49 protein-coding genes and 5 tRNA genes (1 of these 54 running past the window's edge) are annotated in these 56,435 nt (G+C 72.3%); 33 read left to right on the forward strand and 21 right to left on the reverse strand.

Annotated features, from left to right (window positions below):
• On the forward strand, positions 1–1,077 hold a 1,077-nt coding region (locus ACZ6CZ_RS25270), incomplete at its 5' end, for an NAD(P)-dependent oxidoreductase (protein WP_469025275.1).
• Positions 1,078–1,152: 75 nt separating this feature from the next.
• On the opposite strand, the gene ACZ6CZ_RS25275 is transcribed toward ACZ6CZ_RS25270, so the two are convergent.
• Complete coding sequence (locus tag ACZ6CZ_RS25275) at positions 1,153–2,676, reverse strand: MFS transporter (RefSeq protein ID WP_469025278.1); 1,524 nt, start codon at positions 2,674–2,676, stop codon at positions 1,153–1,155.
• A gap of 97 nt (positions 2,677–2,773) precedes the next feature.
• Between ACZ6CZ_RS25275 and ACZ6CZ_RS25280 the strand changes: the two genes are divergently transcribed.
• Entirely contained in the window at positions 2,774–3,370 is a 597-nt protein-coding gene (locus tag ACZ6CZ_RS25280) for a TetR/AcrR family transcriptional regulator (protein ID WP_469025280.1), read from the forward strand.
• A 63-nt stretch (positions 3,371–3,433) separates the two neighbouring features.
• Here ACZ6CZ_RS25280 and ACZ6CZ_RS25285 read toward each other — a convergent pair whose 3' ends face one another.
• On the reverse strand, positions 3,434–4,459 hold the full coding sequence (locus ACZ6CZ_RS25285; RefSeq protein WP_469025282.1) for an alcohol dehydrogenase catalytic domain-containing protein: 1,026 nt from the start codon (positions 4,457–4,459) through the stop codon (positions 3,434–3,436).
• Positions 4,460–4,594: 135 nt separating this feature from the next.
• Complete coding sequence (locus tag ACZ6CZ_RS25290; RefSeq protein WP_469025284.1) at positions 4,595–5,860, reverse strand: PucR family transcriptional regulator; 1,266 nt, start codon at positions 5,858–5,860, stop codon at positions 4,595–4,597.
• 164 nt (positions 5,861–6,024) lie between these two features.
• On the opposite strand from ACZ6CZ_RS25290, the gene ACZ6CZ_RS25295 reads away from it, so the two are divergent.
• The 3 genes from ACZ6CZ_RS25295 (at position 6,025) to ACZ6CZ_RS25305 (ending at position 9,060) form a co-directional block, all read left to right on the forward strand.
• Positions 6,025–6,951, forward strand: coding sequence for a proline dehydrogenase family protein (locus tag ACZ6CZ_RS25295; protein WP_469025286.1), 927 nt, complete (start codon positions 6,025–6,027; stop codon positions 6,949–6,951).
• Between the two features lie 39 nt (positions 6,952–6,990).
• Positions 6,991–8,622: an L-glutamate gamma-semialdehyde dehydrogenase gene (pruA, locus tag ACZ6CZ_RS25300; RefSeq protein ID WP_469025289.1), complete on the forward strand. Its 1,632-nt coding sequence runs from the start codon at positions 6,991–6,993 to the stop codon at positions 8,620–8,622.
• Positions 8,623–8,928: 306 nt separating this feature from the next.
• Positions 8,929–9,060, forward strand: a complete 132-nt coding sequence (locus tag ACZ6CZ_RS25305; RefSeq protein WP_469025291.1) for a hypothetical protein — start codon at positions 8,929–8,931, stop codon at positions 9,058–9,060.
• 54 nt (positions 9,061–9,114) lie between these two features.
• Here ACZ6CZ_RS25305 and ACZ6CZ_RS25310 read toward each other — a convergent pair whose 3' ends face one another.
• A complete protein-coding gene (locus ACZ6CZ_RS25310) occupies positions 9,115–10,677 on the reverse strand; it encodes a purple acid phosphatase family protein (RefSeq protein ID WP_469025293.1) in 1,563 nt (520 codons plus the stop codon).
• Positions 10,678–10,920: 243 nt separating this feature from the next.
• Between ACZ6CZ_RS25310 and ACZ6CZ_RS25315 the strand changes: the two genes are divergently transcribed.
• Both ACZ6CZ_RS25315 and ACZ6CZ_RS25320 read left to right on the forward strand, forming a co-directional pair.
• Positions 10,921–11,964, forward strand: coding sequence for a 3-isopropylmalate dehydrogenase (locus tag ACZ6CZ_RS25315; protein ID WP_469025296.1), 1,044 nt, complete (start codon positions 10,921–10,923; stop codon positions 11,962–11,964).
• 250 nt (positions 11,965–12,214) lie between these two features.
• Complete coding sequence (locus tag ACZ6CZ_RS25320) at positions 12,215–13,303, forward strand: branched-chain amino acid aminotransferase (protein WP_469025298.1); 1,089 nt, start codon at positions 12,215–12,217, stop codon at positions 13,301–13,303.
• Between the two features lie 16 nt (positions 13,304–13,319).
• Here ACZ6CZ_RS25320 and ACZ6CZ_RS25325 read toward each other — a convergent pair whose 3' ends face one another.
• Complete coding sequence (locus ACZ6CZ_RS25325; RefSeq protein WP_469025301.1) at positions 13,320–14,756, reverse strand: cytosine permease; 1,437 nt, start codon at positions 14,754–14,756, stop codon at positions 13,320–13,322.
• 144 nt (positions 14,757–14,900) lie between these two features.
• Between ACZ6CZ_RS25325 and ureA the strand changes: the two genes are divergently transcribed.
• The 5 genes from ureA (at position 14,901) to cimA (ending at position 21,013) form a co-directional block, all read left to right on the forward strand.
• Complete coding sequence (ureA, locus tag ACZ6CZ_RS25330; RefSeq protein WP_469025303.1) at positions 14,901–15,581, forward strand: urease subunit gamma; 681 nt, start codon at positions 14,901–14,903, stop codon at positions 15,579–15,581.
• On the forward strand, positions 15,578–17,254 hold the full coding sequence (locus ACZ6CZ_RS25335; protein WP_469025305.1) for an urease subunit alpha: 1,677 nt from the start codon (positions 15,578–15,580) through the stop codon (positions 17,252–17,254). The genes ureA and ACZ6CZ_RS25335 overlap by 4 nt, the downstream gene beginning before the upstream one ends.
• 23 nt (positions 17,255–17,277) lie before the next feature.
• Positions 17,278–18,327, forward strand: coding sequence for an agmatine deiminase family protein (locus ACZ6CZ_RS25340; RefSeq protein ID WP_469025308.1), 1,050 nt, complete (start codon positions 17,278–17,280; stop codon positions 18,325–18,327).
• Between the two features lie 53 nt (positions 18,328–18,380).
• Positions 18,381–19,007, forward strand: a complete 627-nt coding sequence (locus ACZ6CZ_RS25345; protein WP_469025310.1) for a TetR/AcrR family transcriptional regulator — start codon at positions 18,381–18,383, stop codon at positions 19,005–19,007.
• Positions 19,008–19,408: 401 nt separating this feature from the next.
• On the forward strand, positions 19,409–21,013 hold the full coding sequence (gene cimA / locus ACZ6CZ_RS25350) for a citramalate synthase (protein ID WP_469025311.1): 1,605 nt from the start codon (positions 19,409–19,411) through the stop codon (positions 21,011–21,013).
• A gap of 25 nt (positions 21,014–21,038) precedes the next feature.
• Here cimA and ACZ6CZ_RS25355 read toward each other — a convergent pair whose 3' ends face one another.
• The 3 genes from ACZ6CZ_RS25355 to ACZ6CZ_RS25365 form a co-directional block, all read right to left on the reverse strand.
• Positions 21,039–21,641: a GOLPH3/VPS74 family protein gene (locus ACZ6CZ_RS25355; protein WP_469025314.1), complete on the reverse strand. Its 603-nt coding sequence runs from the start codon at positions 21,639–21,641 to the stop codon at positions 21,039–21,041.
• Positions 21,638–21,760 (reverse strand): hypothetical protein, encoded by a 123-nt coding sequence (locus ACZ6CZ_RS25360; protein ID WP_469025316.1) that lies wholly within the window; start codon positions 21,758–21,760, stop codon positions 21,638–21,640. The genes ACZ6CZ_RS25355 and ACZ6CZ_RS25360 overlap by 4 nt, the downstream gene beginning before the upstream one ends.
• Before the next feature lie 90 nt (positions 21,761–21,850).
• Positions 21,851–23,719, reverse strand: coding sequence for a ricin-type beta-trefoil lectin domain protein (locus tag ACZ6CZ_RS25365; RefSeq protein ID WP_469025319.1), 1,869 nt, complete (start codon positions 23,717–23,719; stop codon positions 21,851–21,853).
• 296 nt (positions 23,720–24,015) lie between these two features.
• Here ACZ6CZ_RS25365 and ACZ6CZ_RS25370 point away from each other — a divergent pair, with 296 nt between their 5' ends.
• Positions 24,016–27,039, forward strand: a complete 3,024-nt coding sequence (locus tag ACZ6CZ_RS25370) for a glycoside hydrolase family 3 protein (RefSeq protein WP_469025321.1) — start codon at positions 24,016–24,018, stop codon at positions 27,037–27,039.
• A 122-nt stretch (positions 27,040–27,161) separates the two neighbouring features.
• On the forward strand, positions 27,162–28,580 hold the full coding sequence (locus tag ACZ6CZ_RS25375) for a hypothetical protein (RefSeq protein WP_469025323.1): 1,419 nt from the start codon (positions 27,162–27,164) through the stop codon (positions 28,578–28,580).
• 43 nt (positions 28,581–28,623) lie between these two features.
• Here ACZ6CZ_RS25375 and ACZ6CZ_RS25380 read toward each other — a convergent pair whose 3' ends face one another.
• Entirely contained in the window at positions 28,624–29,238 is a 615-nt protein-coding gene (locus ACZ6CZ_RS25380) for a YceI family protein (RefSeq protein ID WP_469025326.1), read from the reverse strand.
• A 271-nt stretch (positions 29,239–29,509) separates the two neighbouring features.
• On the opposite strand from ACZ6CZ_RS25380, the gene ACZ6CZ_RS25385 reads away from it, so the two are divergent.
• From ACZ6CZ_RS25385 to ACZ6CZ_RS25395, 3 genes are all read left to right on the forward strand, one after another.
• The gene (locus ACZ6CZ_RS25385) at positions 29,510–30,016 is read left to right on the forward strand and encodes a hypothetical protein (RefSeq protein WP_469025328.1); all 507 of its coding nucleotides are present in this window, start codon (positions 29,510–29,512) and stop codon (positions 30,014–30,016) included.
• Positions 30,017–30,303: 287 nt separating this feature from the next.
• Positions 30,304–31,899: an acyl-CoA carboxylase subunit beta gene (locus ACZ6CZ_RS25390; protein WP_469025330.1), complete on the forward strand. Its 1,596-nt coding sequence runs from the start codon at positions 30,304–30,306 to the stop codon at positions 31,897–31,899.
• A 64-nt stretch (positions 31,900–31,963) separates the two neighbouring features.
• Entirely contained in the window at positions 31,964–32,161 is a 198-nt protein-coding gene (locus tag ACZ6CZ_RS25395) for an acyl-CoA carboxylase subunit epsilon (RefSeq protein WP_469025333.1), read from the forward strand.
• A 105-nt stretch (positions 32,162–32,266) separates the two neighbouring features.
• Here ACZ6CZ_RS25395 and ACZ6CZ_RS25400 read toward each other — a convergent pair whose 3' ends face one another.
• Positions 32,267–33,484, reverse strand: a complete 1,218-nt coding sequence (locus tag ACZ6CZ_RS25400; RefSeq protein ID WP_469025336.1) for an alpha/beta hydrolase family protein — start codon at positions 33,482–33,484, stop codon at positions 32,267–32,269.
• Between the two features lie 217 nt (positions 33,485–33,701).
• On the opposite strand from ACZ6CZ_RS25400, the gene ACZ6CZ_RS25405 reads away from it, so the two are divergent.
• Positions 33,702–34,328: a hypothetical protein gene (locus tag ACZ6CZ_RS25405; protein WP_469025338.1), complete on the forward strand. Its 627-nt coding sequence runs from the start codon at positions 33,702–33,704 to the stop codon at positions 34,326–34,328.
• 110 nt (positions 34,329–34,438) lie between these two features.
• On the opposite strand, the gene ACZ6CZ_RS25410 is transcribed toward ACZ6CZ_RS25405, so the two are convergent.
• The 8 genes from ACZ6CZ_RS25410 to ACZ6CZ_RS25445 all read right to left on the reverse strand — a co-directional run bounded on the left by ACZ6CZ_RS25410 (position 34,439) and on the right by ACZ6CZ_RS25445 (position 45,079).
• On the reverse strand, positions 34,439–35,020 hold the full coding sequence (locus ACZ6CZ_RS25410; protein ID WP_029183992.1) for a GTP-binding protein: 582 nt from the start codon (positions 35,018–35,020) through the stop codon (positions 34,439–34,441).
• Positions 35,001–35,570, reverse strand: a complete 570-nt coding sequence (locus tag ACZ6CZ_RS25415) for a DUF742 domain-containing protein (protein ID WP_469025340.1) — start codon at positions 35,568–35,570, stop codon at positions 35,001–35,003. The genes ACZ6CZ_RS25410 and ACZ6CZ_RS25415 overlap by 20 nt, the downstream gene beginning before the upstream one ends.
• A gap of 94 nt (positions 35,571–35,664) precedes the next feature.
• A complete protein-coding gene (locus ACZ6CZ_RS25420; RefSeq protein WP_030948713.1) occupies positions 35,665–36,078 on the reverse strand; it encodes a roadblock/LC7 domain-containing protein in 414 nt (137 codons plus the stop codon).
• A 10-nt stretch (positions 36,079–36,088) separates the two neighbouring features.
• Positions 36,089–39,370 (reverse strand): nitrate- and nitrite sensing domain-containing protein, encoded by a 3,282-nt coding sequence (locus ACZ6CZ_RS25425; protein ID WP_469025343.1) that lies wholly within the window; start codon positions 39,368–39,370, stop codon positions 36,089–36,091.
• A 395-nt stretch (positions 39,371–39,765) separates the two neighbouring features.
• Positions 39,766–40,341, reverse strand: a complete 576-nt coding sequence (locus tag ACZ6CZ_RS25430) for a GTP-binding protein (RefSeq protein WP_009190815.1) — start codon at positions 40,339–40,341, stop codon at positions 39,766–39,768.
• Entirely contained in the window at positions 40,322–40,720 is a 399-nt protein-coding gene (locus ACZ6CZ_RS25435) for a DUF742 domain-containing protein (protein WP_009190816.1), read from the reverse strand. The genes ACZ6CZ_RS25430 and ACZ6CZ_RS25435 overlap by 20 nt, the downstream gene beginning before the upstream one ends.
• A 111-nt stretch (positions 40,721–40,831) precedes the next feature.
• The gene (locus ACZ6CZ_RS25440; RefSeq protein ID WP_003973453.1) at positions 40,832–41,245 is read right to left on the reverse strand and encodes a roadblock/LC7 domain-containing protein; all 414 of its coding nucleotides are present in this window, start codon (positions 41,243–41,245) and stop codon (positions 40,832–40,834) included.
• Positions 41,246–41,254: 9 nt separating this feature from the next.
• Positions 41,255–45,079 (reverse strand): sensor histidine kinase, encoded by a 3,825-nt coding sequence (locus tag ACZ6CZ_RS25445; RefSeq protein WP_469025345.1) that lies wholly within the window; start codon positions 45,077–45,079, stop codon positions 41,255–41,257.
• A gap of 553 nt (positions 45,080–45,632) precedes the next feature.
• Between ACZ6CZ_RS25445 and ACZ6CZ_RS25450 the strand changes: the two genes are divergently transcribed.
• The 9 genes from ACZ6CZ_RS25450 (at position 45,633) to ACZ6CZ_RS25490 (ending at position 49,698) form a co-directional block, all read left to right on the forward strand.
• On the forward strand, positions 45,633–45,827 hold the full coding sequence (locus ACZ6CZ_RS25450) for a hypothetical protein (protein ID WP_469025347.1): 195 nt from the start codon (positions 45,633–45,635) through the stop codon (positions 45,825–45,827).
• Between the two features lie 170 nt (positions 45,828–45,997).
• A complete protein-coding gene (locus ACZ6CZ_RS25455; RefSeq protein WP_469025349.1) occupies positions 45,998–46,783 on the forward strand; it encodes a fumarylacetoacetate hydrolase family protein in 786 nt (261 codons plus the stop codon).
• Positions 46,776–48,260 carry a glutamate--tRNA ligase gene (gene gltX / locus ACZ6CZ_RS25460; RefSeq protein WP_469025351.1) on the forward strand — a complete coding sequence of 495 codons (1,485 nt, stop codon included), beginning with the start codon at positions 46,776–46,778 and terminating at the stop codon, positions 48,258–48,260. The genes ACZ6CZ_RS25455 and gltX overlap by 8 nt, the downstream gene beginning before the upstream one ends.
• A gap of 136 nt (positions 48,261–48,396) precedes the next feature.
• Positions 48,397–49,128: an HAD family hydrolase gene (locus ACZ6CZ_RS25465; protein WP_469025354.1), complete on the forward strand. Its 732-nt coding sequence runs from the start codon at positions 48,397–48,399 to the stop codon at positions 49,126–49,128.
• An 89-nt stretch (positions 49,129–49,217) separates the two neighbouring features.
• Positions 49,218–49,289: transfer RNA gene (locus ACZ6CZ_RS25470), tRNA-Gln, on the forward strand.
• A gap of 40 nt (positions 49,290–49,329) precedes the next feature.
• Positions 49,330–49,402 (forward strand) — tRNA-Glu (locus ACZ6CZ_RS25475).
• Positions 49,403–49,431: 29 nt separating this feature from the next.
• Positions 49,432–49,504 (forward strand) — tRNA-Glu (locus tag ACZ6CZ_RS25480).
• Between the two features lie 21 nt (positions 49,505–49,525).
• Positions 49,526–49,597, forward strand: a tRNA-Gln gene (locus ACZ6CZ_RS25485).
• A 28-nt stretch (positions 49,598–49,625) separates the two neighbouring features.
• A tRNA-Glu gene (locus ACZ6CZ_RS25490) sits at positions 49,626–49,698 on the forward strand.
• Positions 49,699–49,867: 169 nt separating this feature from the next.
• Here ACZ6CZ_RS25490 and ndgR read toward each other — a convergent pair.
• Complete coding sequence (gene ndgR, locus ACZ6CZ_RS25495) at positions 49,868–50,584, reverse strand: IclR family transcriptional regulator NdgR (RefSeq protein ID WP_107464591.1); 717 nt, start codon at positions 50,582–50,584, stop codon at positions 49,868–49,870.
• A 207-nt stretch (positions 50,585–50,791) separates the two neighbouring features.
• Here ndgR and leuC point away from each other — a divergent pair, with 207 nt between their 5' ends.
• The 4 genes from leuC to ACZ6CZ_RS25515 all read left to right on the forward strand — a co-directional run bounded on the left by leuC (position 50,792) and on the right by ACZ6CZ_RS25515 (position 54,133).
• Positions 50,792–52,222, forward strand: coding sequence for a 3-isopropylmalate dehydratase large subunit (gene leuC, locus ACZ6CZ_RS25500; protein ID WP_469025357.1), 1,431 nt, complete (start codon positions 50,792–50,794; stop codon positions 52,220–52,222).
• 6 nt (positions 52,223–52,228) lie between these two features.
• On the forward strand, positions 52,229–52,822 hold the full coding sequence (leuD, locus tag ACZ6CZ_RS25505; protein ID WP_469025359.1) for a 3-isopropylmalate dehydratase small subunit: 594 nt from the start codon (positions 52,229–52,231) through the stop codon (positions 52,820–52,822).
• Positions 52,823–53,108: 286 nt separating this feature from the next.
• Positions 53,109–53,339: an SCO5555 family protein gene (locus ACZ6CZ_RS25510; RefSeq protein WP_469025362.1), complete on the forward strand. Its 231-nt coding sequence runs from the start codon at positions 53,109–53,111 to the stop codon at positions 53,337–53,339.
• 137 nt (positions 53,340–53,476) lie between these two features.
• Positions 53,477–54,133: an HU family DNA-binding protein gene (locus ACZ6CZ_RS25515; protein ID WP_469025365.1), complete on the forward strand. Its 657-nt coding sequence runs from the start codon at positions 53,477–53,479 to the stop codon at positions 54,131–54,133.
• Between the two features lie 66 nt (positions 54,134–54,199).
• On the opposite strand, the gene ACZ6CZ_RS25520 is transcribed toward ACZ6CZ_RS25515, so the two are convergent.
• Both ACZ6CZ_RS25520 and cofC read right to left on the reverse strand, forming a co-directional pair.
• A complete protein-coding gene (locus ACZ6CZ_RS25520) occupies positions 54,200–54,481 on the reverse strand; it encodes a hypothetical protein (RefSeq protein WP_469025368.1) in 282 nt (93 codons plus the stop codon).
• Positions 54,482–54,490: 9 nt separating this feature from the next.
• Positions 54,491–55,129 (reverse strand): 2-phospho-L-lactate guanylyltransferase, encoded by a 639-nt coding sequence (cofC, locus tag ACZ6CZ_RS25525; RefSeq protein ID WP_469025370.1) that lies wholly within the window; start codon positions 55,127–55,129, stop codon positions 54,491–54,493.
• A gap of 166 nt (positions 55,130–55,295) precedes the next feature.
• On the opposite strand from cofC, the gene ACZ6CZ_RS25530 reads away from it, so the two are divergent.
• Both ACZ6CZ_RS25530 and ACZ6CZ_RS25535 read left to right on the forward strand, forming a co-directional pair.
• Positions 55,296–56,102 carry a lysophospholipid acyltransferase family protein gene (locus ACZ6CZ_RS25530; protein WP_469025373.1) on the forward strand — a complete coding sequence of 269 codons (807 nt, stop codon included), beginning with the start codon at positions 55,296–55,298 and terminating at the stop codon, positions 56,100–56,102.
• On the forward strand, positions 56,099–56,435 hold the 5' portion of the coding sequence (locus ACZ6CZ_RS25535; RefSeq protein WP_469025375.1) for an NAD(P)H-dependent glycerol-3-phosphate dehydrogenase. It continues 674 nt past the right edge of the window; the window shows 337 of its 1,011 coding nt (coding positions 1–337); it begins with the start codon at positions 56,099–56,101; its stop codon lies off the right edge, out of view. The genes ACZ6CZ_RS25530 and ACZ6CZ_RS25535 overlap by 4 nt, the downstream gene beginning before the upstream one ends.

The following is a 56,435-nucleotide window of genomic DNA, read 5'->3' on the forward strand; positions in this document are numbered from 1 at the left end:
GACCCCTACGTGCAGCCCGCCCGGGCCGCGCAGATGGGCGTGAAGGTGCTGTCGCTGGACGAACTGCTGGAGGTCTCCGACTTCATCACCGTCCATCTGCCCAAGACGCCCGAGACGCTCGGTCTGATCGGTGACGAGGCGCTGCGCAAGGTCAAGCCCGGTGTGCGCATCGTCAACGCCGCGCGCGGCGGCATCGTGGACGAGGCGGCGCTGTACGCGGCGCTGAAGGAGGGCCGGGTCGCCGGCGCCGGCCTCGACGTGTACGCCAAGGAGCCCTGCACCGACTCCCCGCTGTTCGAGCTGGACCAGGTCGTCTGCACCCCGCACCTGGGCGCCTCCACCGACGAGGCCCAGGAGAAGGCGGGCATCGCCGTGGCCCGTTCGGTGCGCCTGGCCCTGGCCGGCGAGCTGGTGCCGGACGCGGTCAACGTGCAGGGCGGTGTCATCGCCGAGGACGTCAAGCCGGGTCTGCCGCTGGCCGAGCGCCTGGGCCGTATCTTCACCGCGCTCGCGGGCGAGGTCGCGGTCCGCCTCGACGTCGAGGTGTACGGCGAGATCACCCAGCACGACGTGAAGGTGCTGGAGCTGTCCGCGCTCAAGGGTGTCTTCGAGGACGTCGTCGACGAGACGGTGTCGTACGTCAACGCCCCGCTGTTCGCCCAGGAGCGAGGTGTCGAGGTCCGGCTGACGACCAGCTCGGAGTCGGCCGACCACCGCAACGTGGTCACCGTGCGCGGCACCCTCGCGGACGGCGAGGAGGTGTCGGTCTCCGGCACCCTGGCCGGCCCGAAGCACCTGCAGAAGGTCGTCGCGGTCGGCGACTTCGACGTGGACCTCGCGCTCGCCGACCACATGCTCGTCCTGCGCTACGAGGACCGTCCGGGTGTCGTCGGCACCGTCGGCCGCATCCTCGGCGAGGCGGGTCTCAACATCGCCGGCATGCAGGTCGCCCGGTCCGCGGCCGGCGGCGAGGCGCTGGCGGTCCTCACGGTCGACGACAACGTGACGCCCACCGTGCTGGCCGACGTGGCCGCGGAGATCGGCGCGACCTCCGCGCGCTCGGTCAACCTGGTCTGAGCAGGCCCGTCCCGCAGCAGCCTGAGCGCCGGGCGGCCGAGGAACTCCCTCGGCCGCCCGGCGCTTTCGTGCGTGTCACCGCCCGCCGGCGTCCGGGGCGGTCCCGCGCAGGGTGACGGCCGCCGTGACCGCGGCCCCCAGCATCAGCACCGCACCCACGACCGCCGCCGCCTGCATGCCCTGGGTGAACGCCTCCCGGGCCGCGGCGGCCAGGTCCGCACCGGCCGGGCCGGGGAGCCGGCCGGCGACCGAGAGGGCGCCGCCGAGGGTCTCGCGGGCCTCGGCGGGGGCCGCGGCGGGCATCCGGTGGCCGAAGACGGCCGTACCGACGGAGCCCAGGACCGCCATCCCGAGGGCGCCGCCGAACTCGGTGCCCGTCTCCAGCAGTGAGGACGCCGATCCGGCGTGCTCCACCGGGACGGTGCCCATCGCCAGGTCGGTCAGCTGGGACATCACCGTCACGACCCCGCAGGCCAGCACCCCGGCGGCGGCGAGCACCAGCCACAGCGAGTCGGTGCCGGCCCCGGCCAGCAGCGCGTAACCGGCGGCGCTGAGGACGAAGCCGCAGGCGACGACCCGCCCGCGGTCGGCGCCGCGCTGGACGAGCTGCGCGGTCACGGGCCCGGCGACGCCGATCAGCACCGAGGGCAGCAGGCTCCACAGGGCGGCCGAGAGCGGGCTCTTGCCGAGGACCGACTGGAGGTACTGGGTGGTGTAGACGGCCGAGCCCAGCATGCCGAGGGCGGAGACCAGGGTGAGCACGAGCGCCGGGGTGAAGCCGCGGCCGCGCAGCAGGGCCGGGGGGACGAGCGGCGAGGCCGCGGTGCGCTGGCGGTGGACGAACAGGGCGGCGAAGAGCAGACCGACGGTCACCGACACGACGTACCGGACGTGCCAGCCTTCGGCGGGGATCTCCTTCAGGCCGTAGACGACCGGGAGGACGGCGGCCATCGACAGGGGCACGCCGGCCCAGTCGAAGCGGCCGGGCCGCGGGTTCCTGGACTCCGGCAGCAGCACCGGGCCGACGATCAGCAGCAGGGCCATGGCGGGCAGGTTGACCAGGAAGACCGAGCCCCACCAGAAGTGCTCGACGAGGATGCCGCTCATCACCGAGCCGAGCGCGATCCCGCCGGTCATCACCCCGGACCACAGGCCGATCGCCTTGGCGCGCTGGCCGGGGTCGGTGAACATCGTGCGCAGCAGGCCCATCGTGGAGGGCATCAGGGTGGCTCCGCCGACGCCGAGCACCGCGCGGGCCGCGATGAGGGTCCCGGCGCTGTCGGCGAAGGCCGCGAGGAGCGAGGCGGCACCGAAGGCGGCGGCGCCCGCCAGCAGGACCCTGCGGCGGCCCAGGCGGTCGCCGAGCGAGCCCATCGTGAGCAGCAGCCCGGCCAGGACGAAGCCGTAGACGTCCAGGATCCACAGCTGCTGGACGCCGGTCGGCTCCAGGTCCGCGCCGATCGCGGGGAGTGCGAAGTACAGCACCGAGACGTCCATCGAGACCAGCAGCAGCGGGAGCATCAGGACGCCGAGTGCGGTCCATTCGCGGCGGCCGGCCCGGACGGCCGGGGGCGTGGTGGTGCTCGTCGAGTTCGTCATGCCGGTGACTGTACGGACGTCTTAAACAACTGTCTAGAACGATTGTATAAGTCAGTCGTCTAGGACGGTCGTATGAACGCTGGGTAGGGTGGTCGGCATGGGACACCGTGAGGATCTGCTCGAGGGCGCCAGGCGCTGCCTGCTGGAGAAGGGCTTCGCCCGCACCACCGCGCGCGACATCGTGAAGGCGTCGGGGACCAACCTGGCCTCCATCGGCTACCACTACGGCTCGAAGGACGCCCTGCTCGCGCAGGCCTACGTGGCACTCGTCGAGGAGGTGTCCGGCGCCTTCGAGGGCGGCGCGGACGCGGGCGCGGCCAAGGGCATCACGGCCGCGCCCGGGTCCCTGGAGCGGTTCCAGGAGGTGTGGTCGAACGTCATCGCCACGATGCGCGAGCCCGGCTCGCTGTGGCGGCTCAGTGCGGAGATCGCGGTGATGGGGGACCAGCTGCCCGAGGTCCGCGACCATCTGGCGCGGGCGCAGCGGGAGGGCTCGCGCGGTTTCGTCGCCCTGCTGACCGGTGTGCCCGAGGAGGACGTGCCGGAGGACGTCGTGGACACGCTCGGCAGCTTCTACACGGTCCTGATGACGGGCCTGATCACCCTGTACACCTTCGACGCCGCGACCGCCCCCGGCGCCGAGCAGCTCACCGCGGGGCTGCGCCAGGTGATCGAGAACGCCACCCGCGGCTGACCGCACCGCCGCGGGTCCCGGCCGGACGCGTGCGGGCCCGTGGGGAGCACGCCTTACTCCGGGTCAGCCCATGGTGAGGACCATCCGGAAGCGGGCGGCGCCCTCGGTCATCTTCCGGTAGGCCTCCGCCGCGTCCTGGAGCGGCAGGATCTCGGTCACCGGGCGGATGCCGTGCAGGGCGCTGAACGCCATGGTGTCCTGCACGTCCTGCGCGGTGCCGGACGGGTGGCCGCGCACGGTCCTGCCGCCGGAGATGAGCTGGAGGGGGCTGATTCCCAGCCCGGCCGGGTCCACGCCGATGACCACCAGTTCACCGCGGTGCGCCAGCCCGTCGACCGTGGCCGTGATCGCGTCGGAGGCGCCCGCCGTGGCCAGCACCACCCGCGCGCCGCCCAGCGCCTGGAGGGCGTCCGCCACGGCCGTGCCGCCGGTGCTGTCGATGTAGTGGTGGGCCCCCAGCCGCCGGGCGAAGTCGGCCTTGTCGGCGCCGCGGGCGATGGCGACGGTCTCGAAGCCCATGGCGGCCGCGTACTGCACCCCCAGGTGGCCCAGTCCGCCGAGCCCGAGCACGGCGACGAGGTCTCCGGGCCGGGCGGAACTGCGGCGCAGCCCGTTGTACGTGGTCACGCCCGCGCAGGCCAGGGGCCCCGCCTCGGCGGCGGTCAGCACGTCCGGGATCCGGGCCAGGGCGTCGGCCGGCGCGACGACCGACTCGCCGAAGCCGCCGTCGTAGGTCCAGCCGGGCACCTTGAGGTTCGGGCACACGATGAAGTCGCCCTGCCGGCAGGGCAGGCAGTGGCCGCAGCTGCCGCCGAACCAGCCGACCGTCACCCGGTCGCCGACCTGCCACTCCCGCTCCCGGGTGCCCTCGCCGAGGTCCTCGATCCGCCCGGCGATCTCGTGCCCGGGCACCACGGGGAAGCGGACGCCCGGCAGGGCCGCGTTCACGAAGAACGTGTCGCTGTGGCAGACCCCGCAGGCCTCCACGGCGATCCGGACGTGGCCCGGGCCCGGCCGCGGCACCGGACGCTCCACGATCTCGAACGGCCCCCCGGCGGTGGCCACCTGCGCGACTCGGTAGGTACTCATCTGCGAACTCCCCGGTGACGGACTGAGGGTCTGACGGGCTGCGGGGCCGGGGGCCTTCGGCTGCGACGGCTACGGCTCCCACGACCAGCAGACCAGCTCCGGCCCGCTCCCGCGCGCCGACGGCCCCGACGGGCCCTACAGCCGCGCCCCCTTCAGCGCCATGTGCAGCAGCAGCCGGTCCTCGCCGTCGTCCAGGTCCAGGCCCGTCAGCTGCTCCACCCGGGACAGCCGGTAGTACAGGGTCTGGCGGTGGATGCCCAGCTCGGCGGCGGTCCGGCCGGCCTGTCCCGCGCGGTCGAGGTAGACCTCGGCGGTGCGGGCGAGGTCGTGGTGGGCCGGGGTGAGCAGGGGCGCCACCACCGGGTCGTGGGCCGCACCGGCGGGCAGGGAGGTCAGCAGCCGGTACGGCCCGATGTCCCCCCACCGGGCGACCGGGCCGAATCGGGGCTCGGCGAGCGCCGCCCGGGCCGCCGCCGACGCCTCCTGCCAGGCCGTGCCCAGCTCGGCGATCCCCGGCCGGGCCCCGGCGATCCCGGCGGCCGCGCTCCCGCCCGCCGCCGCTGAGCCCGCCCCGCCCGGGCCCGCCGCTCCCGTGCGCCCCGGCCCGGCGTCGCCCGCCCGCTCCAGCAGCCGGCCCGCCGCCGACACCGCCGGGGTCAGCGTGTCCGCCGACCGCAGCCGCACCAGCAGGGCCAGGCACTGCCCGGCCGTGCCCCACGGCACCGTGCACAGGGCCGTCGCGCCCGGCAGCGTGCGCACGGACGGCGCGTCGTCCGGATCGGCGGACGGCCACGGCGCCACGCAGACGACGGTGTGCGGCCCGTCCGCACGGGTCCCGAGGGCGGTGCGCAGCTCGGCGACCGCCATGTCGCGCTGCCAGCCCCGCTCGGCGGTGAGCACCGCGCGCAGCTCCCGGGTCAGGTCGGCCCCGGCCGCCGCCTCGTCGGCCAGCAGCGCGCCGATCCGGGCCGTGACGGCCATGGCCGCGGTCAGCTGCCGCTCGCTGGGGCCGGGGTCGTCGTCCAGCAGCCAGACGTAGCCGAGGACGACACCGCGATGGCGTACCGGCAGGCAGATGCGGCCGCGGTAGACCCCCGCCGCCGGGGTCGGCGGGATGCGCACGGGGGCCGTCGCCCGGGTGATGCCGAAGCCCTCGAACCAGGTCCGGACCGCCGCCGTCGAGCGCCGGGTCAGGATCGAGCGGGTGCGCACCGGGTCCAGCGCCGAGGGGTCGAGATCGCCCTCGCTGTCGTACGTCCCGAAGGCGATCAGCTCGAAGTCGCGGCTCTCCAGGGTCGCCGGAGCGCCCAGCAGCTCGGAGATCTCGTCCACCAGCTCCTGGTAGTCACCCACGTTCCTGAAAGGACCACTACCCACCGTCACCCGGGCATTCTCCCGCATTTCCGCACGGCTTTCATACAGATGTCTGAGATCCCGGGCACGGATGCGTGGCAGCTGTCGATGGCTGACGATCGAAGGGACTCCTAGGTTTCACGGTGGTTCTCCGTGCCGTACCCGAACCGTCGGGAAGCGGCCGTATCGGTGCTTGTCTGTGGAGGTGCCCCGTGCTGGGTCCCGTGATTCTCGCCGCGTCGCGCAGCGACCGGATGCGACGCCTGATCTCGGCGGCCCCGGTGACCAAGCAGGTCGTCGACCGCTTCATACCGGGCGAGAGCGTCGACGACGTGCTGCCGATCATCAAGGAGCGCACGGCCCAGGGCCTGGAGCTGACGATGGACGTCGTCGGCGAGGACATCACCACCCCCGGGCAGGCCGCCGCCGCCCGCGACGCCTACCTCGAGCTGGTCGAGCGGCTGGGCGGCCTGGAGCTGGGCGAGAAGGTCGAGATGTCCGTCAAGCTCTCGATGTTCGGCCAGGCGCTGGACGGCGGCCACGACCTCGCGCTGGCCAACGTCCGCCCGGTCGTCGAGGCCGCCGCCGCCATCGGCACGACCGTGACGCTGGACGCCGAGGACCACACCACCCTCGACTCGATGTTCGCCATCCACGAGGAGCTGCGGAAGGACTTCCCGCGGACCGGCTGCGTCATCCAGGCCTACCTCTTCCGCACCGAGGCCGACGCCCGCCGCCTCGCCGCGAGCGGCAGCCGGGTGCGGCTGGTCAAGGGCGCCTACAAGGAGCCCGCCGAGGTCGCCTACCAGCAGAAGCACGAGATCGACAAGGCGTACGTCCGTATCCTGCGGACGCTGATGGAGGGCGACGGCTACCCGATGATCGGGTCCCACGACCCGCGGCTGATCGCCATCGCCCAGGAGCTGGCCCACCAGGCCGGCCGCAAGCCCGGCGAGTACGAGTTCCAGATGCTGTACGGCATCCGCGGCGAGGAGCACCTGCGGCTCGCCGCCGAGGGCCACCGCATGCGCGTCTACACCGCCTACGGCACCGACTGGTACGGCTACTTCATGCGCCGCCTGGCGGAGAAGCCCGCCAACCTGCGGTTCTTCGTCCGCTCGATGATCAGCAAGGGCTGAGCCCGAACCACCCGCTCAACGCAAGGAGTTACGGAACCCATGGACGCTGTGACCCAGGTCCCCACCCCCGTCAACGAGCCGGTGCACGGCTACGCCCCCGGTTCGCCCGAGCGCGCCCGCCTGGAGGCCAAGCTCAAGGAGCTGGCCGAGAACCCGATCGACCTGCCGATGACCATCGGCGGCGAGCGGCGGATGGGCGGCGGCGAGCCGTTCCAGGTGGTCCAGCCGCACAACCACAAGGCCGTCATCGGCACCCTGCGCCACGCCACCCGGCAGGACGCCCAGGACGCCGTCGACGCGGCCCTCGCCGCCGCGCCCGCCTGGCGCGCGATGGCCTTCGACGACCGCGCGGCGATCATCCTGCGCGCCGCCGAACTGCTGGCCGGTCCGTGGCGCGAGACGATCGCCGCCTCCACCATGCTCGGCCAGTCCAAGACCGCCCAGCAGGCGGAGATCGACAGCCCCTGCGAGCTGGTCGACTTCTGGCGCTTCAACGTCCACTACGCCCGCCAGATCCTCGCCGAGCAGCCCCCGGCCAACTCGCCGGGCGTGTGGAACCGCCTCGACCACCGCCCGCTGGAGGGCTTCGTCTACGCGATCACGCCGTTCAACTTCTCGGCGATCGCCGCCAACCTGCCCACCGCCCCGGCGCTGATGGGCAACGTCGTGGTCTGGAAGCCGTCCCCGACCCAGACCCACGCCGCCGTGCTGCTCATGCGGCTGCTGGAGGAGGCGGGGCTGCCCAAGGGCGTCATCAACCTCGTCACCGGCGACGGCATCGAGGTCTCCGAGGTGGCGCTGAACCACCGCGACCTGGCCGGCATCCACTTCACCGGTTCCACCAAGACCTTCCAGTACCTGTGGAAGACGGTCGGCAACAACATCGAGAAGTACCGGTCCTACCCGCGCCTGGTCGGCGAGACCGGCGGCAAGGACTTCCTCGTCGCCCACCCGAGCGCCGACCGCGCGGTGCTGAAGACGGCGCTGACCCGCGGTGCCTTCGAGTACCAGGGCCAGAAGTGCTCCGCCACCTCCCGCGCCTACATCCCCGCCTCCATCTGGAACTCCGGTTTCAAGGAGGAGTTCGCGGCCGAGGTCGACTACCTGACCATGGGTGACGTCACCGACTTCGCCAACTTCATGGGCGCGGTCATCGACGAGCGTGCCTTCGCCAAGAACAAGGCCGCCATCGACCGCGCCCGGCAGGACCCGTCCTGCACGATCGTCGCGGGCGGCTCCTACGACGACTCGGTCGGCTACTTCGTCCGCCCGACCGTCATCGAGTGCACCGACCCGGAGAACGAGGTCTTCACGACCGAGTACTTCGGCCCGATCCTCGCCGTCCACGTCTACGAGGACGACCGGTACGACGAGATGCTGACCCAGATGGAGTCGGTGTCGGCCTACGCCCTGACCGGCTCGGTCGTCTCCAACGACCGCGCGGCGGCCGCGTACACGATGGACCGGCTCCGCTACGCCGCGGGCAACTTCTACATCAACGACAAGTCCACCGGCGCCGTCGTCGGCCAGCAGCCCTTCGGCGGCGGCCGTGCCTCCGGCACCAACGACAAGGCCGGCGCCCCGCAGAACCTGCAGCGCTGGACCCTGACCCGCGCCATCAAGGAGACGCTGGTCCCGCCGACCGACTACAGCTACCCGCACATGGGCTGACCAGCCCCTTCGGCCACGGGCCGGGAAGCCTGACCTCCGAGCGGGCTTCCCGGCCCGTTCCCATGCCCGCACGCGATCGCCGTCCGCCGTCTCAGATAGTAGGAAGTCCGAGTAATTGGGCAGACAGACGCGGCCGGGTGTCTTAGCTTGGTAGGAGCCGAACGTCTCGCTCGATCAAGCGAATGGCGATCGTGAGCCGGGCCCCGTGCAGGCAATCCCTGCGGCCCCGCTCCACGCCCCTTCCGGCGTCTCGCTACCACCCCGCCGTAATTTCCGTACTCCCGTGTGTCGAAGGAGTCGATTCCCATGGCCGAGACGACCGCCCGCCGCCGCGTCCGCCACGTGTCCAGCGTGAGCGAGACGGACCGCAAGAACGCCGCAGACGCCCTCCAGCGCGCGCTCGACCGCCGCGACAACGGCGGCGAGACCGGCCACTGAGCCGGCCGCGCCCCCCAGAACCGGGAGCCGCACCCGCTCAGGTGCGGCGCGGCCTCAGCCGCCGCGCCGCACCTGGAAACGGTCGATCCGCGTGCCGTCCCCGGCCCACGCGGACACCGTCAGCCGCGGCGACGCGCCGGGCTCCGCCTCCACCGAGAGGACGGAGAAGCCGGTGTACCGCACCCGCGACCACTCCGCCGTCTCCGGCGCCGCGGTCCCGGCCTTCGTCCAGTGGAAGGTCCGTACCGCGTCGTGCCGGGTGACGTGCCCCTCGTAGCTGTCCTCGACGCCCGGGGGGAAGGAGTACAGGTCCCGGCCGCCGCCGCCCGCGGTGACGTACACGGTCCCGTCCCGCGCGGGGTCCGTCGAGCCGCCGACCGGCACCGCCCGGCCCACCGCTCCGTCCTTCACCGCGTCCGTGCGCTCGTACACGTGGTTGTGGCCGTTGATCACCAGGTCCACCCGGTGCCGGGCGAACAGCGGCAGCCACTGCGTGCGCACCCCGCCGTCCGAGGCGTGCCGCGAGGTCGAGTAGGCGCAGTGGTGGAAGAACACCACCACGAAGTCGACGCCCTCCGCCGACCGCAGCCGGGCCAGCTGCCGGTCCAGCCAGGCCGTCTGACGGCCGCCGCTGTAACCGGAGTTGGCGGGGATCTCGTAGGACACGTCGTTGGCGTCCAGGGCCACGAAGCCGACGTTGCCGTACGTGAACGCGTAGACGCCCGGTGCCCTGCCCGCGTCGAAGCCGTTGTCCGGCAGGGAGAACCGGGCGAGCTGGCCGCCGTAGCCGTCGGGGGAGTACCAGGCCTCCATGTCGTGGTTGCCCGTGGTCACCATCCACGGCACCGACTTCGCCACCGGCTCGGTCTGCTTCAGGTACACGTCCCACTGCCGCGGGTCGTAGCCGTCCGAGGCGGTGCCGGTGCCGGCGGCGTCGGCGTAGCAGATGTCGCCCGCGTGCAGGTGGAAGGCGGGCCCGCGGCGCAGCAGCAGGCTGTCGTTGGCGCGCGCGCCGTTGCTGACGCCCTGGTCGCCGAAGGCCGTGAAGACGAACCGCTCCGGGCGGGCCGGCGCGGTGCGGAAGGAGGCGATGGTGCGCCGGTGGGCTGGGGAGGCGGGGTCCCAGCCGTCGTGGCCGACGCCGTAGTAGTAGGTGGTGCCGGGCGTGAGGCCGTCCAGCGCCGCGTGCACGTAGTACTGCCCGACCGCCGGCCGCACCCCTTCCACGCCGGGGGTGTGCAGCGGGCGCAGCTCGGCGTCCACGCGGTGGCCGAGGCCGTCGGGGCGCAGCCCGAGGCGCACGTAGGGCCGGGTGACCGCGAAGGGGACCTGCCAGGAGATCCGCATCATGGTGCGCGGATCCGCCCCGAAGGCCAGATGGCGGCCGAACGGGGTGAGCACCGCACCGGCCGGCCGGGCGCCGGCGGACACCGGCGCGGCGGTGCGGACGGTGGCGCCCGAGGCGCTCGCGCCACCCGTCAGCAGCCCGCCCGCCACCGCGCCCGCCGTCACCAGCGTGCGGCGCCGGGTCGGCCGGGTGCGCAGGTACTCGTACTGCTCGGCCATGCTCATGCGCTCCGCGAGACGGCGCGGGATGCCGACGTCAGGGGTCTCCATGCCGGGGAAGCTTCCACCGCCCGCCGACGCCCGTGCGGCACCCGGGTGAACTGCGGCCGACAGGATGACACCGGCACCGGAACGGGCGCCCGAAACCGGCGTCTGAACCGGTATCCGGAAGCTGGGGCGGGGCCTCGGGCCGGGGAGTTGCCGACGCCCGCACGACGCCCGCACGGCGCCCGCGCGGCGTCCGGATGGCGGACAGCGCGTGTCATCCCATGGGACGAGGAGTAGGGTGCCGACATGTCTCGCAGCCTCAATCTCGCAGTGATCCCCGGTGACGGCATCGGCCAGGAGGTCGTGGCCGAGGGTCTGAAGGTCCTCTCCGCCGTCCTGCCGCAGGATGTGAAGCTGGAGACCAAGGACTACGACTTCGGCGCCCGGCGCTACCACGCCACCGGTGAGACCCTCACCGACGCCGACCTCGACGCGCTCAAGCGGCACGACGCCATCCTGCTCGGCGCCATCGGCGACCCCTCGGTCCCCTCCGGCGTCCTGGAGCGCGGCTTCCTGCTCAAGCTCCGCTTCGCCTTCGACCACCACGTCAACCTGCGTCCGAGCAAGCTGCTCCCCGGGGTGACGACGCCGCTGGCCGGTGAGCCGGAGATCGACTTCGTCGTGGTCCGCGAGGGCACCGAGGGCCCGTACACCGGCAACGGCGGCACCATCCGCACGGGCACCCCGCACGAGGTCGCCACCGAGGTCTCCGTCAACACCGCCTTTGGGGTCGAGCGCGTGGTCCGCGACGCCTTCGCCCGCGCCCAGGCCCGCCCGCGCAAGAAGCTCACGCTGGTCCACAAGAACAACGTGCTGACCTTCGCGGGCCACCTGTGGACGAACATCTTCAACCGGGTCGCCGGGGAGTTCCCCGAGGTCACCACCGAGTACATCCACGTCGACGCGGCGACGATCTACCTCGTCACCCAGCCCGAGCGGTTCGACGTCATCGTCACCGACAACCTCTTCGGCGACATCATCACCGACCTCGCCGCGGCCGTCTCCGGCGGCATCGGCGTCGCCGCCTCCGGCAACATCAACCCCGGCGGCGAGTTCCCGTCCATGTTCGAGCCGGTGCACGGCTCGGCCCCGGACATCGCGGGCCAGGGCAAGGCGGACCCCACCGCCACGGTCCTCTCCGTCGGCCTGCTGCTGCGCCACCTCGGCCACCACGCCGAGGCGGACCGCATCGACGCCGCGGTCGCCGCCGACCTCACCGAGCGCGCCGGGCTGCCCGCGCGCTCCACCTCCGAGATCGGTGACGCGCTGGCCGCACGAGTAGCCGGCTGACCCGCCGGCCGTACGCACCACCGAAGCCGCCGGGTCGACTCAGCGCCCGGCGGCTTTCCCCTGTCCCCCGCCGGGTGCCACCATCAACCCCCTGGGCCGCATTCACCCCGGTTCCGTCCGCCGCCGCCCCCGCGCGATAATCGAACGCGGAGCCGCGGTATGAGGGAATGCTCGGACGTCCTAAGACTGGCCACCGGCCGTACGGGCGTGAGCGCGGCCCGTCACTACAACCGGTGAAGGACACCCACTCATGACGACGCCCACGATCGAGCTGAAGCCCTCCGCGAGCCCGCTGTCCGCCGCGGAGCGCGACGCGATCCTGGCCAGCCCCGGATTCGGCCGCCACTTCACCGACCACATGGTGACGATCAAGTGGACCGAGGGCCGCGGCTGGCACGACGGCCAGCTCGTCCCGTACGCGCCGATCCCCCTCGACCCCGCCACCAACGTCCTGCACTACGCGCAGGAGATCTTCGAGGGACTGAAGGCCTACCGCCAGCCCGACGGCTCGGTCGCCACCTTCCGCCCGGACCAGAACGCCAAGCGCTTCCAGCGCTCCGCGCGCCGCCTGGCCATGCCGGAGCTGCCGGTCGAGACGTTCGTCGAGGCCTGCCACGTCCTGGTCGAGCAGGACAAGGACTGGGTGCCCGCGCACGGCGGCGAGGAGTCCCTCTACCTGCGCCCGTTCATGATCGCCACCGAGGTCGGCCTGGGCGTCAAGCCCGCCAACGAGTACCTCTTCCTGGTCATCGCCTCCCCGGCCGGCGCGTACTTCCCCGGCGGGGTGAAGCCGGTGTCCATCTGGGTCTCGGAGGACCGCGTGCGGGCCGTGCCCGGCGGCATGGGCGACGCCAAGACCGGCGGCAACTACGCCGCCTCGCTGCTGGCCCAGGCCGAGGCCGCCGCCAAGGGCTGCGACCAGGTCTGCTACCTCGACGCCGTGGAGCACCGGTGGGTCGAGGAACTCGGCGGCATGAACCTGTACTTCGTCTACGGGGACCGGATCGTCACGCCCACGCTGACCGGATCCATCCTGGAGGGCGTCACCCGCGACTCCCTGCTGGCCGTCGCCCGCGACCTCGGCTACGAGGCCGAGGAGGGACGCGTCTCGGTGGACCAGTGGCAGCGCGACTCCGAGAACGGCACCCTCACCGAGGTCTTCGCCTGCGGCACCGCCGCCGTGATCACCCCGGTCGGCACGGTCAAGCGGGCCGGCGGCGAGTGGCGGCAGGGCGGCGGGGAGCCCGGTGAGGTCACCCTCCGCCTGCGCAGCGCCCTGCTGGACATCCAGCGCGGCAACGCCGAGGACCGGCACGGCTGGATGCAGAAGCTGGGCTGACCCGCCCGGGAGGGGGTCACCCCTCGCGTGCCGTCAGGGCCGCCGCGGACTCGGGGTCGGCGGCGGCCCCGACCGGTCCGCGCGCGGTCAGCAGCGCGTAGGCGAGGCCGCCGACCGCGCCCGACAGCAGGAAGCTGCAGTCCACCCCGCCGGTCAGGGACAGCAGCGGGCCCTCGTACGACGGCAGGGACACCGCCAGCAGCCCGGTCGCCGCGCCCAGCGCCCAGGACGCGGTCGCGGGCAGGTGCCAGCCCGCCCGGTACCAGTAGATCCCGCCCCGGGAGCGGCGGTTGAAGACCTGGAGGGCGTCGGCGTCGTAGCGGCCGCGGCAGCGGGCGGAGCCGATCAGGGTGATGACCGCCCACGGGGTGCCGACGGCCGTCAGCAGCAGCACGAAGGACGTCATCGCGGACTGGGCGTTCCAGGCGTAGTGGCCGGCGAAGACGCAGGCGGTGGCGACCACGGCGACCGTGCAGGTGGCGCGGGCGCGGGAGGCGCGGGGCAGGATGGCGTCCAGGTCGAGACCCATCGAGTACAGCATCAGCCCCGCGTTGCCGACCGATCCGGCGGAGGCGGCCAGCAGCAGCGGGACGAGGTACCAGCCGGGGGAGGCGGCGACCAGGGGGCCCGCGTAGTCGCCGGCGGCCCGGGCCGCGTACGCCGTGAAGGTGCCGAACAGCTGCGGCACCAGCAGGCCCGCGACCAGACCCAGCCAGGTGGCGTGCAGCACGCGGCGGCCGCTGTGGCGGGCGGGGGAGATGTAGCGGGTGTAGTCGCCGAGCAGGGTGATGAAGGCGATCGGCCCGGACAGCCCGGCGGCCACGGCGGCCAGACACCAGGTCCGCCAGAAGCCGCCGAGCAGCAGGCCGCCCGCGTCCGGCAGCGCCGCGGTGGTGAAGTGCGGGGCGTAGGCGAACACGCCCAGGGCCAGCAGGGCGGTCATGCCGACCGCCAGCACCCGGGACATCGCGAGCAGCACCCGGTAGCCGTAGACCGCGCCGGCCACCGTGGCCGCGGCGAGCAGCGCGTAGACGACCGCGTACGACGCCCCGCCGGCGGGCAGTCCGACGAGCCGGCCGAGGACGCCGAGCATGACGTCGCCGCCGATCCACACCGTCAGCGCGGTGTAGCCGAGGGCCAGCAGCAGCCCGACGACCGAGCCGACCAGCCGGCCGCGCACCCCGAAGTGGGCGCCGGAGGACGTGGAGAGGTTGGTCGCGGTGCGCAGCGAGATCAGTGCCAGCGGGGCGGTGAGCAGCGCGCCGGCCACCGTGCCCGCCACGGTCGCGCTCACCGACGCCCACCAGCCGAGCCCGAAGGACGGCGGCAGCCAGCCGAAGACGATCACGCCCAGGCAGAGGTTGGAGCCGAGCAGGATCGCGACGAGGTCCCGTGGGCCGCTGGTGCGTTCCGCCTCGGGGATGGTGTCGACTCCGTGCTGTTCGATCGGCATGACCGGGTCTCCTTCGACTGCCGCCTGATGTTTGAGCGGCGTTCAATGTGACCTGTATCCGGGTCACCGGTCAATCTTTCTGTTTCCCGCCGTCGACGTTTAGAGTGGTGCTCTAACGTGCGGAAGGCAAGGAGGTGCCGGGACGTGAGACTGACTCCCACGGAGCGTGACCGGCTGCTGCTGTTCTCGGCCGCCGAGCTGGCCCGGGCCCGCCGGGCCCGCGGTCTGCGGCTGAACGTCCCGGAGGCGACCGCGCTGATCGCGGACACCGTCTGCGAGGCGGCCCGGGACGGCCGGCGGCTCGCCGAGGCCATCGAGGCGGCCCGGTCGGTGCTGGGCCCCGACGACGTGCTGCCGGGCGTCGCCGACGTCGTCACCGAGGTGCACGTCGAGGCCGTCTTCGACGACGGCTCCCGGCTCGCCGTGGTCGCCGACCCCATCGGCGGCGGCCTGGGCCAGGAGGCACCGGGCGCGCTGCTGCCCGGGCCGCAGCACGCCGATCCCGCGCCCGAGCTGCGGATCACGGTCACCAACACCGCGACCGTGCCCGTCTCCGTCACCTCCCACTTCCACTTCTTCGAGGCCAACCCGCGCCTGGACTTCCCCCGCGAGCGGGCCTACGGCATGCGCCTGGCGGTGCCCGCCGGGTCCTCGGTCCGGTTCGGCCCGGGGGACACGGTCGAGGTCGGGCTGGTGCCGATCGGCGGCGAGCGGATCGCGATCGGCTTCGCCGGCCTGGTCGACGGGCCGCTGGACGCGCCGGGCGCGAAGGAAGAGGCCCTGCGCAGGGCCACCGCCTGCGGATACCTGGGAGCCGGCCGATGAGCATCGACGCGTACGCCTACGCCGCCACCCACGGCCCCCGCGCCGGGGACCGCATCCGGCTGGGCGACTCCGGCCTGACCGTCCGCGTCGAGTCCGACTCCCAGCGCTACGGCGACGAGTTCCTGGCCGGCTTCGGCAAGACCGCCCGCGACGGGCTGCACCTGAAGGCCGCCGCCGTCCGCGACACCTGCGACGTCGTGATCAGCAACGTCGTCGTGATCGACGCCGCCCAGGGCATCCGCAAGGTGTCCATCGGCATCCGCGAGGGCCGGATCAGCGGCGTGGGCCGGGCCGGCAACCCCGACACCCTCGACGGCGTCGACGTCGTGGTCGGCACGGGGACGTCCATCGTCTCCGGCGAGGGGCTGATCGCCACCGCCGGCGCCGTCGACACCCATGTGCACCTGCTGTCGCCGCGCATCATGGAGGCGTCACTGGCCTCCGGGGTGACCACCATCATCGGGCAGGAGTTCGGGCCGGTGTGGGGCGTCGGCGTCAACTCGCCCTGGGCGCTGCGGCACGCCTTCGGCGCCTTCGACGCCTGGCCGGTCAACATCGGCTTCCTGGGCCGCGGTTCGTCCTCCGACAGCGCCCCCCTGATCGAGGCGCTGGCCGAGGGCGGCGCGTCCGGCTTCAAGGTGCACGAGGACATGGGCGCCCACACCCGCGCCCTGGACACCGCGCTGCGCGTCGCCGAGGAGCACGACGTCCAGGTCGCCCTGCACAGCGACGGGCTGAACGAGTGCCTCTCGGTCGAGGACACCCTGCGCGTGCTGGACGGCCGCACCATCCACGCCTTCCACATCGAGGGCTGCGGCGGCGGACACGTCCCCAACGTGCTGAAGATGGCCGGGGTGCCCAACGTCATCGGCTCCTCCACCAACCCCACCCTGCCCTTCGGCCGGGACGCGGTCGCCGAGCACTACGGCATGATCGTCTCCGTCCACGACCTCAAGCCCGACCTGCCCGGCGACGCCGCCATGGCCCGTGACCGCATCCGCGCCGGCACCATGGGCGCCGAGGACGTGCTGCACGACCTGGGCGCCATCGGCATCACCTCCTCCGACGCGCAGGGCATGGGCCGCGCCGGCGAGACCGTGCGCCGCACGTTCGCCATGGCCGGGAAGATGAAGGCCCAGTTCGGCGCCCCCGAGGACCACGACAACGAACGCGTCCTGCGCTACATCGCCAAGCTGACCATCAATCCCGCCCTCGCGCACGGCCTCGCCCACGAGGTCGGCTCGATCGAGACCGGCAAGATGGCCGACATCGTGCTGTGGCGGCCGGAGTACTTCGGTGCCAAGCCGCAGCTCGTGCTCAAGTCCGGCTTCCCGGCGTTCGGCGTGACCGGCGACCCCAACGCGGCCACCGACACCTGCGAACCCCTGGTGCTGGGCCCGCTGTTCGGCGGCCACGGCGCCACCCCCGCCGACATCTCCGTCGCCTTCGTCGCGCAGGCCGCCCTCGACCAGGGCAACGACACGATGCCCACCCGGCGCCGCCGGGTCGCCGTGCGCGGCACCCGCGGCATCGGCCCGGCCGACCTGCGCCTGAACTCCCGCACCGGAACGGTCGACGTGGACGGGCGCACCGGCCTGGTGACCCTCGACGGCGAGCCGCTGCGCTCGGGGCCGGCCGACTCGGTCTCCCTCAACCGCCTGTACTTCCTGTGACGTCCACCGACAAGGACCCCGACATGAACACCCCCGCCGCCGACGGCTTCCGGATGCCCGCCGAGTGGGCCCCGCACGAGCGCACCTGGATGGCGTGGCCGGGCCCCAACCCCACCTTCGACGACCCCGAGGACCTCGCCGCCTCCCGGGCCGCCTGGGCCTCGGTCGCCCGGGCCGTGCGGCGCTTCGAACCGGTGACGGTGGTGTGCGGCCCCGGCGCCTCGGCAGGGGCGCGCGCCCTGCTCGGCCCCGGCATCGAGACCGTCGAACGCGACCTCGACGACGCCTGGATGCGGGACATCGGCCCCACCTTCCTCACCGACGGCCGGGGCTCCCTCGCCGCCGTGGACTGGACGTTCAACGGCTGGGGCGCCCAGGACTGGGCCCGCTGGGAACACGACGCGAAGATCGCCGCGCACGTCAGCGACCTCGCGGGCGCCCGGACGTACGCCTCCCGGCTGGTCAACGAGGGTGGCGCCATCCATGTCGACGGCGAGGGCACGGTGCTGCTCACCGAGACCGTGCAGCTCGGCCCCGAGCGCAACCCGCACTGGACGAAGGCGGAGGTCGAGGCCGAGATCCACGCCCACCTCGGCACCCGCAAGGCCATCTGGCTGCCGCGCGGCCTGACCGGCGACTACCCCCCGTACGGCTACGGCACCCTCGGGCACGTCGACATCGTCGCCGCCTTCGCCCGGCCCGGCGTGGTCGTCGTCCACCAGCAGCCCGACCCGGCCCACCCCGACCACGAGGTCACGCAGGAGGTCACCGGCCTGCTCAGGTCGGCGACCGACGCGCGCGGCCGCCGTCTGGAGGTGGTCGAGGTGCCCGCCCCGACCGTCCTGGAGGCCGACGGCCACTGGGCCGACTACTCCTACATCAACCACTACCTGTGCAACGGCGGCGTGGTGCTGTGCGGCTTCGACGACCCGCGCGACGAGATCGCCGCCGGAATCTTCCGCCGCCTCTTCCCGGAGCGGACGGTGACCCTGGTCGACGCCCGCCGGATCTTCGCGGGCGGCGGCGGCATCCACTGCATCACCCAGCAGCAGCCCAAGGTCCGGGTCGGGTAGAACATACGGGTGAACGTCCACCTCCCGCCCGGTGCCGCCCGGACGGTCCCGGCATGACCGCGACCCCGTCGCCCCGCCGCCGCACGCCCGCCCCGCCCCGCGAGGACGTCCTGGCCACCGCCATGGACATGATCGCCGAGCGCGGTCTGGAGAAACTCACCATGGCGGGGCTCGGCCGCGAGGTCGGCATGAGCAGCGGCCACCTGCTGTACTACTTCCGCTCCAAGGACGAGCTGCTGCTGCAGGCCCTGGAGTGGAGCGAGGGCCGCCTGGGCGCCGAGCGCGGCCGGCTTCTGACCCGGCCGGGCACGGCCCGCGCCCGCCTGGACGCCTACGTCGACCTGTACGTGCCCGACGGCCACCGCGATCCGCACTGGACGCTCTGGCTGGAGGTGTGGAACCGCTCGCAGAACGCCGCCGACGACGCCCGCGACCGGCAGGCCGCCATCGAGGGGGCCTGGCACCGCGACCTGGTCGCCCTGGTCGCCGAGGGCGTCTCGCGCGGCGAGTTCCGGCCGGTCGACGCCGACCGTTTCGCCGCCCGGCTGCGCGCCCTGCTCGACGGGTTCTCCATCCACGTGGCGGTGGGGCTGCGCGGCACCGACCGGGAGCAGATCCTGCGGCACGTGCGGGAGTTCCTGGACGAGGCGCTGGGCGCCGCCGGGGACACCGGCCGCTGACCGCCCCGGCCCTGCCCGGCCCTGCCCGGCCCCGCCCGGTCCGCACGGGGTGGACGGGGCCGGGCGGGGCGCGGCCGGGCGGCCGGAAACCGTCCACCGCGGCGACCGCATCCTGAGACGGCCGGTGAGCCGGGCGCGGGGCTGTGCGAGACTGCCTCCGTGCTCTCGTTCGCCACGATTATTGGCAGCAGGCGCGCCGGTCCGCAGTGACCACCACGTACGACCAGGTGCGGGTGGCCACCGTCGTCCTCGACCCGCGCGCAGACCTCTCGCACCCGCGAGGGGTTTTTTCGTTTTCCGGCCTACCCGAAGCCGGCAGGCGCAGCGCGCGAGAATACTCGGGGGACGGTGGAGCCGGTCATTCCGGTAAGACCGAGATCCAAAACAGGAGCCTTGACACCATGACCGCAAGCAGCCAGCCGGACGACGCGTTCCACGTCTTCGACACCACCCTGCGCGACGGCGCCCAGCGCGAGGGCATCAACCTCACGGTCGCCGACAAGCTGGCCATCGCCCGGCACCTGGACGACTTCGGGGTGGGCTTCATCGAGGGCGGCTGGCCCGGTGCCAACCCGCGCGACACCGAGTTCTTCGCCCGCGCCCAGCAGGAGATCGGCTTCCGGCACGCCCAGCTCGTCGCCTTCGGCGCCACCCGCCGCGCCGGCGCCCGGGCCGCGGACGACCCCCAGGTCAAGGCCCTGCTCGACTCCGGCGCCCCGGTGATCACCCTGGTCGCCAAGTCGCACGACCGGCACGTGGAGCTGGCGCTGCGCACCACGCTGGACGAGAACCTGGAGATGATCCGCGACACCGTCTCCCACCTGCGCGAGCAGGGCCGCCGGGTGTTCGTCGACTGCGAGCACTTCTTCGACGGCTACCGGGCCGACCCCGAGTACGCGAAGCGGGTCGTGCGCACCGCCTCCGACGCGGGCGCCGACGTGGTCATCCTCTGCGACACCAACGGCGGCATGCTCCCCGCCCAGGTCCACGCGGTCGTCGCCACGGTCCTCGCCGACACCGGCGCCCGGCTCGGCATCCACGCCCAGGACGACACCGGCTGCGCGGTCGCCAACACCCTCGCCGCCGTGGACGCCGGCGCCACCCACGTGCAGTGCACCGCCAACGGCTACGGCGAGCGGGTCGGCAACGCCAACCTCTTCCCGGTCGTCGCGGCCCTGGAGCTGAAGTACGGCAAGAAGGTCCTCCCCGACGGGCACCTGCGCGAGATGACCCGCATCTCGCACGCCATCGCCGAGGTGGTGAACCTGACCCCGTCCACCCACCAGCCCTACGTCGGGGTGTCGGCCTTCGCCCACAAGGCCGGGCTGCATGCCTCCGCCATCAAGGTCGACCCGGACCTGTACCAGCACATCGACCCCGAGCTGGTCGGCAACACCATGCGGATGCTGGTCTCCGACATGGCGGGCCGCGCCTCGGTGGAGCTGAAGGGCAAGGAGCTGGGCATCGACCTGGGCGGCGACCGCGAGCTGGTTGGCCGGGTCGTCGAGCGGGTCAAGGAGCGCGAGCTGCGCGGCTACACCTACGAGGCCGCCGACGCCAGCTTCGAGCTGCTGCTGCGCGCCGAGGTCGAGGGCGGCCCGCTGAAGTACTTCGACGTCGAGTCCTGGCGGGCCATCGTCGAGGACCGCCCCGACGGCACCCACGCCAACGAGGCCACGGTGAAGCTGTGGGCCAAGAGCGAGCGGATCGTCGCCACCGCCGAGGGCAACGGTCCCGTCAACGCCCTCGACCGGGCGCTGCGCGTCGCCCTGGAGAAGATCTACCCGCAGCTCGCCAAGCTGGAGCTGGTGGACTACAAGGTCCGCATCCTGGAGGGCAAGCACGGCACGTCGTCCACCACCCGGGTCCTGATCTCCACCTCCGACGGAAGCGGCGAGTGGTCCACGGTCGGTGTCGCCGAGAACGTCATCGCCGCCTCCTGGCAGGCCCTGGAGGACGCGTACGCCTACGGACTGCTGCGGGCGGGCGTCGAACCGGCCCGGTGAGCGGCGGCGGGCGGCCGCCGGGGCCTCACGGGCCGCGCCAGATGTTGTCGAAGGCCGCGTCCTCGATGCGCCGGCGCTGCCGCACCGCCTCCAGCTCCGACACCGCGTCCCCGACGGCGGCGACCACCGTCACCACGGCTTCGTCGTCCAGGTCGGACTCGTGCGGCGGCTCGGCGCGCAGGCCCAGGGCGGTGCCGAGGGCGGCGAGCACGGGTTCGCCGGAGGCCCAGCGTTCGGCGGCCCGGCGGCGGTCCGCCGTGTCGGCGGGCACCGGCCGGCCGGAGCGGCCCGGCAGCAGCCGGTGCCGCTCCCCGGCGAGGCCGCCGTCGGCCGACAGCGCGCCGAGATAGGACGCGTACAGGCCCCGCCCGCGGCGCCACAGCCAGTCCTCGACCGACTCGTACGGCGTCTGCCGGACCAGCGCGGCCACCGCCTCGTCCAGCAGGCGGTCCGGCAGGGTCCACGGCGGGCCGGGCACGATGCGGTCGCCGTCCAGGTCCAGCGCCTGGGCGGCGCGCAGATCGATCAGCTCGGCGCCGGCCAGGGCCAGCGACAGCTCGCCCTGCTCGACGGGGTGGTCCGCGACGCCGTCGAGGACGACGATCAGCAGGTCCCGGGCCGTGGTCACGACGCGGGGGTCCGGCCGGGGCCCTGGGGCCGCAGGTCCTCGGTGCCGCCGGGGCCCGTGCCGCCGGGGCCCGTGCCACCAGGTCCGGTGGTGGTGGTCCGTGCCGGGGACTGTCTCATGGTCTGCTCCCTTCGCCGGGGCGCCCGGCCGTGCCGGACGCCCCGCGTGGCTGCCCTCCCCTCATCGTCCGCCCCCGGAGCGGCCCCCGCCTACTGCAGGCGCCATTTCTGGTTGGCCGCGCCCGTGCACGACCAGATCTGGGCGCGGGCACCGTTCGCCGAGGAGTTGTCCGTGACGTCGAGGCACTTGTTCGCGGCCGTCTGGACGAGGTCACCGGTGGACGCGTTCCAGGACCACCGCTGGGCCGGGGTGCCGTTGCAGTCGTAGAGCTGAACCTTGGCGCCGTCCGCCGTCGACCCCGACACCACGTCGAGGCACTTGCCGAGCGCCTGGACGCTCCCGTCGGCCGCCACGGTCCACTTCTGGGCCGCCGAGCCGTTGCAGTCGTAGAGCTGCACCGCCGTGGCGTTGGCGCTCGAACCGCCCGCCACGTCGAGGCACTTGCCCGCCAGGCCCACGAAGGAGCCGGACTGGGCGGCGCCGCCCGACTGGGTGCCGGACCAGGTGAAGGTGGCCGAGGTGCGGCCGGGCAGGGAGTACGTGGCGTGCTGCGAGCCCCAGTCGATGGTCACCGTCCTCGCGGCCGTCCCGCCGTTGTACGCGATCAGCGCCTTGGAGCCGTCCGGGTTGCGCCAGGCCACGTTCGGCACCGTGGACGAGGCCGTGGAGGCGATCCGCTGGGCCCCGGGCCGTACGAACTTCGTCAGGTGCCCCATGGTGTAGTACTCGACCGTGTAGTCGACGCTGCCGCTCGCGCCGTCCCCGTTGTGCACGGTGATCAGGCCGGTGCAGGTGCCGCAACCGCCGTTGTGCGGGCCCATGTTCTGGTCCACCGCCAGCGACCACTTGGTCACCGACTTCGCCCAGTTGCGGGTGTAGTCCACGATGTTGAGCATGTCCTCGCGCTGCTGGTCGGCGATCCAGGTGCCGCCCGAGTGCTCGGTGCCGAAGGCGTCGAGGGACGGGTACCTGTTGTGCACGGTCGTCTGTTCGGCGACGTCGCCGCCGTACCCGTGCCAGGCGATGCCGCCGAAGTTGGGGTGGTTGCGCACGGCCGCGTCGTCCACCGTCTGGGCGGCGTAGGAGTCGTAGACGTCCCAGTTCCAGTCGTGCGCCAGGACTTTGGTGGACAGCCCGGCGGCCTGGAGCTTGGGCAGCAGCTCGCTCTTGGTGAAGTACGCCAGCCCGCTCGCGTTCCAGCTCATCGAGGGGTACCCGGAGCAGCAGGTCGGCTCGTTCTGCGCGGTCACGTAGGCGACGTCGATGCCCTGGTCCCGGTACGTCTGGAGGTACTTGACGAAGTACGAGGCGTAGGCCCCGTAGTCCTCCGCCTTCAGCCAGCCGCCGTTGAGCTGCCCGCTGTCCTTCATCCAGGCCGGCGCCGTCCAGGGCGTGGCCATCACCGTCAGGGCGGGGTTCAGCTGGCGTGCCTGCCGGGTCAGGGGGACGACGTCGGCGAGGTCGTGGGCGATGGAGAACGAGGCGAGGGACGGGTCGCTCTGCCCGGCGGGCACGTCGTCGTAGGTGTAGCCGTAGCGCGCCAGGTCCGAGGCGCCCATCGGGTTGCGCAGGAACGACAGCCCGATGCCGTCCGTCGGCGAGAACAGCTTGCGCATGGTGGCGTCCCGGGTCGCCTGCGACAGGGCCCCGCTGCTGTTCATCAGCCAGGCCGCGGTGTCGGTGAACGACGCGCCGCCGCCGGTGAAGGTCTGGTAGCGGGTGTTCTCGTCGACACTGATGTGCTCGCCGCCGCCACCGGCGCCGGACTGGAAGGCGAACGGTGCCTGGGCCTGGAGCCCGCGCACCACGTGCCGCCCGCCGGCGTCGTCGGTGGTGGTGAGCCAGGCGGTGACCTGCTCGCCGGCCGCGTGTGCGGAGGGCATGCCGAGCGTGGTGAACCCGGCGGTGGTGAGCAGCCCGGCCAGCAGCAGCCGGGCCGTACGCAGTGGTCTTCTCATGTGCGCCGCCTTCGGAGGTGGGGGGATGCGGGGGAGGCACGGGGAAGCGGGGAAACGGTGATGCGGGGGGAAGCGGGGGGAAGCGGGGGGATGGGCGTGCGAGCCGTGAGTAAATGACGGCTCGGCGGGCGCGTCAAGGGGTCGCGCATTCAATTCCCGAACGCACAACAGCCGTCTTCAAGCCGCCTGTTGAGCCCGTACCACTTCTGACGTGAACTCTTGACGGTGCTGTGGGGCCCCAGTTAACTCACGTCCTGATCTAAGTCATGAGTGAATCAAGAGCCGAGGGAAGGTCCATGCGAAGAACCGCCCTGCTCGTCTCCGCCGCTCTGCTGACCGCGCTGCTCCCGGTGACCGCGGCCGCCACCGCCTCGGGTGCCGAGGACCCCGCGAGCGTCCCCGTCGACCGCTTCGAGGGCGAGGTCCCCTTCGCCTCCCAGCCCGCCGAGGGCATCTTCACCTGGGGCGGCGACACCGACGACCCGCCCTCCCTCGAGCTCACCGCCCGCGCCGACGCCCCCGAGGGCGAGAAGGTCCTCACCGGCACCTACGACATCAGCGGTTACGGCGGCTTCACCCACGACTTCGCCGCCACCGAGCCCGCCCACGACTGGTCCGCCCACCGCGGCATCCGTCTCTGGTGGGACGGCCAGGACAACGGCAAGAAGATCCCCTTCGAGATCAAGGACGGCGGCGCCCACGGCGAGGCCTCGGAGCTGTGGACGACCTCCTTCACGGACGACTTCAGCGGCTGGAAACAGATCGAACTCCCCTTCACCGACTTCACCTACCGCACGGACTACCAGCCCGTCGGCGGCATCGACCACGTCCTGGGGCTGACCGCCATGTGGGGCTACTCCCTCACGCTGCCGGTCGGCATCCAGGGCCACTTCGCCGTGGACGGCGTCGAGCTGTACGGCACGGCGGACCCGGCGCTGCGCGCCTCGGTCACCACCGACTCCGCCGTCCACCCGGTCCGGGAGGGCGGCACGGCCGGCGTCGCCGTCACCGTCGCCACCACCGGCTCCGGGCCCCTGGAGGAGCCGGTGACCGTCGCCTACGAGACCGCGCCGACCGGCACCGCCGAGCCCGGCAAGGACTACCGCCCGGTCTCCGGCACCTTCACCTTCCCGGCCGGCACCGCCTCCGGCACCACCCGCACCGTCCGGGTCGCGACGATCGAGGACAGGACGGCCGAGGCCGCCGAGACGATCCCGCTGAAGCTCACCGTGACGGGCGCCAAGGCCCCGGCGGAGACCCCGCAGGTCGTCATCGACGCGCACGGACTGCCGTACCTGGACAGCAGGCTGCCGGTGAAGAAGCGCGTCGCCGACCTCGTCGGGCGCCTCTCCCTGGAGGAGAAGGCCGGCCAGATGACCCAGGCCGAGCGCGGTGCGGTCGCCGCCCCCGGTGACATCGCCGCCTACGACCTCGGCTCGCTGCTCTCCGGCGGCGGCTCCACGCCCACGCCCAACACCCCCGAGGGCTGGGCGAGGATGATCGACGCCTTCCAGCTCCGCACCCGGGCGACCCGCTACCAGATCCCGCTGATCTACGGCGTCGACGCGGTCCACGGCCACAACAACCTGGCCGGCGCCACGATCATGCCGCACAACATCGGCGTCGGCGCCACCCGCGACCCCGCGCTCGCCGAGCGCACCGCGGCGGTGACCGCCTCCGAGGTCCGCGCCACCGGCATCCCGTGGGACTTCGCCCCCTGCCTGTGCGTCACGCGCGACGAACGCTGGGGCCGCTCCTACGAGTCCTTCGGCGAGGACCCGGCGCTCGTGCAGTCCATGGAGACCGTCATCCAGGGACTCCAGGGCCGGGCGGACGGCAGGGACCTCGACCGCGACGACAAGGTGCTCGCCACCGCCAAGCACTTCGTGGGCGACGGCGGCACCGAGTACGGCTCCTCGACCACCGGCACCTACACCATCGACCAGGGCGTCACCAAGGTCACCCGCGAGCAGCTGGAGGCCGTCCACCTGGCGCCGTACCGGACGGCGGTCGACCGGGGCATCGGCTCGGTCATGCCGTCGTACTCCTCCCTCGACATCCTGGGCGACGGCAAGGGCGCGGTGAAGATGCACGCCCGCGCCGACATGATCACCGGGGTGCTCAAGGACCGGCTGGGCTTCGACGGCTTCGTCGTCAGCGACTGGAACGCCCTCGACCAGCTCCCCGGCGACTACCCGGCCCAGGTCCGCGCGTCGGTCGGCGCGGGCGTCGACATGATGATGGTGCCGTACTCCTACAAGGAGTTCAGCACCACGCTCGCCGACGAGGTGCGGGCCGGCCGGATCAGCACCGGGCGGATCGACGACGCCGTCTCCCGCATCCTCACCCAGAAGTTCCGGCTGGGCCTGTTCGAGCACCCGTACGCCGACACCGACGGAGCCGCGCGGATCGGCTCCCCGGCCCACCGCGCCGTGGCCCGGCAGGCGGCCGCCGAGTCGCAGGTGCTGCTGAAGAACACCGGCGACGTCCTTCCGCTGAGGAAGAACCAGAAGGTGTACGTCGCCGGGTCCAACGCCGACGACCTCGGCAACCAGACCGGCGGCTGGACCCTCACCTGGCAGGGCTCGTCCGGGAACATCACCGAGGGCACCACCGTCCTCGAGGGCATGCGCGACGCGGGCGGTGACGTCACCTACTCCAAGGACGCCTCGGCACCCACCGGCGGCTACGACGTCGGCGTGGTCGTCGTCGGCGAGACTCCCTACGCCGAGGGCGTCGGCGACGTCGGCAACGGCAACGACCTGGTGCTGTCCGCCGCCGACCAGGCAGCCGTGGACAGGGTCTGCGCCGCGATGAAGTGCGCGGTGCTGATCGTCTCGGGCCGTCCGCAGCTGATCGGCGACCGCCTCGGCGACATCGACGCCCTGGTCGCCTCCTGGCTGCCGGGCACCGAGGGCGACGGCGTGGCGGACGTGCTGTACGGCAGGCGCCCCTTCACCGGACAGCTCCCGGTCACCTGGCCCAGGTCCGAGGCCCAGCTGCCGATCAACGTCGGCGACAGCGCCTACGACCCGCAGTTCCCCTACGGCTGGGGCCTGACCACGCTCGGCAGGGCACCGCGGGGCGACGCGTCCACGCTGCGCGCCCTGGCCGCCGCGGCCGCGCTGGCCGAGCGCAGGGGAGCGGACCGCACCGGACGGGAACTGGTCACCCGGGCGCGGCTGCTCGTGCAGGCCGAGATCGGGCAGCGGATCACGCCGGCGGTCGCCAAGCCCTTCGCCGAGGCGGACCACCTGCTGCTGACCGGCCGGTACGGGAAGGCGGTGGACCAGCTGCTCCAGGCCTACCGGGCGGCCTGAACCCCCTACCGGCGCCGGCCGGCGGGCCCCCGGACCCACCCGCGGTCCGGGCGCCCGCGGGGTCCGTGCCCCCGCACCGTCCGGAGGGCCTGTTCCGGACGGTTTCGGGTAGTTTCGAAAGTATGAACGCCGTCACCCGGAGCCCGGTGGTCCTGCGGACCCGAAGCCTTGCCGCACTGCTGGCGGCCCTGGCGCTGGCGCTGCTCATGGCGTCGGCGCCGGGCGCCGCGGCGGCCACCGGCGTCTCCACGGTCGCCGACGCCCTGCGCCGCGGCCCGGTCTACGTGGACCCGGTGGCCGCGAACCTGCTGCCGGCGGCGGACGCCGAGGCGCTCGCGAAACGGATCAAGGACGCCGACCGGCCGCTGTTCGTGGCCGTCCTGCCCGCGGACCAGCCCACCGCCGGACTCTTCACGAAGCTGCGCACCGCCACCGGCGTCACCGGCCTGTACGCCGTCCGCCTCGGCGACCGCTTCGACGCCCGCGCCGACGCCTCGGTCCTGCCGCCCACGGCCGTGCACAACCTCACCGCCAGCGTGCAGGGCGAGTCCGCCACGGCCCAGCTGACCGACTTCACCGACCGCGCCCTGGCCAACATGGGCGGCAGGGCGCCCGCGTCCTGGGGCGGCTCCGCGGGCGGCGGCTTCTCCGGCACGGCCCTGGTCACCACCGCGGCGGTCCTGGTGGCGGGCGGCGCGGGCGCGTACGCGCTGGTGCGCCGCAACCGCCGGCGGCGCGAGGAGGATCAGCGGGCCGCCCTGGAGCGGCTGCGGGTCGTCGTCGACGAGGACATCACCGCCTTCGGCGAGGAACTGGACCGCCTGGACTTCCAGCCGTCGGAGCCGGGCGCCGACGACGCCCAGCGCGCCGACTACGCACGCGCGCTGGACGCCTACGAGACGGCGAAACAGCGGATGGCCGCCGCCCGCAGGGCCGAGGACGTACGGCCGGTGACCGAGGCGCTGGAGGACGGCCGCTTCTGCCTGGCCTCGCTGGCCGCCCGCCGGGAGGGCCGCCCGCTGCCCGAGCGCCGCCCGCCCTGCTTCTTCGACCCGCGGCACGGCCCCTCGGTCGCCGACGCCACCTGGACGCCGCCCGGCGGCGCCCCTCGCGAGGTGCCGGTCTGCGCGGCCGACGCCACCCGCATCGCCGACGGCCGCGACCCGGCCGTCCGCGAGGTCGACACCGACTACGGCCGCCGCCCCTACTGGGACGCGGGTCCCGCCTACGGCCCCTGGGCGGGCGGCTACTTCGGCGGCGGCGTGCTGCCCGGCCTGCTCATCGGCACGGCCCTCGGCGGCATCATGGCGGGCCCGGCGTACGCGGCCGACTACGGCACCGGGTACGGGGACTTCGGCGGCGGCTACGGCGACGGCGGCTTCGGTGACGGGGGCTACCAGGGCGGCGACGTCTCGGGGGCCGACTTCGACCCCGGGGACTTCGGCGGCGGCTTCGGGGACGGCGGCGGCTTCGGGGACGGCGGGGGAGGGGACTTCGGCGGAGGCGGAGGCGGCGGCGGGGATTTCGGCGGGGGGTTCTGAGCGCCGGGCGCCCGCGCCCCTCCCGCCCCGCCTGCGCCCCCGCTCACGCGTTGCGGATCGCCGAGATGTCGAAGGTGAGCCTGATCCGGTCGGAGACGAGGACGCCGCCGGTCTCCAGGGCCGCGTTCCAGGTCAGGCCCCACTCCGAGCGCAGGATCTCGGCCGTGCCCTCGAAGCCCACGCGCTCGTTGCCGAACGGGTCCTTCGCGGCGCCGTTGAACTCCAGGTCGATGGTGAGCGGCTTGGTGACGCCCAGGATCGAGAGGTCGCCGGTGACGCGGTAGGCGTCGCCACCCACGGCCTCCGCGCCGGTGGAGCGGAAGGTCATCGCCGGGAACTCGTCCGTGCGGAAGAAGTCGGCGGACTTGAGATGGCCGTCGCGGTCGGCGTTGCCGGTGTCGATGCTGTCCATCCGCACGTCGAGGGAGGCGGTGGACCGGGTGGGGTCCTCGCCGTCGAGGTGCAGGGTGCCGGTGAAGTCGGAGAAGTGGCCCTTGACGTTGGTGACCATGGCGTGCCGGGCCACGAACCCGATGGTGCTGTGCGCGGGGTCGACCGTGTAGTCGCCGGTCAGCGCGGCCAGCTGCGGGTCCACGGTGGCGGGGGTGGCGGTGGCGGTGGCGGCGGGGGTGCTGTCCTTGCGGCCGAAGATGCCCATGACGTGCTCCTTGGGGGGACGGGCGCGGCTCCGGTCCCGAAGTCGCGGTCGGTGATCTGTTGAAGGTTCAACGAACCTGACGAGAGAGACAGTAGCCCCATTCAGTTCAACATTCAACATCCCGCACGGGACGATCCCGGGATCATCCGGAACGGTGCTGTCCGCCCTCTGGCGGACGCGCGTAGAACTCGGGCACCATCTCCCTGCACGCCCCGCACCGCCTGCACAGCCGACCCACAGGAAGCACGGCCCACCGCAGGAAAGGTCCCCCATGAAGACCCTGAAGGTCCGCTCCGTCCTGACCGCGCTCGCGCTCGTCGTCGCCCCCGGCGTCGCCGTCCTCGGCACCGCCTCCGACGCCTTCGCCGTCACCAAGATCAGTCACGCCACCGCCACCGGGATGTTCCGCACCGTCGGCATCACCTGGTCGTCGTCCGGCAACTGCTCGGACCGCAACAACTCCACCTGCACGTCCTTCGAGCAGCTCAACCTCGCCACCGCGCAGGGCGCCCAGACCCTGAAGCGGGCCACCGGCTGCGCCCTCAACATCACCGGCGGCACCGAGACGGGCCACGCCTCGGGCACGTACTCGCACTGGAACGGCTACAAGCTGGACTACGGCAAGAACACCTGCGTCACGTCCTACATCAAGAACACCTTCAGCTACATCGGCCTGCGCGGCGACGGCGCCCCGCAGTACCAGTCCGGCTCCGGCAACATCTACGCCGACGAGGGCAGCCACTGGGACGTCCTCTACTACAACTGCGGCGGCTGCTGACCCCCGCAGGACGACGCGGCGACAGGCGGGGCCCCACCGTGCGGGTACGGTGGGGCCCTGACGCCGTCCGGGGGGTCCCGCGTCACTCCGGGGATGGCAAGCCGGCCACCAATGTGAGGTGGCTCTCAGGCCGCTTCTTTGTGACACCTCTACAAGCCGTGCGCCCTCTGAGCAGTCGGAACGGCTGCATGTCGTCGTGGTTCTGTTCAGTGGCACCAGGAAAACGGTCCGGAGACTGTACGGAGTCGACGGCTCGCTTTTCTTGGTCTCCTTCGTAAGGTCGCTACATGACCGTTTTGGAAGAGACGACGGGTGAGCCGACCGGCGAGCCGACGGACGCCCGCGGACGGGTCGCCGAGCTGCACGAGATCCGTGCGGCGGCTGTGGCGGGCCCGAGCGAGAAGGCGACCGAGGCGCAGCACGCCAAGGGCAAGCTGACGGCGCGGGAGCGGATCGAGCTGCTCCTGGACCCCGGGTCCTTCCAGGAGGTGGAGCAGCTGCGGCGGCACCGGGCGACGGGCTTCGGCCTGGACGCCAAGAAGCCGTACACCGACGGTGTGATCACGGGCTGGGGCACGGTCGAGGGCCGGACCGTGTTCGTGTACGCGCACGACTTCCGGATCTTCGGCGGGGCGCTGGGCGAGGCCCACGCCACGAAGATCCACAAGATCATGGACATGGCCATCGCGGCCGGTGCGCCGCTGGTCTCGCTCAACGACGGCGCCGGCGCGCGTATCCAGGAGGGCGTCTCCGCCCTCGCGGGCTACGGCGGCATCTTCCAGCGCAACACCAAGGCCTCCGGGGTCATCCCGCAGATCAGCGTGATGCTCGGCCCGTGCGCGGGCGGCGCGGCCTACAGTCCGGCGCTGACGGACTTCGTGTTCATGGTGCGTGAGACCTCGCAGATGTTCATCACCGGACCCGACGTCGTCAAGGCGGTCACCGGCGAGGAGATCACCCAGAACGGGCTCGGCGGCGCGGACGTGCACGCGGAGACGTCCGGGGTGTGCCACTTCGCCTACGACGACGAGGAGACCTGCATCGCGGAGGTGCGGTACCTGCTGTCGCTGCTTCCGCAGAACAACCGCGAGAACCCGCCCCGCGTGGAGTCCTCGGACGCGCTGGACCGGCGCTCGGACGTCCTGCTGGACCTGGTCCCGGCCGACGGCAACCGCCCCTACGACATGACCAAGGTCATCGAGGAGATCGTCGACGACGGCGAGTACCTGGAGATCCACGAGCGCTGGGCGCGCAACATCATCTGCGCCCTCGCCCGGATGGACGGCCAGGTCGTCGGCATCGTCGCCAACCAGCCCCAGGTGCTGGCGGGCGTCCTGGACATCGAGGCGAGTGAAAAAGCTGCGCGCTTTGTTCAGATGTGTGACGCTTTCAATATCCCGATCGTCACGTTCCTGGACGTACCCGGGTTCCTCCCCGGCGTCGACCAGGAGCACGGCGGAATCATCCGGCACGGCGCGAAGCTGCTCTACGCCTACTGCAACGCCACCGTGCCCCGCATCTCGCTGATCCTGCGCAAGGCGTACGGAGGTGCCTACATCGTCATGGACTCCCAGTCGATCGGCGCCGACCTCACCTACGCCTGGCCCACCAACGAGATCGCCGTGATGGGCGCCGAGGGCGCGGCGAACGTCATCTTCCGGCGGCAGATCGCCCAGGCCGAGGACCCCGAGGCCATGCGTCAGAAGATGGTCAAGGAGTACAAGGCCGAGCTGATGCACCCCTACTACGCGGCGGAGCGAGGCCTGGTCGACGACGTCATCGACCCGGCCGAGACCCGAGAGGTACTGATCCGGTCGCTGGCGATGCTGCACACCAAGCACGCCGACCTGCCCTCCCGCAAGCACGGCAACCCCCCGCAGTGACCCAGCGGATCCCCGTAACCCGACGGATCCTCCGAGGACACCTCTCTCATGGAGACTGACACCCATGGACACCCCTGACATCCGCGTCGAGAAGGGGCACGCCGGCCCCGAGGAAGTCGCCGCCATCACGGCCGTCCTCCTGGCCCGCGCCGCCGCCCGCCCCGCCGCCCCGCAGCACCGTGCCCACGGTGGCCACGCCAAGGCCGGCTGGCGCCGCCTGGAGCGCGAGCCCGGCTTCCGCGCCCCGCACAGCTGGCACTGAGCCCCTTCGCGCCACCGGCACCGGCCCCGCCCTCCCCCAGGGGAGCGCGGGGCCGCGGCATGCCGGCTCTGGCAGCGGTCAGGCTCGCTCGGGTGCCGGTCAGGCTCAGGTGTCCGTCAGGTCGACGGCCAGCCGGGTGTCCAGCCAGTCGAAGACGCGCTGCTCGAACAGCGCCCGCCCCAGGGGCTCGCAGTGCAGGTGCGCCCCCTCCGCCTCGGTGAAGCGGATCAGCTCCTTCGGCCCCGGCAGCGCCTCGTACAGCCGCCGCGCGGCGCCGGGCCAGAAGTGCTCGCCCTCCGGGTCGGTGACCAGCAGCGGTGTGACGATCCGGTCCACCACCGGCGTCACGTCGTACCGGGAGACCTCGGTGAGCAGGTCGTACGGCGCGCGATCGCCGTACGGCCTGGCCCGCCACCGCCAGGTCACCGCCGGCTCCCCGTCGGCCCGCACGGCATCGCCGACGACCCGGTCGAAGGTTTCGCGGTCACCGGAGTCGAACAGGGCGCGCAGCTCCTGGCCCAGACGGCCCCACCAGCTCTCGGCGACGTCGACCACCCCGGGGTCGGCCACGGCGGCGGCGAGCCGGTGCTCGAAGGCGAGCGCCCGCGGCACCCAGTAACCCGCCTGGCTCAGCCCGGCCAGCGCGATTCGGCGGCCGTCGATGTCCGGGCGCCCGAGGAGGAAGTCCACCACCGGCGTGACGACCTTCTCCCAGTCCGGGCGGAACGGCACCCCGCGCTCGAACAGCATCGACTGCTGGCCCGGCCCGTCGAACAGCAGCGCCCGGTAGCCCCGGGCCACCGCGGGCGCCCCGAGCATGGTCCAGGCCGTGCTGAGGGGACCGTCGCTGCCGTTGTTGACGATCAGCACCGGCAGCGGACCCGGCCGGCCGGGCGGGCTCACCAGGTACCCGGGCAGCGGACCGGCCTCGTACGGGATCTCCACCCGCTCGGCCGGCGGATGCCAGGCCGCCATGAAGCGGTCGAAGCAGGCACGGTGCTCCCCGAACACCTCCCGCAGCCGGGCCTCCGGGTCCGCGCACGCGTCGACCGCCGCCAGCGCCGTGCCGAAGTAGGTCGCGGCCCGCAGGAAGCCGTCGCGGGCGCTCGCCTCGTGGCCGTACTCGGCGCAGCCGACGGCCCGCGCGCACACCGAACGGCCGAGGGCGGTCCACGCCTCGAACCAGGCCGCGCCGCCGGCGTCGGCCGTGGCGGCCGCGACCGCCAGCACCTCGCCCGCGTCCGCGCCCTGCCGCCAGGCCGAGCCCAGGGCGACCAGCACCTCGTAGTCAAGCTGCTCGTTCGTGTTGAACCGCTGCGTCATGGCGACTCCAGCCGCAGGCCTGCCACGGATCGCGTCCGCCACGCGTCCCGCCCGCCCGCGGGCCCCGGACCGGCCGGACCGCACCTTTCACGGTAGGAGCCGCACCGGCCCCCCGCACCCCCGGGCCTCGCATGCGGGCCGGGGGCCGTCGCGGCACGATGGGAAGGGCCGCGACACCTGACCGCGCCCGTGGCCGGTGCCGGCGAGAGGAGACCCCATGGGACAGGTGCCGGCGCACACCTCACAGGAGGCGGACCGCAGACCGCCGTCCACCGGGAGCGTCTTCCTCTCCTTCGCGCCCTGGATCATCTTCGGGGTCGTGGCGTCCCCCAGCACCTGGAAGTACGCGGCGCTCGCCGCGCTGATCGCCTCGCTCGTGCTGTCCGGGCGGGACATCGCGCGCGGCAGCCTGAAGATCCTCGACATGACGGGCATCACGTTCTTCGCCGTCATCACGGTGCTCGCCCTGACCCTCGACCGCCACCAGCTCATCTGGCTGGAGACCTACGCGCAGGTCATCTCCAGCGCGGTGGTGGCCGCCGTCGCCCTGGGCTCGCTGCTGGGCGACCCGTTCACCGCGACGTACGCCCGCCAGTCGACACCGCGCAGTCTCTGGAACTCGCCGGTCTTCATCCACGTCAACCGGGTGCTCACCACCGCGTGGGGAGTGGTGTTCGCCCTCATGGCGGTGAGCGGATGGCTGGCCATCGAGGTGCCGTCCGCCGACGACTGGTTCAACTGGGTCATCCCCGTCGTGCTGCTGGTGTGGGTGGTCAAGTTCACCGCGCACTACCCGGACAGCTACCGCGACCGGTACGTCGCCGCCGCCTCCACCGCTGACTGACCACCGCCTGGCCGTACCCGCCCCGGACAGCACCGCCCGGAACAGCAGCGCGTCCGGGGTCCCGGTGCGGGACCCCGGACGCGAGCGACCAGGAGGATGCGGCGGCGCCGTCAGCGCAGGCGCGCCATCAGGGCGTGCTCCACCAGCGTGATGAGCGCCGACTTGGCGTCCGCCCGGTGGCGGGCGTCGGTGGTGATGATCGGGGTGTCGGGGCCGATCTGCAGCGCCTCGCGCACCTCGTCCGGCGAGTACGGCTGGTTGCCGTCGAAGCCGTTGAGGGCGATGACGAACGGCAGACCGGAGTTCTCGAAGTAGTCCACCGCCGGGAAGCAGTCGGCCAGCCGGCGGGTGTCGACCAGCACGATGGCGCCGATCGCGCCGCGCACCAGGTCGTCCCACATGAACCAGAAGCGGTCCTGGCCCGGCGTACCGAAGAGGTACAGGATCAGGTCCTGGTCCAGAGTGATACGGCCGAAGTCCATGGCGACCGTGGTGGTCGTCTTGTCTCCGGTGTGGGTGAGGTCGTCGATGCCTGCCGAAGCGGACGTCATGACGGCCTCTGTGCGCAGCGGGTTGATCTCCGAGACGGCGCCGACGAACGTGGTCTTGCCCACGCCGAAGCCGCCCGCCACCACGATCTTCGCGGAGGTGGTGGAGCGGGAAGGACCGCCGCTAGAGCTTGCGAAGTCCACTGAGCACCCTTTCGAGCAGTGTCACGTCTGGCTGGCCACCGGCGTTCTCGTCGCCGCCGGGCTGATGGATGGCGACCAGGCCCGCCTCCGCCAAGTCGGCGACGAGGATCCTGGCCACGCCGAGGGGGATGGTCAGCAACGCCGAGATCTCGGCCACCGACTTGATCTCTCGGCAGAGGTTGCAGATCCGCTGATGCTCGGGCAACTGGCCCTGCATCTGGTGCGGCTGCGCGGTGGTGTGCACCAGCGCCTCGATGGCGAGCTGGTAGCGCGGGCGGGTGCGGCCGCCGGTCATGGCGTACGGACGCACCAGGGGATTGTTCGCGCCCCCGGCGGGCGCCGGCTCCGGACGACGCTGCGGCTGCACCGGCTGGATGCGCGGCGCGGGCGGCTGGTCGTACGGTGACGGGCCGGGGCCCTGGGGCGCGTACGGCTGCCGGTGGCTGGGGGCGGAGGGGAAGTTGTACCGGTTCGCCGAACCGTCGCCCTGGCCCTGAGCAGGGCCGTACGACCAGTTGCCCGAAGACGAACCGCCTGGGGGTGTTGCCACTTTCTCCTCCTCCGACTGCACCGGGCACCCATCCGTGTGGAGCCGCGTCCCGAAACCTTACGGCCACGGGACGCGAAAACGCACCGTCCGACTGTTAGTTGAGAAGGCTGCCCTGGAGTTCCGCACGCAGATCCGGGGTAAGAACCGTGCCCGCGCGGTCCACCAGAAGGGCCATCTCGTACCCAATGAGACCGATGTCCGCTTCCGGGTGCGCGAGCACCGCGAGCGACGAACCGTCGGAAATGGACATCAGGAACAGAAATCCCCGCTCCATCTCCACAACTGTCTGATTCACGCTGCCTCCCTCGAAGATCCGGGAGGCGCCTGCCGTCAGAGACGTCAGGCCGGAGGCGACGGCCGCGAGCTGATCGGCCCGGTCGCGGGGGAAGCCTTCGGACATCGCCAGAAGGAGTCCGTCGGCGGAGACCACCACCGTGTGGGACACCCCCGGGGTGTTGTCCACGAAGTTGGTGATCAACCAGTTCAGGTTCTGTGCCGCCTGGCTCATCGGGCTCACACTAACGCTCCTGGTTGTAGGTGCTGTCAGGACCACTGTGCTGATTACTGGTGGCCTGGCCGTTCGTTTCACTGCCTGCGTTGCGTCCGCGCTGGACGCCCCGGCGCAGGTTGCTCAGCCTGCCCCGGACGTCCTCCGGGGCGCGGGAGACCTGTGGGCCTCCCTGAGGGGTGCTCTCGGCGGTGCCCTCGACCAGGTTGGCCTTGGGTACCCGCCGCGGCAGGCCGGAGGCGGTGACCCCGCCTGCCTTGGGCTTGCGCAGCTGCGAGGCCTGCTGCCAGCGCTCGTCGTTCGCCGAACGCCAGTCGCCGTCGCCGCGGCCGCCCTCGGCGGGAGCCGGCGCCTCCTGGCGCGCAGGCGCGGTGCCGGTCGCACCGCCGGAGCCGCCCGAACCGCTCGGGGCGGAACCCCGGCGCGGCAGCCCGGCCCCGGTCAGTCCGTGGCCGGGGGAGCCGGCCGTTCCCGGACGGTCGAAGCCTACGTGGTCCTGGGCACCCGCGTCAGCGGCCTGCGCCGATTCCGTTTCCGGAGCGTACTGACCCGGGTAGCCGTTCTGGTAGCCGTCCTGCTGGGGCCAGTCGTCCTGGTAGGACGGCTGCGGGTACGAACCGAACGCGTCCGGGGTGACCGCGTGGGAGCCCGTGTGCTGCTCCTGCTCCGGCTCCGCATAGCCCTCCGCGTACCCGCCGGAGAAGCTCTCGTCCCGCGGCAGACCGCCGTTCGGCGCGTAGTACTGCTCGTCGTACGACTGCTGTTGGTGCTCCTCGTACGGCGCCCGCTGCTGCTCCTGGTACGCCTGCTGTGCCTGCTGCGCCTCATAGGCCGACTGCGCGGCCTGGGCCGCCTGGGCGTCGTGCCCGCCTTGGCCGGCGTAACCGTCGTAGCCGCCCCGGCCGTCGAAATCGGCGTAACCGGAATGCTCGGCGGACTCCTGGCGCTGGTCGCCGTCGGCGTCCTGGCTCTGGGACTCCAGCGCCGCCCGGCGCTCCTCGCGCATCAGCGAACGCCCGACCGGGTCCAGCTCACGGATGTCGTCCGGGATCTCGGAGTACCGGCTGTCGTCGAAGCCGAGTTCGGCCGCGGTCATCATCGGCTGCAGCGGTGTGAAGTTCTCGCCCTGGAACTGCTGCTCCGGGATGATCTGCGAGACGGTGAACTCCTCGCGGTCCAGCGGCTGCTCGCCACCGCCGCCGTGGGTGATCGCGTCCGGGAGCATGACCAGCGAGGTCGTGCCGGCCTGCTCGCCCGAGGGGCGCAGCTGGACCCGGATGCCGTGCCGGTCGGACAGCCGGCCGACCACGAACAGGCCCATGCGCTGGGAGATCGCGGCGTCCACGGTCGGCGGGTTGGCCAGCTTGTGGTTGATGTCCGCGAAGTCCTCGGCGGTGAGGCCGATGCCCTTGTCGTGGATCTCGATCATGATGCGGCCGTCGGGCAGCCGGGTCGCGGTGACCCGGACCTTGGTCTGCGGGGAGGAGAACGTGGTGGCGTTCTCCAGCAGCTCGGCCAGCAGGTGCACGAGGTCGGTGACCGCGCGGCCGTGGATCTCGGCCTCGGGCACGCCGGACAGCTCGATGCGCTCGTACTGCTCCACCTCGGAGGAGGCGGCGCGCAGCACGTCGACCAGCGGGACCGGCTGGTCCCAGCGGCGGCCGGGCTCCTCGCCCGCGAGGACCAGGAGGTTCTCGCCGTTGCGGCGCATACGGGTCGCCAGGTGGTCCAGGCGGAAGAGGTTCTCCAGCTGGTCCGGGTCGGCCTCGTTGTTCTCCAGGTCGGTGATCAGGGTCAGCTGGCCCTCGATCAGCGACTGGTTGCGGCGCGAGAGGTTGGTGAAGATCGCGTTGATGTTGCCCCGCAGCAGGGCCTGCTCGGCGGCGAGCCGGACGGCCTCGCGGTGAACCTGGTCGAAGGCCCGGGCGACCTCGCCGATCTCGTCCGTGGAGGAGATCGGGATGGGCGCCACCCGGGTGTCGACGCGGCCGGGATCGGTCCGCGAGAGCTGGTCGACCAGCATCGGCAGGCGCTGCTCGGCGATGCCGAAGGCGGCGTTGCGCAGCTGGCGCATCGAGCGGCTCATCTGCCGGGCCACCAGCCCGGCCAGCAGGAACGCGGCGAGCAGGGCGATGACGACCACGGCACCGGTGATGAACGCGGAGGTCTTGGCGTCGTCGGCGATGGACGAGGCCTCGTTCACCGCCCGGTCGGCGAGGTCCGACTCGATCTGGCGATAGGCCTGGTACTTGAGCGTGTTCACCGCCCACCAGTTGTCGGCGGTGACGCCCCGGGCGGCGATCGCCTGCCGGGTGGCCGGGTCGGTGTCCGGCAGGGTGGCCAGCAGCGTGACCATCGTCGTCGCCTTGGCCGGCGGTGCGACGTACTTCGGGTCCTTGGCCTTCTGCTCCTCGACCAGCGCGGCGCCGTCGGTCTTCATCTTCTGCTGCGCGTCCAGGAGCTTCTGCTCGTCGGCGTCCGTGCCGCCGCCGCGGTACTCCTCGAGGGCGATCCGCTCGAGGTAGGCGTACGAGGAGAGGGAGACGCGCTGGGTCGCCAGGTTCGGTTCGTCCGGACCGGGCTTGACCAGCAGGTGCATGCCGATGGACCGCTGCAGCGACAGCGCGGCCTTGGTCAGCGAGATGGCGTAGACGGTGCGGCCGTAGGAGGTGATGTTGCCGGTGCCGAGACCGAGTTCGTTGGCGAACTCCATCAGCGGGTGGCTGATGTCGACGTAGCCCTCTTCGGTCTTCACGCCCGTGAGGCTGGTGGTGTAGGCGGCCTGGCGCAGCTTCTGCAGCTTGGGCTCGGTGCCGTGGAACAGCCGCAGCCGGCGCTCGAGCCCCGGTTTGTCCGGCATGTTCTGCGCCGCCTGCGCGAAGGCGTCGGCGGCCGCGTCCGTCTTCTTGCGGGCCGCGTCGACGGTCGCCTTGTTCGTGCCCAGCAGCAGCGGAACCGCGGTGACGTCACGCTCGGTCTCGAGGGCGTCGGCGTAGGTGAGGGCGGCGCGGACCAGGAGGGCGGTGTTCTCCGCGTCGCGGGCCTCCTGCCAGGTGTCGATCGAACCCTTCACCTGGAAGCCGCCCATGACCAGGCCGACCAGCACGGGTATGAGCAGGATCGCGTTCAGCCGGGTCGGCACCCGCCAGTTGCGCGGGGAGAAACGGCCGCCGCTCGGCGCGGGGGCGGCCGTGGGCTCGCCGCCGGGCACGGGGGTGGGCGCCGCAGCGCGCGGCGGCGGGGTGAAGTTGCCCCGCGCCGACGGCTCGGGACCGTTCTTGCTTCGCCTCACTCGACCAACAACCTCTCGGCGGTCGGCACCTACGTCGTGCCGCAGTCTCTCAGAGCCCGGTTCGCGATCGTTCCCCAGGAGCCCACTCGGCTCTTGGTACGACTTTGACTATTGGGCAGTTCAGGCATTCCAGCACGTGGACCAGCGCACTTCCAAACAGTGGAGACGTCCTGTGCGGAGGGGTCCGGGGTCCAGATAAAACGGTCATAAAGAGGGCGAGCCCCGCCAAAAGACGGGGCCTTTGTGGACGCAGCGGTACCGCTTGACCGCGACGCGTGGCGATACCACCCGAACTTTCTGCCGAAACGTTATGAACACCGGAGCCGACCGTGTCAAAGGCCACAGCCGGCTCCGATGGGGTTACGACAAGTGCCGTAGGGCACGTCCGGCTTGTACTACCGCAGGCGCGCCATCAGGGCGTGTTCCACCAGCGTGATGAGCGCCGACTTGGCGTCCGCCCGGTGGCGGGCGTCGGTGGTGATGATCGGGGTGTCGGGGCCGATCTGCAGCGCCTCGCGCACCTCGTCCGGCGAGTACGGCTGCTGCCCGTCGAAGCCGTTGAGGGCGATGACGAACGGCAGACCGGAGTTCTCGAAGTAGTCCACCGCCGGGAAGCAGTCGGCCAGCCGGCGGGTGTCCACGAGGACCACCGCGCCGATCGCGCCGCGCACCAGGTCGTCCCACATGAACCAGAAGCGGTCCTGGCCCGGCGTACCGAAGAGGTACAGGATCAGGTCCTGGTCCAGGGTGATACGGCCGAAGTCCATGGCCACCGTGGTGGTGGTCTTGTCCCCGGTGTGGGTCAGGTCGTCGATGCCCGCGCTCGCGGACGTCATCACGGCCTCCGTGCGCAGCGGATTGATCTCGGAGACGGCGCCCACGAACGTGGTCTTGCCCACGCCGAAGCCACCTGCCACCACGATCTTCGCGGAGGTGGTTGCCCGGCCCCCGTCAGAGCTTGCGAAGTCCACTGAGCACCCTTTCGAGCAGCGTCACGTCAGGTGCGCCACCGTTGTTCTCGTCGCCGCCCGGCTGGTGGATGGCGACCAGGCCGGCCTCGGCGAGGTCGGCGACGAGGATCCGGGCCACACCGAGCGGCATGGCCAGCAGCGCCGACACCTCCGCCACCGACTTGACCTCGCGGCACAGGTGGCAGATGCGCTGGTGCTCCGGGAGCAGCCCCATGAGCGCGGCCGGGTCGGCCGTGGTGCTGATCAGTGCCTCGATGGCCAGCTGATAGCGCGGCCGGGTCCGGCCGCCGGTCATCGCGTACGGACGGACCAGCGGCTGGTCGCCCTCGTCCCCGTACGGCTCCGCGTACGGATCATGATGGGCGGTGGGCGGGGTCATGAATCCTCCGGGCGGGACAGCAAGTCGGTCAGTCGTGCCGTCTGACGGGGCCGGTGGGGGGATTGTGGCGGCCGGACGGTGATTTCGTGAGGCGGGTGGTACCGGGGCCGGTCAGTGAAGCAGACTGCCCTGGAGTTCGGCGCGCAGGTCGGGCGTGAGGACCGCCCCTGCGCGGTCGACGAGCAGTGCCATCTCGTAGCCCACGAGGCCGATGTCGCACTCCGGGTGGGCCAGGACCGCGAGGGACGAGCCGTCGGAGACCGACATCAGGAAGAGGAAACCGCGCTCCATCTCGACGACCGTCTGCGCCACGTTGCCGCCCTCGAAGATCCGGGAAGCCCCGGCCGTCAGCGAGGTCAGCCCGGACGCGACGGCCGCCAGCTGGTCGGCGCGGTCCCGCGGGAACCCTTCGGACATGGCCAGCAGCAGGCCGTCGGCGGAGACCACGACGGTGTGGGACACCCCAGGGGTGTTGTCCACGAAGTTGGTGATCAACCAGTTCAGGTTCTGTGCCGCCTGGCTCATCGGACTCAACTAACGCTCCTGCTGGTGAGTGGGGCTCGGGAAGCTGCCGGTCGTGCCGTTGCCGGCCTGGCGACCCTGCGCGATACCCCGACGGAGATTGGTCAGCCGGCCGCGTACGTCGTCAGGCGCACGCGAGACCTGCGGACCCGCTTGGTGCTGTTGCTGCTGCGCCGTGCCCGGCACGAGGTTCGCCCGGGGGACCCGGCGCGGCAGACCGGAGGTGGTGACGCCGCCCGCGGCCGGCTGCCGTACGCGCTCCGCCTGCCGGACGAGTTCGTCGTTCGGGGAGGGGCGCCAGGAGCCGTTGGCGGGACGCTGGGGGGCCGCCGGGGCGGCCGGGGTGGGAGCCTGCGGCTGCTGCGGGGCCGGGGCGGGGCCGTTGTCCGGCTGTCCGTCCTGGCCACCGCGGAACCAGTTGGTCTCCAGGGTGTCGTACAGCGGCGTACGGCCGTCACCGGGACCGGTGGCGGGCGGCAGGGCCTCGGGCTCCTGCCGCGCCGGACGCTGCTGCGGGGCCGGCAGGCGCGGGGCACCGAAGCCGGAGCCCCGGTTGCCGGTCTGCGGCCGCTCGAACTGGCCGGTCTGCTGGGCGGGACCGGGACGGCCCGGCAGCTGGTGCTGTCCGGTGGAACCGCCGTCGTAACCAGCGTCGTACGCCTGCGGGGCGCCGAACTGGCCGGTGGAGGAGCTGTCCTGCGGGCCGCCGGGCGTGCCGAAGACGTCCTGGCGGACGAACGGGTCGCCGGCGTCCTGCGCGGAGTGCGGGGGCCGCTGCTGGTGCTGCTGGTGCTGCGGGGCGTTGGCACCCTGCTGGCCCTGCTGGCCCTGCTGGCCCGGGCGTCCGTCGGCGCCGGGGCGGGCGAACTGGCCGGTGTTATGGGCGTTGTTGTCGAAGCCGTTGTAGTCCGGGCGCGGGAACTCGCCCGTGGCGCCGGGACCGCGCGCGTCGAGCGCCGGGACGACCGGCATCTCGGCCGTCGCGGCGGGACCCTGGCGGTCGTCGACGCGCGGGAGGCGCGAGGTCTGCGCCGGGTCCGGCTCGTCGTGGCCGCGCGGGGTGTCCAGCGAGGCGCGCGACACCGGCGGCCTGCCGCCCTCGTCGCTCCAGCCGGGCGTGCGCGCCTGCGGACCGGCGCCGGGCAGCTCGGCCCGCGGGCCGCCGCGCGGCGGCAGCTGGGGCTGACGGCCCTGGTTCTGACCCTGGTCCTGGCCCTGGTCGGCGCCGTTGCGTCCGCGCCGCGGCGGGACCGGGTTGCCCCGGCCGCCGAAGGCGTCCTGCTGCGGCGCGCCGGTGCCCGCGGCCTGAAGGCCCTGCGGAGCGGCGGGTGCCTGGCCGCCGAAGCCGCCGGCACCCGCGCCGGCCGGCGCGGGCCGGCCCTGCTGCGGGGCGGGACCCTGCGGACCGCGAGCGCCGCCGGGCGCGCCGGGACGGCCGCCCTGGCCGGTACCGGGCAGCGCGGCCCGGGGACCCTGGCCGGCGCCGACCTGGCCGCGTGCGCCGGGACCGGCACCGAGGCGTGCGCCACCGGCCGGACCGCCGGCGCCGGGCGAGCCCGCGCCGAGCGGACCGCCGCTGCCGCGACGGGCGGCGGCCGCACCGGCGGCGGCCTGCGCCGCGGCCGGACCACCACTCGGCGCGGGGGCGCCGGGCTTGCCCGGAGCGGGCTTCTTGCCGCCCTGGGCGACGTCGACGGGGAGCATGACCAGCGCGGTCGTACCACCGGAGTCGGAGGGGCGCAGCTGGATGCGGATGCCGTGGCGCTGCGACAGCCGGCCGACCACGAACAGACCCATGCGGCGGGAGACCGACACGTCCACGGTGGGCGGCGAGGCGAGGCGTTCGTTGATCGCCGCGAGGTCCTCGGGGGAGAGGCCGATACCGGTGTCGTGGATCTCGATCAGCACGCGGCCGTCGGGCAGGGCGTGACCGGTGACCTTGACCTTGGTCTGCGGGGAGGAGAACGAGGTGGCGTTCTCCAGCAGCTCGGCGAGCAGGTGGACGAGGTCGTTGACCACCCGGCCGGCCACTTCTGTGGTCGGCACGGAGGCCAGTTCGATGCGCTCGTACTGCTCCACCTCGGACGCGGCGGCGCGCAGCACGTCGACCAGCGGGACCGGACGGGTCCAGCGGCGGCCGGGCTCCTCACCGGCGAGGACGAGGAGGTTCTCACCGTTACGGCGCATACGGGTCGCGAGGTGGTCGAGCTTGAACAGCGAGGACAGCTGGTCCGGGTCGGCCTCGCGGGACTCCAGCTCGGAGATCAGCGACAGCTGGCGCTGGATCAGACCCTGGGAGCGGCGCGAGAGGTTGGTGAACATCGCGTTGACGTTGCCCCGCAGCAGGGCCTGCTCGGCGGCGAGGCGGACCGCCTCGCGGTGCACGTCGTCGAAGGCCGCGGCCACCTGGCCGATCTCGTCCCGGGAGTGCACACCGACCGACTCCACGGACGTGTCGACGTCCTGCGGGTCGGACTCGGACAGCTGCTTGACCAGCTCGGGCAGCCGGTCCTGGGCGACCTTGGTGGCGGTCTCCTGGAGCCGGCGCAGCGAGCGGATCATGGAGCGGGCCACCACGAAGGCGCCGACCAGGGAGACGCCGAGCACCAGCAGGATCAGCGCACCGGAGATGATCGCCTCGCGCTCGGAGGCGGAGCGCAGCTCGCGGGCCTTCTGCTCCATGTCCTCGAGCAGCGTGTGCTCGATCTTCTTCATCTGCTCGATCTTCGTCGAGCTGTCGTCGACCCAGTCGCGGTAGGAGCGGTCCGGCAGCCCGTCCAGGCCCTCCTTGGAGCCGAGGGCGCGCTTGGCGTAGGTGTCCGCGGACTCGATCGTCGGGTTGCCCTCGTCGATCGGCTTCAGCAGCTTCTCGGCGTCCTGGTCGGCGTAGATCTTGCGGAAGATCGTCAGCTCCGAGCCCTCGCTCTCGTACGCCGACTCGGCGTAGAGGCGGTCGTTCTCGGAGAGCTTGCCGGAGACCTTGTTGGTGTCCGGCAGGGCCGCCGCGAGGACGGCGCGCTGCACGGAGGCGTACTCCTTGGCGGTGGAGAAGGCCGCCAGGGCGCGGGTGCGCTGGATCATCTCCGGGTTGCTGGAGGCCTCGGCCATGTCCTGGGAGAGGCCGATGAGCTGGTTGATCAGCCGGTGGTAGGCCTCGACCGTCTGCGTCGAGTTGTCCTTCGACTGGTAGGCCACCCGGCGGATCTTGGCGAGGTTGTCCAGCTGTCCGGCGAGGCCGACGAGGCTGTCACGGACACCCTGGAGGTTGCCGTCCTTGCTCGCCGCGTCGATCTCCTCGGACGCGTCGAGGAAGTTGTTCTTCGCCCGGTCCGTCTTGTCCTGGTAGCCCTTGACGGTGAAGTTGTTCACCGTCAGGCCGTGCGCCAGCGGGCCGGCGGACTGGTCGCGCTCGTCCTGGAGCGCCTGGGCCAGTTCGGTGGCCTGCTTGGTCATGTCCGTCAGCAGCTTCATGTTGTCGAGCTGCTGGATGTCGTCCATGGACTGGTTGATGCGCAGCGCGCCCAGCGAGGTGGCCGCGACCACGGGGAGCGCGAGCAGCGACACCAGGCGCGTGGAGATGCGCCAGTTGCGCAGCGCCACGCGCGAGCCGGGGCCGGTCCTGGCCGGCTTGGCGGGCTTCACGGGCGGCGTGGGGTTCGCCGGTCCCGCGGACGCCGGCGCGCTGTGGCGCCCGGAGCGCTCACCGCCGTCGCCGGACGGGCCCGGGCCCGGGTTCTGGGCGTGCTGGGGCGAGGAGCTGACGGCCATGGGGCCAGTCCCGCCGTGCGGCTCCGGCTCCGCCGAAGCGCTGCCATCCCTCTTGAAACGTCCCTGCACTAGCGTCGCAACCTCTGGACCAGGCGCCCCTCCGGATGAACGGAGAGACACGGTGTCGGCGTTGTAGGGAGCGTCCTGAATACGCCCCCCGGGTGGTCGTGAGTGACCGGCTGGCTCCCCCTGTCCCGCCGCCACATCGGCGCTGCACGTCGCGCCCCCTGTGCGCCGGCCAGATCCTGCGGCGGTCCGTGGAATTCCAGCACAGTGCCGGATCTCCAACAAGGGCCGCGGACCGAGCTGTGACCTCCGTGACTGGTTGTGAGTGCCGGGTCACCGGACGTGGGGGCCGTTTCCTGCCATAACGGACGTATCCCTGCGGGTCGCCACGGTGCGGGCGGTGTCCCAGTCGCCATGATCAGCAGCGGAATGGGGGCTTCAGGGGCGGGATGTCCGTTTCGCGGGGGTGGGATGCGAGCCGGAATTGACCGATTTGCCGTAACGCTCGTGAGCAAACTCACACGCGGATCATGAGCACTTCACGTCGTCGGCGGGGAAGCCGATGTTTAGCCTGACGCTTTACAGAGGCCCCTACTACGACAAGGTCCGTACACCCGTGAAGACGACGATGCTGTTCCGCACCATAGCCAACCCGCGGCGCACGACTCTGGCGCACCTCGACGGCGCCGACGACCTGCACACCCCGGAGCAGCCGGAGCACTCCGTCGACCTGCCGGCCCAGACGGCCAACCCCCGGCGCACGGTGCTGATGGAGATGCCCGCCGCGGCGCAGGTGCCGGCCGGCGCGTAACGCGGCCCCCGCGGCAGTGCCGGCGTGACCCGTTCCGGCACTCCGCCCTCACCCCTCACCCACCACGCCACGCGCGCGGGTGCGCGGGCCGCCGGCCGACCGCCGGGCGGTGCGAGCGGTTAACCTGGGGCGTCAGTCCGCCGGTTCTCAGTGAGGGGCGCAAGCATCCCGTGCGCATCGCCAGGTTCTCCATCGACGGGAACGTCGCCTTCGGCGCTGTCGAGGGCGACAAGCAGGACGAACTCGTCCTCGACATCATCAAGGGCATCCCGTTCGCGGACTTCGAGCTGTCCGGTACGAAGGTGCCGCTGAGCAAGGTCAGGCTGCTCCCGCCGGTGCTGCCCAACAAGGTCGTGGCGTTCGGCCGCAACTACGCCGAGCACGCGCGTGAGCTGGGCAACGAGGTGCCCGAGGCCCCGTTCGCCTTCCTCAAGCCGTCCACCTCGGTGATCGGCTCCGGCGACGACATCCAGTACCCGTCCTTCTCCCAGGAGCTGCACCACGAGGCCGAGCTGGCCGTGGTCATCGGCCGCCTGTGCCGCGAGGTGCCCCGCGAGCGCGTCAAGGACGTCGTCCTCGGCTACACCTGCGCCAACGACGTCACCGCCCGGGACGTGCAGCGCCGCGAGAAGCAGTGGGCCCGGGCCAAGGGCTTCGACACCTCCTGCCCGCTCGGCCCCTGGGTGGAGACGGACCTGGACCTCGCCCGCGCCAACGACCTGACCGTCCAGCTCACCGTCAACGGCGAACAGCGCCAGCTGGGCCGCACCAGCGAGATGATCCACAGCATCGAGGACCTGGTCGTCAACATCTCCGAGGCGATGACCCTGCTCCCCGGTGACGTGATCCTCACCGGCACCCCGGCGGGCGTCGGCCCCCTGCACGTCGGCGACGAGGTCGCCGTCACCATCGAAGGCATCGGCACTCTCACCAACAAGGTTGTCAAGCGTGGCTAGCGCACCCGCCTCCCCTGTACGCGTCCGTTTCTGTCCCTCGCCGACCGGCAACCCCCACGTGGGCCTGGTCCGCACCGCCCTGTTCAACTGGGCGTTCGCCCGGCACCACCAGGGCACCCTGGTGTTCCGCATCGAGGACACCGACGCGGCCCGCGACTCGGAGGAGTCCTACGGCCAGCTGCTCGACGCGATGCGCTGGCTGGGCTTCGACTGGGACGAGGGCCCCGAGACGGGCGGCCCGCACGCGCCGTACCGCCAGTCGCAGCGCATGGACCTCTACGCCGACGTCGCGCGCAAGCTGCTCGACGCCGGTCACGCCTACCACTGCTACTGCTCCCAGGAGGAGCTGGACACCCGCCGCGAGGCCGCCCGTGCGGCCGGCCGGCCCTCGGGCTACGACGGGCACTGCCGCGACCTGAGCGCCGAGCAGATCGAGCGGTACCAGGCCCAGGGCCGGGCCCCGATCGTCCGCTTCCGGATGCCCGACGAGGCGATCACCTTCACCGACCTGGTCCGCGGCGAGCTGACCTTCACCCCGGAGAACGTGCCGGACTACGGCATCGTCCGCGCCAACGGCGCCCCGCTGTACACGCTGGTCAACCCGGTCGACGACGCCCTGATGGAGATCACCCACGTCCTGCGCGGCGAGGACCTGCTCTCCTCCACCCCCCGCCAGATCGCCCTGTACCGGGCGCTCATCGAGCTGGGCATCGCCCAGGGGATCCCGCACTTCGGGCACCTGCCGTACGTGATGGGCGAGGGCAACAAGAAGCTCTCCAAGCGCGACCCGCAGGCGTCGCTCAACCTCTACCGCGAGCGCGGCTTCCTGCCGGAGGGCCTGCTCAACTACCTCTCCCTGCTCGGCTGGTCGCTCTCGGCCGACCGGGACATCTTCACCGTGGACGAGCTGGTCGCGGCCTTCGACATCAAGGACGTCAACCCCAACCCGGCCCGCTTCGACCTGAAGAAGTGCGAGGCGATCAACGCCGACCACATCCGCATGCTCGACGTGAAGGAGTTCACCGAGCGCTGCCGCCCGTGGCTGAAGGCCCCGTTCGCCACCTGGGCGCCGGAGGACTTCGACGAGGCCCGGTGGCAGGCGGTCGCGCCGCACGCCCAGACCCGGGTGAAGGTGCTGTCGGAGATCACCGACAACGTCGACTTCCTTTTCCTGCCCGAGCCGGTCTTCGACGAGGCGAGCTGGGCCAAGGCGATGAAGGAGGGCAGCGACGCCCTGCTGCGCACCGCCCGCGAGAAGCTCCAGGCGGCCGACTGGAACTCCGCCGAGTCGCTGAAGGAGGCCGTCCTGGCCGCCGGTGAGGCGCACGGCCTCAAGCTCGGCAAGGCCCAGGCCCCCGTCCGCGTCGCCGTCACCGGCCGCACGGTCGGCCTGCCCCTCTTCGAGTCCCTCGAGGTGCTGGGCGAGGAGAAGACGCTATCCCGCATCGACGCGGCGCTGGCGAGGCTCGCGGCCTGAAGCCGGCCGGCGGCGTATCCGCGTGAAGGGGCGGCACCCGGGGTCCGGGTGCCGCCCCTTCACGCGTCCCCGCCCGCCCGGCGCGGACCCCGCCGATCGCCGGACGCGTGCCCGGGCGCCGGGTTACCGTCGGCCCATGACCATCCGCGCTGTGATCTGGGACGTGGACGACACCCTCTTCGACTACACGAGCGCCGACCGGCGGGGCATGCGCGACCACCTCGCGGCCGAGGGGCTGCTCGCCGGGTATCCGACCGCCGAGGCGGCGCTCGTGCGGTGGCGGCAGATCACCGACCAGCAGTGGGCGCGGTACGCGGCGGGGGAGACGTCCTTCCAGGGGCAGCGCCGGGACCGGGTGCGGGTGTTCCTGGGCGAGGAACTGACCGACGACGGGGCCGACGCCTGGTTCCAGCGGTACGTCACGCACTACGAGGCCGCCTGGAGCCTGTTCCCGGACGTGCTGCCCGCCCTGGACGCCCTCGCCGCGAGCCACCGGCACGCGGTGCTGTCCAACTCCAGCCTCACCGTCCAGGAGCCCAAGCTGCGCGCCCTCGGCGTCCGCGACCGCTTCGAGGCCGTCCTGTGCGCCGCCGAACTGGGCGTCTCCAAGCCGGACGCCGGGGCGTTCCTGGCGGCCTGCGAGGCGCTGGCACTGCCGCCGCACGAGGTGGCGTACGTGGGCGACCACCCGGAGATCGACGGGCGGGGCGCGGCGGAGGCCGGGCTGCTGTCGGTGTGGATCGACCGCGGCGGGCCCACCGCGGCCGGCCCCGAGGTGCTCACGCGGCACCGGATCTCCAGCCTCGCCGAACTCCCCGCGATCGTCCGCGCCGATACCCGTTTTGGAGCCCCGTCCACCTTCGGGTAATGTTCTTCCTGCGCCGCAGGGAGCGGGCCGGAAGGCCGGAACCCGAGGCGCACTACTAGAACAAGATCCCTCCGGGGCTTGCGTTCCAGTGGCCTATGGTGTAATTGGCAGCACGACTGATTCTGGTTCAGTTAGTCTTGGTTCGAGTCCAGGTAGGCCAGCTCGCAGAGCTCATCTGCACACCGCGGATCACATCCGCAAGCCCCCGTTGTGTAGCGGCCTAGCACGCTGCCCTCTCAAGGCAGTAGCGCCGGTTCGAATCCGGTCGGGGGTACTGATCTCGATCAACTCGGGATCACAAGGGCCCCCGTTGTGTAGCGGCCTAGCACGCCGCCCTCTCAAGGCGGTAGCGCCGGTTCGAATCCGGTCGGGGGTACTGTCTGGTCTAAACCATCATTGGTCTATGGTGTAATTGGCAGCACGACTGATTCTGGTTCAGTTAGTCTTGGTTCGAGTCCAGGTAGACCAGCTCGGATCTGCGGAAACGTAAGATCCTCGCCCCCGTTGTGTAGCGGCCTAGCACGCCGCCCTCTCAAGGCGGTAGCGCCGGTTCGAATCCGGTCGGGGGTACGCAGTCCGATGGGCCTCCACTTCGGTGGGGGCCCATCGGCGTGTCCGGACCCGGACGCGGTGAGGCACCGGGGCGCGGGACGGACGGGGGCACGGGGCGGACGGGTGCCGTACGCGTCCTCCGGGCCGGCCGCGGCGTTGAGGCGGACCCGGAGGACGGCAGCGGCGGTCAGCCGGAGCGGCGCAGGGCCTCGGACAGGCGGGAGGCCGCGTCGATGACCGCCTGGGCGTGCATCCGGCCCGGGTGCCGGGTCAGGCGCTCGATGGGGCCGGACACCGACACGGCGGCCACCACGCGGTTCGACGGCCCGCGCACGGGCGCGGAGACGGACGCCACGCCCGGCTCCCGCTCGCCGATGGACTGGGCCCAGCCGCGCCGCCGTACGCCCGACAGGGCCGTCGCCGTGAAGCGGGCGCCCTGGAGGCCGCGGTGCAGCCGCTCCGGCTCCTCCCAGGCCATCAGGATCTGCGCCGATGAGCCCGCCTTCATGGTCAGCGTGGAGCCGACCGGGACGGTGTCGCGCAGACCCGACAGCCGCTCCGCCGCCGCCACGCAGATCCGCATGTCGCCCTGGCGCCGGTAGAGCTGCGCGCTCTCACCGGTGACGTCCCGCAGATGCGTGAGCACCGGGCCGGCGGTGGCCAGCAGGCGGTCCTCGCCCGCCGCGGCGGCCAGCTCGGCCAGGCGCGGCCCGAGGATGAACCGGCCCTGCATGTCGCGTGCCACCATGCGGTGGTGTTCCAGAGCCACGGCCAGCCGGTGGGCCGTGGGTCGTGCCAGTCCGGTGGCCCCGACCAGACCCGCGAGGGTGGCCGGACCGGACTCCAGGGCGCTGAGGACAAGGGCCGCCTTGTCCAGCACGCCGACGCCGCTACTGTTGTCCATGCAACGATACTCACGTCTCACTCTGTGAAACGCAAGTTCAATTTTCCGTGGAACGCGCCACCCTGGAATCACACACAGCGGCCCGTGGACCAAAGGGCCTGGCGGCGGACGCCCGCTTCAGGGGCAGCGAACCCGGAGAACCGGGGGGCGCCGTCTCCCAAGATCTCTAGTTGGGCCGGTGGACGATCGCCGGCCGAAGGGAAAGCGATGGGTAGGACACTCGCGGAGAAGGTCTGGGACGACCACGTCGTCCGGCGCGCCGAGGGCGAGCCCGACCTCCTCTTCATCGATCTGCACCTGCTGCACGAGGTGACCAGCCCGCAGGCCTTCGACGGGCTGCGCAAGAGCGGCCGCCCCGTGCGCCGCCTGGACCTCACCATCGCGACCGAGGACCACAACACCCCGACCCTCGACATCGACAAGCCCATCGCCGACCCGGTCTCCCGGGCCCAGCTGGAGACGCTGCGCAAGAACTGCGCCGAGTTCGGCGTGCGCCTGCACCCGCTCGGCGACATCGAGCAGGGCGTGGTGCACGTGGTCGGCCCGCAGCTGGGTCTGACCCAGCCCGGCACCACCGTCGTCTGCGGCGACTCGCACACCTCCACGCACGGCGCCTTCGGCGCGCTGGCGTTCGGCATCGGCACCTCCCAGGTGGAGCACGTGCTCGCCACCCAGACGCTGCCGATGGCCCGCCCGAAGACCATGGCGATCACGGTCGAGGGCGAGCTGCCCGACGGCGTCACCGCCAAGGACCTGATCCTGGCGATCATCGCGCGGATCGGCACCGGCGGCGGCCAGGGCTACGTCCTGGAGTACCGCGGCTCCGCCATCGAGCAGCTCTCGATGGAGGCCCGGATGACCATCTGCAACATGTCGATCGAGGCCGGCGCCCGCGCGGGCATGATCGCCCCCGACGAGACCACCTTCGCCTACCTCAAGGGCCGCCCGCACGCCCCCGAGGGCGCCGACTGGGACGCCGCGGTGGAGTACTGGAAGACCCTGCGCACCGACGACGACGCGGTCTTCGACGCCGAGGTGGTCATCGACGCCGCCGAGCTGTCGCCGTTCGTCACCTGGGGCACCAACCCCGGCCAGGGCGCACCGCTTTCGGCGGCCGTCCCCGACCCCGCTTCGTACGAAGACGCCTCGGAGCGCTTCGCCGCGGAAAAGGCCCTGGAGTACATGGGGTTGGAGGCCGGGCAGCCGCTGCGCTCCATCACCGTGGACACCGTCTTCGTAGGCTCCTGCACCAACGGCCGCATCGAGGATCTGCGGGCCGCCGCCGACATCCTGCGGGAGCGCAAAGTCGCCGAGGGCGTACGGATGCTGGTCGTCCCCGGCTCCGCGCGCGTGGGTCTGCAGGCCGTCTCCGAGGGCCTGGACGTGGTCTTCAAGGAGGCCGGCGCCGAATGGCGGCACGCGGGCTGCTCGATGTGCCTGGGCATGAACCCCGACCAGCTGGCCCCCGGCGAGCGCTCGGCGTCCACCTCCAACCGCAACTTCGAGGGCCGGCAGGGCAAGGGCGGCCGTACGCACCTGGTGTCGCCGCAGGTCGCGGCCGCTACGGCGGTCCTGGGTCACCTCGCGTCCCCCGCCGACCTGTCCGACGCCGACACCCGTACGCCCGCTGGAGTCTGAGAAGTCATGGAAGCATTCACCAAGCACACCGGCCGGGCCGTCCCGCTGCGCCGCAGCAACGTCGACACCGACCAGATCATCCCTGCTCACTGGCTCAAGAAGGTCACCCGGGACGGGTTCGAGGACGGGCTCTTCGAGGCCTGGCGCAAGGACGCGGACTTCGTCCTCAACCGCCCCGAGCGCCAGGGCGCCACGGTCCTGGTGGCCGGACCCGACTTCGGCACCGGCTCGTCGCGCGAGCACGCCGTCTGGGCGCTGCAGAACTACGGCTTCAAGACGGTGATCTCCTCCCGCTTCGCCGACATCTTCCGGGGCAACTCGCTGAAGAACGGCCTGCTCACCGTGGTGCTGGAGCAGAAGATCGTGGACGCGCTGTGGGAGCTGACCGAACAGGACCCGACGGCCGAGGTCACGGTGGACCTCGAGGCGCGTGAGGTGCGCGCCGAGGGCCTGACCGCCTCCTTCGAGCTGGACGAGAACGCCCGCTGGCGGCTGCTGAACGGCCTGGACGACATCTCGATCACGCTGCAGAACGAGCCCGACATCGCGGCCTACGAGGCCGGGCGCCCGTCCTTCAAGCCGCGGACGCTCCCGGTCTGATCCGGCGCCCCGCCGGCACCGGCGCCGACAACTGAACAGGTCGACTTTCGGCCACCGCAACACCCCGCCTGTACCCCCGATCGCCACGATTGGGGGTACAGGCGTGTCTGCACCCGAACGGCCCCGCACACACCGCCCAGGCCGCCCAATTCCCCAGGTTGAGCGGGTGGTTGGCCGGGTAGACGGCCTCGCGGAGGACGGCCCGCCGGAGCGCCGGGAAGGCCGTTGGAGGCGGCAGTTGCCCCCTGCGCAGGCGACAACTCGCCCCAGATGGCACAATCTGTGCATGGACCACGACGGCCAACTCCCGCTCTATACGGCAGTCGCGGACCTGTTGAAGGAAGCGCACACAACAGTGCGCGCACTGCAAGTCCCGGAGGGCGTACGGATGGCGCTGACCCGGAAGCTGCTGGTCATTACGGCCGCGGCCAAGCACGATCTCGCCGACGCGGCAAGGCGGCTCGAACGGTTCATGGCGGACCTCGACGCGGGTCGGGCTCCCGAGGACGACCTCTGAGCACGTCCGGGACGGCCGAGTCCGTTGCGGCACAAGGGTGATAAGCCCGTTTCGTGTTTGATTTGCGGTATATATCTGCCTAACGTGCGAAAAAGCTTGAACACTTTCGTTCTGGCGATGTCTCCGAAGGGGAAGACGTGAACAAGGCGCAGCTCGTAGAAGCGATTGCCGACAAGATGGGCGGCCGCCAGCAGGCCGCCGATGCTGTCGACGCGGTCCTGGACGCCATCGTCCGCGCGGTCGTCGCAGGTGACCGGGTCTCGGTCACCGGCTTCGGGTCCTTCGAGAAGGTGGACCGCCCCGCCCGTTACGCCCGCAACCCGCAGACGGGCGAGCGGGTTCGGGTCAAGAAGACGTCTGTGCCGCGCTTCCGGGCTGGTCAGGGCTTCAAGGACCTGGTCAGCGGGTCGAAGAAGCTCCCGCGCGGCGGCGAGGTCGCCGTCAAGAAGGCCCCCAAGGGCAGCCTGTCCGGTCCGCCCGCCACCATCGCCAAGGCCGCCGGCAAGAAGGCCGCCACCAAGAAGGCCACGGGCGCCGCGAAGAAGACCACCGCCGCCTCCGCCGCGAAGAAGACGACGGCGAAGAAGACCACGCCCGCCGCCAAGAAGACCACGGCGAAGAAGTCGCCCGCCAAGACGACGACCGCCGCCGCGAAGAAGACCACGGCCAAGGCCACCGCCAAGAAGACGACGGCCAAGAAGGCCCCGGCGAAGAAGGTCACCGCCAAGAAGGCCCCGGCCAAGAAGTCGGCGGCCCGCAAGACCACCGCCAAGAAGGCCACCACCGCCCGCTAGCCGCACAGGGCACCAGTGACTCACGCGCCGGGCCGGGCTCCACCGGGGAGCCCGGCCCGCGGCGTCTCAGAACGTCTGCAGGGTCACCAGCGTGATCCGCAGACCGGCCCCGCCGCCCGCCGCCTCCGCGGACCGCGGCGCCGCCTCGGACCCCACCGGCCCCTGCGGCCCCACCTGCCCCGCAGGCCGCGCCGGTTCGGTCTCGATCCGCACCCGCTGCCCCGGCCGCAGCAGCCGGAGCCCGCCCGCGTCGAACGCCGCCGCGTCGAAGGGCACCGGGGTGCCGTCGTCGAGCAGCACCTGCCCGCTGCGGGTACCGGGGTCGTACGTGTAGGCGGTGGCGTGCATGGCCGCAGCCTACTGCCCGGGGATCAGCAGCCGCGCGGCCGCCGCCGCGGTGCGCGGACCCACGCCGAGCGCCAGCGCCGCCCGCAGATCGGCGCCCGTGTCGACGTCCTGGCGTACCGAGTCCACCGCGCCGAGCCCGAGTTCCACGGCTCCTGACGCCCGGTGGCGGGCCCGGGAACCGATGCCGAAAGCGGGGCCCAATTCCGCGCCCGGGGACGCGGCCAGCACCGTGGTGCCGACCGCGGCCGCGTCCGCGAGAAAAGCGCGCGGGAATTGCCCGGCCGTTTCCAGTACCCGGGACAATTCCGCCGGGCGAAGGGCCGGCAGATCCGCGTTCAGGGCCGCCACCGCCGAGCCGGGACACCCGGCCCGCACCACGCCCGCCCCGTGGCGCAGGGCGGCGTTCAGACCGCCGGCCGGCGTGTCCGGCTCGATCCGGGCACCGAGGGCGGCCAGCTCCCGGCCCGCGAGCGCGTCGTCCGTGACGACCACCACACCGGCGACCGCCTCGCAGGCCAGCGCCGCCGCCACCGTGTCCTGGGCGAACGCGAGGGCCAGTCCCGGGCGCAGCCCGTCGGCGGCGGTGTCCGCCAGCCTGCTCTTGGCCCGCGCCAGGGGCTTGAGCGGTATGACCAAGGTCCACTGCACCGGCGTACCGTCCCTCTCGTGTCCCGCACATTGTCCCCCGGCCCTTCCGGCGGGCCGGGCGGCGGGGCGTACGGTGTTCTCGACAGACCGGCGGCCTGGGGCGACACTTGTGCGGCCCCCCGGCCCCTGGTGGAAAGCCCTAGAGGCCCTGCAGGAAGGTGTCCGCGTGCCCCGCCCCAGAATCGGCTTCTGGTACCGCTTCGCAGCGGTCCTCTGCAAACCGCCGCTGGTGGTTCTGATCAAGCGGGACTGGCGCGGAATGGAGCACATTCCGGCCGAGGGCGGTTTTATCACCGCGGTGAACCACAATTCCCACGTGGACCCCTTCGCATACGCGCACTATCAGTACAACACCGGTCGAGTTCCGCGATTCCTGGCGAAGAGCGGGCTTTTCGGAAAGGGATTCGTCGGCGCCGCGATGCGCGGCACCGGACAGATCCCGGTGTACCGCGAGTCCACCGACGCGCTCAGTGCCTTCCGGGCCGCCATCGACGCCGTGCGGCGCGGCGAGTGCGTCGCCTTCTACCCCGAGGGCACCCTCACCCGCGACCCGGACGGCTGGCCCATGACCGGCAAGACCGGCGCCGCCCGCGTGGCCCTCGAGACCAAGTGCCCGGTCATCCCGGTCGCCCAGTGGGGCGCCAACGAACTGCTGCCGCCGTACGCCAGGAAGCCCAGCCTGCTGCCGCGCAAGACCCACCACGTCCTCGCGGGCCCGCCGGTGGACCTGACGCGCTTCTACGACAGGGAGATGACCCCGGAACTCCTCAAGGAGGCCACCGAGGTGATCATGGAGGCGGTCACCCGCCAGCTCGAGGTGATCCGCGGCGAGAAGGCGCCCGCGACGCGCTACGACCCGCGCCGGGAGCGGATCGAGCAGCGCCGCAGGACGCGCGCGCAGACCGAGCGGGACCGCGCGCAGACCGAGCGGGACCGCGCGCAGGCCGGTCGGGAAACGGAGAGCGGCACGTGAGCAAGCCTGCCAAGGCAGCGGTCTTCAGCGCCGGTTCGTGGGGCACGGCCTTCGGGATGGTGCTCGCCGACGCGGGGTGCGAGGTCACCCTGTGGGCCCGCCGCCCCGAGGTCGCCGAGGCGATCAACGCCACCCGCCTCAACCCCGACTACCTGCCGGGCGTCGAGCTGCCGGAGAACCTCCGGGCCACCACCGACCCCGCCGAGGCCGCCGCCGGCGCCGACTTCACGGTCCTGTCGGTGCCCTCCCAGACCCTGCGCGCCAACCTCGCGCAATGGACGCCGCTGCTCGCCCCGGACACCGTCCTGGTCTCGCTGATGAAGGGCGTCGAAC

The organism is Streptomyces sp. NPDC041135 (genome assembly GCF_055592085.1).

What these genes read in the sequence shown, in the direction of transcription:
- ACZ6CZ_RS25275 (WP_469025278.1), bottom strand. Translation starts at nt 2,676, where the DNA reads ATGACGAACTCGACGAGCACCACCACGCCCCCGGCCGTCCGGGCCGGC.
- ACZ6CZ_RS25280 (WP_469025280.1), top strand. Translation starts at nt 2,774, where the DNA reads ATGGGACACCGTGAGGATCTGCTCGAGGGCGCCAGGCGCTGCCTGCTG.
- ACZ6CZ_RS25285 (WP_469025282.1), bottom strand. Translation starts at nt 4,459, where the DNA reads ATGAGTACCTACCGAGTCGCGCAGGTGGCCACCGCCGGGGGGCCGTTC.
- ACZ6CZ_RS25290 (WP_469025284.1), bottom strand. Translation starts at nt 5,860, where the DNA reads ATGCGGGAGAATGCCCGGGTGACGGTGGGTAGTGGTCCTTTCAGGAAC.
- pruA (WP_469025289.1), top strand. Translation starts at nt 6,991, where the DNA reads ATGGACGCTGTGACCCAGGTCCCCACCCCCGTCAACGAGCCGGTGCAC.
- ACZ6CZ_RS25305 (WP_469025291.1), top strand. Translation starts at nt 8,929, where the DNA reads ATGGCCGAGACGACCGCCCGCCGCCGCGTCCGCCACGTGTCCAGCGTG.
- ACZ6CZ_RS25310 (WP_469025293.1), bottom strand. Translation starts at nt 10,677, where the DNA reads ATGGAGACCCCTGACGTCGGCATCCCGCGCCGTCTCGCGGAGCGCATG.
- ACZ6CZ_RS25315 (WP_469025296.1), top strand. Translation starts at nt 10,921, where the DNA reads ATGTCTCGCAGCCTCAATCTCGCAGTGATCCCCGGTGACGGCATCGGC.
- ACZ6CZ_RS25320 (WP_469025298.1), top strand. Translation starts at nt 12,215, where the DNA reads ATGACGACGCCCACGATCGAGCTGAAGCCCTCCGCGAGCCCGCTGTCC.
- ACZ6CZ_RS25325 (WP_469025301.1), bottom strand. Translation starts at nt 14,756, where the DNA reads ATGCCGATCGAACAGCACGGAGTCGACACCATCCCCGAGGCGGAACGC.
- ACZ6CZ_RS25335 (WP_469025305.1), top strand. Translation starts at nt 15,578, where the DNA reads ATGAGCATCGACGCGTACGCCTACGCCGCCACCCACGGCCCCCGCGCC.
- ACZ6CZ_RS25340 (WP_469025308.1), top strand. Translation starts at nt 17,278, where the DNA reads ATGAACACCCCCGCCGCCGACGGCTTCCGGATGCCCGCCGAGTGGGCC.
- ACZ6CZ_RS25345 (WP_469025310.1), top strand. Translation starts at nt 18,381, where the DNA reads ATGACCGCGACCCCGTCGCCCCGCCGCCGCACGCCCGCCCCGCCCCGC.
- cimA (WP_469025311.1), top strand. Translation starts at nt 19,409, where the DNA reads ATGACCGCAAGCAGCCAGCCGGACGACGCGTTCCACGTCTTCGACACC.
- ACZ6CZ_RS25360 (WP_469025316.1), bottom strand. Translation starts at nt 21,760, where the DNA reads ATGAGACAGTCCCCGGCACGGACCACCACCACCGGACCTGGTGGCACG.
- ACZ6CZ_RS25365 (WP_469025319.1), bottom strand. Translation starts at nt 23,719, where the DNA reads ATGAGAAGACCACTGCGTACGGCCCGGCTGCTGCTGGCCGGGCTGCTC.
- ACZ6CZ_RS25370 (WP_469025321.1), top strand. Translation starts at nt 24,016, where the DNA reads ATGCGAAGAACCGCCCTGCTCGTCTCCGCCGCTCTGCTGACCGCGCTG.
- ACZ6CZ_RS25375 (WP_469025323.1), top strand. Translation starts at nt 27,162, where the DNA reads ATGAACGCCGTCACCCGGAGCCCGGTGGTCCTGCGGACCCGAAGCCTT.
- ACZ6CZ_RS25380 (WP_469025326.1), bottom strand. Translation starts at nt 29,238, where the DNA reads ATGGGCATCTTCGGCCGCAAGGACAGCACCCCCGCCGCCACCGCCACC.
- ACZ6CZ_RS25385 (WP_469025328.1), top strand. Translation starts at nt 29,510, where the DNA reads ATGAAGACCCTGAAGGTCCGCTCCGTCCTGACCGCGCTCGCGCTCGTC.
- ACZ6CZ_RS25390 (WP_469025330.1), top strand. Translation starts at nt 30,304, where the DNA reads ATGACCGTTTTGGAAGAGACGACGGGTGAGCCGACCGGCGAGCCGACG.
- ACZ6CZ_RS25395 (WP_469025333.1), top strand. Translation starts at nt 31,964, where the DNA reads ATGGACACCCCTGACATCCGCGTCGAGAAGGGGCACGCCGGCCCCGAG.
- ACZ6CZ_RS25400 (WP_469025336.1), bottom strand. Translation starts at nt 33,484, where the DNA reads ATGACGCAGCGGTTCAACACGAACGAGCAGCTTGACTACGAGGTGCTG.
- ACZ6CZ_RS25405 (WP_469025338.1), top strand. Translation starts at nt 33,702, where the DNA reads ATGGGACAGGTGCCGGCGCACACCTCACAGGAGGCGGACCGCAGACCG.
- ACZ6CZ_RS25420 (WP_030948713.1), bottom strand. Translation starts at nt 36,078, where the DNA reads ATGAGCCAGGCGGCACAGAACCTGAACTGGTTGATCACCAACTTCGTG.
- ACZ6CZ_RS25435 (WP_009190816.1), bottom strand. Translation starts at nt 40,720, where the DNA reads ATGACCCCGCCCACCGCCCATCATGATCCGTACGCGGAGCCGTACGGG.
- ACZ6CZ_RS25440 (WP_003973453.1), bottom strand. Translation starts at nt 41,245, where the DNA reads ATGAGCCAGGCGGCACAGAACCTGAACTGGTTGATCACCAACTTCGTG.
- ACZ6CZ_RS25465 (WP_469025354.1), top strand. Translation starts at nt 48,397, where the DNA reads ATGACCATCCGCGCTGTGATCTGGGACGTGGACGACACCCTCTTCGAC.
- ndgR (WP_107464591.1), bottom strand. Translation starts at nt 50,584, where the DNA reads ATGGACAACAGTAGCGGCGTCGGCGTGCTGGACAAGGCGGCCCTTGTC.
- leuC (WP_469025357.1), top strand. Translation starts at nt 50,792, where the DNA reads ATGGGTAGGACACTCGCGGAGAAGGTCTGGGACGACCACGTCGTCCGG.
- leuD (WP_469025359.1), top strand. Translation starts at nt 52,229, where the DNA reads ATGGAAGCATTCACCAAGCACACCGGCCGGGCCGTCCCGCTGCGCCGC.
- ACZ6CZ_RS25510 (WP_469025362.1), top strand. Translation starts at nt 53,109, where the DNA reads ATGGACCACGACGGCCAACTCCCGCTCTATACGGCAGTCGCGGACCTG.
- ACZ6CZ_RS25520 (WP_469025368.1), bottom strand. Translation starts at nt 54,481, where the DNA reads ATGCACGCCACCGCCTACACGTACGACCCCGGTACCCGCAGCGGGCAG.